The organism is Empedobacter sp. GD03739, assembly GCF_029843245.1.
Classification (GTDB): domain Bacteria; phylum Bacteroidota; class Bacteroidia; order Flavobacteriales; family Weeksellaceae; genus Empedobacter; species Empedobacter falsenii_B.
On record NZ_JAOCHX010000016.1, the window covers coordinates 1 to 57,671 of the forward strand.

Here is a 57,671-nt window from a genome sequence, read left to right on the forward strand (position 1 = left end):
GACTCCGACTTCAAAACTTGCTAATTTTTCGGCTGGTAAAATTTTCTTGAACGCATGAGCTCCGAAAGCGCCTAATATAACCGCCGTCATTCCGTATAATGAAGCAATTGTCAACACAAGATTTTTCATAAATTATCTCTTTTTATTTTATTCAGATTTCTTTTTTCCGGCAACAAAATCTTTCAGATAATATGGCTCGAAATACGCAACATCTTCAAATGATTTTTGGTTAAATTTTTCTTCCGCAACACGAATCATATCTTTTGCCGATGGAAAAGTTTGTATAAACGTAGCATCTAAATGCGCTAAAACTTCTTGACATTTTTCTGCTCCATCACCCACAAAAATAATTTTCTTTCCTTTCAATTCTTCAAAAGAAGTTTCATCGATTACTTTAGCTTCTGTTTCTGTTAACTGATTTCCTTGCTTATCAAACAAAGCTGTATAGACTTCCATTCGTCTTGCATCAATCATCGGAATGATATAATCGACCTCTTGATTCAATTGTGATTCCGCCAAAATTTGCAACGAATTAATTGCCATAAGTGGAATATCAGATCCATATGCAAAACCTTTGGCAGACGAAACGCCAATACGCAAACCTGTGTAAGAACCTGGGCCTTTTGAAACACAAACCGCCTCTATATCTTTCCAATTTATTTGCGCGCCTTCCACGCACCAATCCACAAACTGATTCAGTTTTTCACCATGTGCATAATTTTCATCACTTTCTTCAACCAAACATAGTTGAACGCCATCTTTAGCAATCGAAACCGAACAATTTTTTGTTGAAGTTTCTAAATTTAAGATTGTTGCCATGTTGCAAAGATACACAAGGAAAATTGATGTATAAAGTTTGAATTTATGATTTTAGAATAGATTTAGAAATATTTATTACACTCTGAAACTCTTTTATGAAAATAATTTTCAATAATTTGATTAATATTTTCTCTATTTACTTCATTTAACCTCTATTTTCCTTCCAACGTTATTGGAACGCCAGCATAGAAATCTAATACTTTTTGTTTGAAAATGTAATTGTATTTCGCTTGCAACATTTGCGATTCTGCAACCATCATATCATTACGCGAACGGTTAAAATCGTATTGATTAATGACTCCTGCATTATACGATTTTTGTGCAAAATCGTATGAAATTTTCGCATATTTTACCGCTTCTTTCGACGAGTCGTATGACGCATAAGAACTATTTACTTCGAAATACGCAGATTGAACATTTTTCAGCACATCTTGTTTCGATTGTAGAAGGTCAACTTTTGCTAAATCCTCGTTGATTAATGCTTTCTGAATATTAATTTTATAGGAATATTGATTCCAAATTGGAATAGTCACACCAACTCCAAAAACACCTGTTACATTATGTCCTAATTGCTCTAATAATGCATCTTGACGTAATCTTTTATTGAAATATTGTAGATAATTCGTTCCGAAATTGAAACTTCCTGTCACTTTTGGAAATAATGAAGTTCGCGCGATTTGAGTTTCTTTCGCAGCAACATCAATTTGCAATTCGGCATGTTTTACAGAAGGCTGATTTTGATAAGCCGTTTCTACCACATCATCCAAATTATACAATTGAGACGTTACATTATCTGGAATTTTGACATCAGTTACAGCAAAATTTCGGTAATCATTTAATTGCAACAACATCGCTAAATTGAACAATGCACGCTCTATTTCGATTTGTGCATTTACCACTTCACGTGTATTTGTCGCGACTTCAGATTCAGATTGAGCAACAACAGATTGAGCTACTGAACCAGCTTTGAATTTCTTTTGATTTTGATCCAATAATTGTTTCGAAATAGTTAGATTTCCTACTGCAACTTGTTTCAATTCTTTGTTCAATAAAACCGCCAAATAATAATTTGCAACTTGTAACGAAATATCATTTATCGTCATCGCAGTTTGTACTTTCGACGCTTCTAATTCCAAAGCAGCTTTGTCTTTATTCAATTGAACAACTCCACCATTGTAAATATTGATGCTAGATTGTACGCCAAATGAATGCGCAAATTGATAATATCCCTTTTCTATTGTTGGATTATAAGTTCCGATTGTAAAGTTAGTATCTACATAACCCGAAACCGTTGGCAACCAAGCGTTATAGGTTAATTCTAAATTTTTATTAAAAATTTCTTGGTTGATGGTATTCTGTTGAACAGTCAAATTATTTTTCGAAGCATATTCAATACATTTTTCAATTGTCCATCCTTCTTGGGCAAACGAAGGAAGAGAAGTAATAAATAGTAAAGTAAAAAATAATTGTTTCATAGACTATTCTTGTCAGAAAATTAAAGATATAAAATAAGTCGAATTTCTAACCAAAATGTTACGAAATTCGACTTAAAGTTTTTATTTGGTTAAAATCTTAACCTTTAATTTTTGAAGCAATTGCGAATTCTTCTGCAAAAGCAGCGATTCTTTCTGCAACTTCTTTTTCCTCTGTTGCTCTTTCGTAAGAACTAGACATTGAAATTAAAATTTGGTGAAAGAAACGTTTCATATCATCTTGTGTCATTTCTTTTGTCCACAAATCGATACGCAAAGCCTCTTTTGCTTTATCATCCCAAACAGAAAGTAACATTGCTTTTGTTTCTTCGTGACTAATTCCACCGTCTGGTGCATTCCAAGTCATTTTTTCTGGTACGTGATTTTCGTCCAATTCAATCTCTACCGTAATATTTGTTGTTCTCATAACTTCTAATTATTAGTTTATTTCACAAAATGGTAAACTTTACCATCAATTGTTTTTGTTGTATAATTTGTTGAATTATTACTTTCTAAAGCTGGCTTATATTTAGAATCTTTGAAGATTTTTTGACCATCCATATCATCTAACAAAGCTTTCAATTCTACCTTCGGATTCTCTTTCATGTATTGGCGAATAATTTGCAAACCAATCCAAGCCGCAATTCTTCCTGGAGAATCTTGTTCTATTTCATTATTAAATTTTGAAAATGGACTAACTGCTAAAAAGCGTTTATCCAAAGAAGCATCTGAACTGAATACATAATTTTGCTCCACAAAAAAGTTCCAAATTTGACCTTCGTTCTCAATACACCACTGAATTTGTTCTGGCGTGTAACCAACTTTATATTCGTCTGGTGTATCTGTTAACAATGCATCTTGCAAAATCAATTTCTTCCCTTCATAAATCATTTTATCAATAAATAATTGATTTCTTGGGCTAAATGTTACCACATCATTCGCAATCGCATCAACAGCTTGAGAAGGCAAACGATTAAGATCTAAATTTGTGCGTAAATAACGTTCTACGCCAATGCTATCATACAATTTATTCTTTGGTCCCAAATACGCATCCATCGCAATAAACATCAAGCCAGATTGCTGGCTAAACATCACTGGATAATCTATATTTTGCAAACCTGATGAATAAGTATAAATCGTCGGAATTTTATATTCTGGAAAATAAAATTGGTAACGTTGAAACATCGGCGTTAACGATTGATTTAAGTTTTTAAAATCTCCAAAAACCTTTCGAGATTGTCCATAAATACTCAACTCTTCTTTATTACGACGTTGACTTTCCCATACGTCATCCGCAGTTTTTGCATCAAAAAAGAAAGGATAATCTTTTCGTAAAGCCGCTAAAGGAATCGAATCGTTAAAAAAATCTTGGCTGATATCATGAATATTCAACTGAACATTTTGTTCTTTGACATCCACTTCCCACGATTTTTCTTTTTTGCACGCAGTAAATAAAATTAAACTCGCAAAAGCTAAGCCATATACAAATTTCATTGCTTGGTTATTTAGCTAACAAAAATAGTAAAATAATCTGTAGTATTTTCAACCCTAATTTTTTTCATAATCTGCTATCTTTGAAATAAATTATTAAACTATGCAAACTGAAAAAGTTGTAGAATATATTGTTTCTTGGTTGAAAGATTATTTGGAAACAGCGCACCAAAAAGGCTTTGTGATTGGAATTTCGGGCGGAATTGATTCGGCTGTAACCTCAACGCTTTGTGCAATGACAGGTTATCCTTTGCTTAATTTGGAAATGCCAATTCATCAAGAAAAAAATCAAGCGGATAGAGCAAAACGTCATATTGAATGGTTAAAAAATAAGTTTTCGTCGCCAATCGATTCGATAGAAGTTGATTTAACCTCAACTTTTGACGCAATGGTTTCGGCTTTACCAGAAACAGAAACGACGGATAAAGTGAATTTAGCTTTGGCCAATACACGTTCTCGTTTGCGTATGGCAACGCTTTATTATTTTGCTGGTTTACACAATTATTTGGTTGCAGGAACTGGAAATAAAGTTGAAGATTTTGGCGTTGGTTTTTATACAAAATATGGTGATGGCGGTGTAGATCTTAGTCCTATTGCTGATTTAATGAAATCGGAAGTGTATAAAATTGCTGAGTTTTTAGGTATTAATACAGATATTCAAAAAGCAAAACCAACCGATGGTTTGTTTGGCGATGATCGTTCAGATGAAGATCAATTAGGAGCAAATTACGATGAATTGGAATGGGCGATGAAAGCGAAAGAAGCTGGAAAAACTGCAAATGAATTTGAAGGTAGAGAAAAAGAAGTATTCGAGATTTATTCGAGATTAAATCGTATTAACCAACACAAGATGGTTCCAATTCCGATATGTGATATTCCTGAGGAGTTGATGAAGTAAGTTGCGGTAAGCGGTAAGCGGTAAGCGGTAAGCGGTAAGCGGTAAGCGGTAAGCGGTAAGCGGTAAGCGGTAAGCGGTAAGCGGTAAGCGGTAAGCAAAATTAATTTTTTCAATATAAAAGCAAGCGAAAGATTGCTTTTTTTATTTTGATGTGGTGTTGAAACGAGTTCAATATGACTTACGTATAAATGTCATTCTGAATAAAACGTTAGTAGAATGAAGAATCAAAGATTCCTCCCAACGTCGGAATGACATTTTCTTAGTTTACATTTGAATAAGTCAAAAAGATAAGAAAAACAAAAAACTCAGTATTTCTACTGAGTTTTTTTATGTTGTAAATAATAGGTTATTGTAATGTAAGCAAGGGTGATTCCCGATAGGTTTGCCATTAAATCAACAAAATCAAAACTACGATGAAGTGAAGTTAAAACGCCTTGTAAAATTTCGATGAGGAAACTTACCAAAAACGGAATTATCATCAAGCGTAGGTTTGTTAATTTGTATGCGACAAATAACAAAATCGTCATCATCCCAAACATTCCACAATGTACTATTTTATCAAAATTATCAATCTTAAAAAAGATTCCTAATTCTTCGATTGTACTTAATTTAGAGAAATTTTCTTGTGGAAGTAGCGTCAGATAAAACACCAACGCTACATATGCAAAAAATATTATTTTCTTTGTCTTATGCACCGATTAATTCTCCGTAAGCAGCTGCATCTAATAAAGTATCTAATTGAGAAGCATCTTCAATTTTAACTTTGATAATCCACCCTTTTCCGTAAGGATCAGTATTGATTAATTCTGGCTCACCTTCTAATTCAGTGTTAAATTCTACAACTTCACCGCTAATTGGCATAAATAAGTCAGAAACTGTTTTTACTGCTTCTACTGTTCCAAATACTTCTTCTTGACCTAAAGTTTCTCCTTCTGTTTCTACGTCAACATAAACAATATCTCCTAACTCTCCTTGTGCGAAAGCTGTAATACCGATTGTTGCTACATCTCCTTCTACAGAAATCCACTCGTGATCTTTACTGTACTTTAAATTGTTTGGAATGCTCATAATGTTTGTTTTATTGTTTTTTAATTTCCGAATGTAAAGGTAGCACTAAATCCGGCACGAATTTGAGAAATTGGAAAAGCTGTTGAAATTTTATATTTACTCATCATCTGATCCCAATAGAATCTCAAGTTCAAATTCTTACTCACGTTATAATCTGCTGTCAACTTAAACGTCATAATTCGCTGTCCACCTGTAATTTGCGAATCTCCATAAATACTTGTTGGTACGTTTGGATTTTGTACGTCATCAAAGTTATAAATTACTTTTCGAATTGTTGTTTGATTATCTCTTAAAGAAAAATCTCCACGAATATTTAAGTCTCCTTTGATTGTTTTCTGATTTCCTTGGTAACGAATTTTCATTTTGAAATCTTTAAAAATATATCCAAATCCAACAATATATTCAGATCCATAATCTTCTGTATACGTATAATTTGTTGTACTTAATGATAACAAACGATCTCTGTTATATTGCGCACGCAATTGCATACTGTTACGGAATGTTAAATCTACTCCAATCAATGGCGAGAAAGATTCGATCATCGTAACGGCTCCATATAAATTCTGTGTATAGTAATTTCCATTTTCATCTTTACCAGTCACTTGTCCGCCACCCATAATTCCTGTATCTAACATAAAGTTTGGATTCGACTGAATTCCTGTTGTTGTATAAGTCGAATTATATGAACTCGAAATCTCAACATTATCAAAATATTTATTAATAATTGGAACAGATTTCAATCCTGTGTACGTTACGCGCCAGTTCGGAACCGGAATAGAACGATTGTATCCTAACTTAGACGAACCTGCATCTTTTCCTTGCACCGCCGCTAAAAAGGCTGGTAAAAGTACATCAGAACTTCTTGCATTAAATCCTTCGTAATAACCCAATCCATCTTTATTTCCGCTACCTCTTTTTTGTGCTAATCGCTCAGAAATAGTTTTAGTATTTGTTAGGAATTGCTCAAAAATTGCATCTCCATCTTTGAAAGCTGTTTTGATATTTACGGTCGAAATATTAAGATTTGCTAATTCATCAATGTAAGGATTTTCGACTGCTAAATTGAATCCTGAATGATAAATACGACGATCTTTTGTACGTTTTGCACTCAAATCAATTCGTAAATCTGGAATCGGCTCAATTAAAGCAGTTCCATTAAAATCAGAACCTTTTGTAATTTGATATGCATCTGTCATCAATTCATCGCCAACAATCAATCCTCTTTCAACCAATTGACGTTTGATATCGAATTGTGTTCCATAAACAAAACCTAAACTTGGTCCATTTTTACCATCAACACCAAAGAAACCTGGCTCATACAATAATCCTGGAATTACTGCTCCATTTGTTTGATTAAATGTAAAATTAGCGCGTTTCAACGATGATAAAACCATCCAACCATAATCTTTTGCTGTAAATTTATGTTTGAATTTGTATGCTGTTTTCTTGTTTGTACGACGTTTCTTAGAGAATAAAGTTGTGTAAACTGTATTCAACGAATCTATTTCTGCTCGACGTCCTTTTAAGATCGAATCGTAACGTTTATATCCTTTAAATTCTGGATAAAATTTTGCAAAATCTAAATCTCCCATCAAGTTGATCGAATTCGAGTTTTGAGCTGTACCTCTACCTAAATTCGCAATTCGTGTTGATGTAGAACCATCAGGATTTGTAACTTCTGTCTCAAAATTTCTGTAAGCTGTAGAAGTTGCAATCCAGTTATAATTCGAAGTAAATCTAGCTTCAACATTCATCCAATTTAAATATGGGAAGAATTTTAAAGGTAATTTATAATTCACCTGAAATTGTTGATCATACTGAACTGGACGTCCAATTGTGAACATATTTTGCCAAATCATATCTTGATCTGCACGCTGGAAAGTTGTTCCATCATTCAACGTCATTGTCGAAGATGTTAAATCTAAACGCAACGATTTTGTCAAATCAAAACCTAAATTATATTGCCAATTGAACAAGAAATTGTTACTATATGTCGGACGAATTAAACTCGATGAGCTTCCTCCACCTAAATATTGACTGATATCTCGATATTGTCTTTCACTGTAGGTACGCGCAATCTCTGTACGGAAAGAGAAACGTGTTGGCAAAGGATTCACATTAAATTCACGAATAAATTGTAAATATTTTCCTGATTCCTCTTTTGGTTGAACCGCACGCCATTTTTTGAAAGGCTCGTACGATTTTCCTCTAAATCCGTAATTATAATTAATCGACGCTCTTAATTGTTGGTTGATGTTATATTGCGTGTAAATATCACGGTAATAATTATCCGAATACATCATCGAAACTGAAAAGTTAGATGGATCATAGAAACGAACAGGGTTGTTGTTATTTGTTGATCTAACTTTTCGAATATTATTAAAAGCAAAACTTTTGAACTGCGTATAAGTACGAACAACTTTTTCTAATTCAGCTTTATTAGGCGCTTCATCAAAAATAATATCATTGTCTAATGGATTATATTTTGGATCGACAAAACTTTCCTGAATTGTAAAATCGAACGGAATTTCCATTCCCCATTTCTTTGGTAAGAATTTGTCTAATTTTACTTGTGCATTCAACGCATATTGTAATGATTCGTCCTGATTACGATTTGCAGGACCTTGATCTATCGCACCAAAACCTACAGAACTTGTGCTTCCAGAAACTTGTACATTCGCAAAATCACCTAAATTGAACTGCACATTTGCTGAAGCTGCATAACCACCTTGGTTATCAATTTCGCTTAAACGAAGTTCATTTACCCAAAGTAAAACTTCTTTATCAGACGGTCCAGAAGTGTTACGAACCCCAATCATAATTGAAGAGACATTACCCAATGTTGGACGACCTTTTACATAAACCGTTTTGTTTGGATTCTCTTGATCAAAAGCAAAATTGAAACGTTGCAATGTACTGAAACCATCAGCATCCCTTTGTTTTTTAGCATCTGTAAACAAATCTGTATTCAGATCGATAAAGTTTTCATCTGGCCAAACTGTGCTTTCTGTTGCAGAACTTTGTGGCGTATATTTCAACGGCATTTCATATTCATAGTAATTATCTGTATAATCACTACCTACACGAATAAATAATTTTGTACCATTATCAATCGCATTTGACGCTCTATCTAATAAGTTTTGAGCAGATACAAACATTTGCAACTTTTTGTATCGACGCAAATCTAAATTTGTATTCTTAAAAATAGCTTTTGAAGTACTTCCTGGTTTAAACTTCGCTTTCAATGTCATCGAAGCTTCGTTCTGAGATTGATATCCCGTTGTTCCTTGTGTTTGTTCACGATAAACTCCAGGAGGAATCATATAACGAGGACGATCTGTACCATTTCGTTCGATACTTACCTCACCAATTTCTAAATCATCAATATTTTTATCCTCCTCATAACCTTCTTGATTACTAATGATATAAGGATAAATGTTTTTTGTATAACGACGCCATTCAGAACGAACTAAATCAAAAGTACCAAAACGTAGAGTTGTTTCTTCCTCGAAACCTCGCATCACCATACGCATAAAACGAGCAGCTGTTAACACACTTTCTGCTTGTGCAATAGACGCATCATTGTTTAACTCTTCTACTCCATCTCCGTCAAGATCTAAATCAAAGTTATCAACAGGAATACGAACTTGATACCATTTTACATCATGTTTCGTTTTGTCTGGAAATTCTCCCTGAACCGTTTTTCTTGCAACAATAAATTTATTGTTTGGATCTTCTAACGTTTGACGGTTAATTTTTAATGTATACTGATTATAGTTTTCTGTCTGATCTAAATTGAAATCACCATTAATATCTTCTGTATCTGGCGTTAAAGATGATGCATGTAAAGGATTATCAGTTGAATTATTTCCTTGTGGATTTCTGAAATAACGGTAACGATCTTGAACCGTATTCCCGATTGATGCACCTCTAAAGCGATCATCTAAGAAGAATAAATAATTATCATTTGCAGGATCTAATTCTCCTGTCACTAAATTATTACTCGTAATTCCATAACGTTGCGCTTCTTCCTCATCTGTTAATCCATTATAACCCAAATCTTGTTGTTTTCGGGCAGCTCCTTCCGTATCAAAAGCATATAAAATTGGATTTAACTGAGGTGTTAATCCCCATTTAGAAGCAACAGTCGCCGCACCATTTCCAGAATGAGGCAATCCATTTTCGTACATCATTTCGCCGTCTTTTAAGACATCTTCCGAAACATTTCCTAAATGTACCAATAGCTCTCCTTCTCCACCTTTTCCATCTGCATAAGGATCCATCATCCAAAACTCGATGTATTCCACATTCGAATCTTTGAAGTTAGAAACTGAAATAGGACGCATAATTGCTCCCCAGTTTTTCGTATCTACTGCATTTGGATTAACATTATAAGGTCCACGTTCTTGCGGATAGAATGTCATATCTAATGTGCTGATGTATGAATTTGTACCAGCCATTACATCACGTTGATCAAAAAGCTCTTTTAACTTAATGCGACGTGCCATGTGTGTTGACATTTGTTGATCTGTTAAAGGCGAACTTCCTCCCATTCCATAAAAACGCGGATCAATAGAATACCATGATAACATACGACGACCATTGTTGAATGATAAATCGTCATTTTTCATTCCATTTGGGAAGAACGGGTGGTAACCAGAAGCAGAATATCCAGCAGGTTTTCCTGGTGTTGATCCAAATTTCCATGAACCAACATCTAATAAACTAATGCGCGATTGTGCATCTTCGAAATCGTCTATATAAGAATAACCTCCTGTCACTTTGTTCATTCCTGGCATCAAATAAGCTGCCTCTGCCTGAACGCTAATGTTCGACATTTGGTCCGTTTTGATTCCCGGAATTTTATTTGTTAAACGAGTTAACCACTCAGCTTCTGAGTTATATTGTGTATTAAGTCCAACAATTGTGTTATTCACAGGTTCTGAACCAAATTGTGTTTTTTGCGTAACTGGACGTTCTTGGTAATTAATTAAAGTTCCGCCTAACATAAACTTATCACTAAATTTATGCTCGACATTAATTCCCATGAAACGTTTTTTCTGTAAATTAAATGTAGATTGATTTTCTAAAGAAACATTAATTGGTGCTCCAGAATTTTTCAATTGTTCATTAATGATTTTTACACGCCCCAACTGATAATCTACCGTATAATCTACGCCTTCCGTCAACGTTGCTCCACCAGAAGTTACTTTAACAGAACCTTGCGGCACATTGAAAGCGCCCAACGGAATACCATCTGTCACCGTTCCTTTGTAACGACCTTCTAACGTATAACGATTAGCTAATTTTTCGCCAGAAAGTGTATTTGGTAATTGACGATAAATTTGATTAAAAACATATTCTTCATTTTGACCTTTTAATTTATTGCTCAAATATTTACCAAAAGGTTCAACAGAAGTGAAAATAATATTTCCTCTTTCTGTATCAATTGTTAACCCTGGTTGAAAATCAAATAAACCATCACCTTTACTTCCGTCAGGATTTTGTTGTAATTGTCCGTTCGAATTTAATCTATCCATGTTCAGAACTTGAATTAACGATTGTTCTGAAACAGCAGAATTTGGTAAGTAATTTAATTTTCCAGAAGATTGTTCACCATTATCTTTGAAATTAATATTCATCAAGAAATCTTCACTCGAAACACCATAAGCATTTAGCGAATAAATATTTTTCATCATCAAATCCCACATTGGCGAAGCCACATTAACTGCAGAATTTGGTTTGATTAATTTCGCAATAATTGGTTTATCTGTCTCGCTCGACATTTGTCCAACTTTGTATAATTTTGTCGGATCAGAGCTTAACGAATATTGAAACGAAACCGCTAATAAATCTTCACCATCAACCAAAGGCGTATTCAAGGAAATGTATCCTAATTTTGGATAGAAAGTGAATTCGGAAGCATCAAGTTTACGAACATTTTCGTTGACGATAAAGTTTTCTCCATCCTGAAATTGTTCTCCATTGAAAGAATATCCGTTCAAATAACTTCTTGCATCACTAATCTTAGTAAAACCTTGAGAATTAATCTCATTAAATAAGGCATTACTACTATTTTGAGGCGCTGTATCACCTTCTGCAATATCTCGCAAAGCGATAATAGAACGTCTATTCTGTTGATTCCCTCCAGATTTATCAACTTTCCAAACCTCAATATTACTGATATTGATATTACTGTTAACTGCAGGATAATTTGCTAACGCTCTATCGTAACTATTTCTAAAAAATTGACCTAAGAAAAAGTGTCTATTGTATTCATATTTTTCGGCAGCGACTTTAAAATCAGTCATCACACCACCTCCTTGAACCACGATATTTTTAGATTCTGAACGTTGCTCTGAAAAGACAGCCGATACATTTGTACGACCAAATTTAAGATCTGTTCTAACTCCAAAAAGTGATTGCGCCCCTGTAATCAACGAAGTACTAAGCGGCATCGAAATATTACCAACCTCAATATTTTGTAGGATATCATCTTCTCCACCAAATGGATCTAATTTATTCCCTAAAGCCTTTCTCCACTGAAGTTTCATTTGATTTTCGAAGCCAAAACCAGCTTGCGTATCATAATTCACTTTCATCTGAAGATTTTCTCCGACTTTACCCAAAATACTCAATTGCATACGTTGGTTAAGATCCATTGTAAGCGTTTGACGGTTTTGTGGCAACAACATTGGATTATCTATCTTTTGCAAGAAAACACCCAATTCTAAATTTGCATAACCTTGCGGAATCAATGAAATTTCTGATCCACCAAAAATAGTTTCGAAAGCTTTGGATTTCACCTTAAAACTTGGTAAAATACTTCCTTCTTTTTTTCCTTCCTTATCTCCAAAACGTTCTTCACGATAAAATTGATCGTTGGTTTGAGATTTTACTCGGAAATAATTTTTCATGTCTTGATTCTGAACCAAAGTCAGGTATTCTTGACGTGTCAAATAGATAGGTTCGGAAACTAAACTTGTTCCAATTTGAGGATATAAAATATACTGACGCTTTATCGCATCATATTGTACATCGTATTTTATTTGATTATCTAAAAACAATCCACCTTTTTGATCTCGGATAGGAAACTTAAGCGTATCACTTTCCTGAGCCATCACATCGCTCATAGTTCCCATTGCAAAAAGGAAACACAAAGCTGCTATAGTAGAGCCTTTACGAATAGTTTTTGGTTCGTTATGAATCTTCATTAAATTTTCTTCAAGGTTTCTTTTACTAAGAATTCCACGTCTGCATCTGGCTGATCTTGTAGGATTTTGTCCATTATTTTCTCTGCAGATTTTTTAGGAATTCCTAAAACTTCTAAAGCAGATAACGCTTCATTCTTAGATTTATTTTTAACCGAAGTAGAATTAACATCTAATATTAAATTTTGATCCAATTTATCTTTCAAGTCAATGATGATTCTTTGCGCTGTTTTAGCTCCGATTCCTTTTACACTTTGCAATAATCTGGCATCTTCTTGAGCGATTGCAGTTGCAATTTCTTTGGAAGAAAGTGTCGAAATAATCATCATTCCAGAAGCTGGACCAACACCGTTAACACTAATTAATTTCTGAAAAATTTCTCGTTCTAGTTTTGTTGCAAATCCATAAAGTATATGTGCATCTTCGCGAACAATCAAATGTGTAAAAATTGTAACCAATTCTTCGTGTTCTAAAGTAGAATATGTATTCAATGAAATATTGACCCAATATCCGACCCCATTACAATCTATTACAACATTTGTTGGATAAATCTCGATTAATTTACCTCTTAATTGTGTTATCATTTTGATGTTTATTTAGTTACACTACATATAGTGATAACGTCAAAAATACGATTTATTTTGTAAGGATGAAAGTATTGATTTTAATGAAAGCCTTGTCAAGATTTAAATCTTGACAAGGCTTCAATTGATTTGAATTAAATATTTTGAGAAATCAATTTTTAGTTTTTCATATTGTTGTTGGTTTGAAATATAACCGTCGTACTAAACGGAGGAAATGTAAATACAGTTTTAAAATAATCAGTTGAATACTCTTTATCACTAATAGGATTATTAAACGTTACTCTCGTTTTAAGACTAGAACATCTTAATTTGTCATCATAATTTTTATCAAATGAATAAGGTAATGGTTCAAAATAACCCTCATAATTTTTTTCACAAGGATATAATCCGTCAGATTCTAATGGACTTTGTTCAAATACTTTTCCAAAATGTTGAACTATAAATAATATTATTATTGAAATTAATAAGGATAAAATAATAATTTTTAAATTTTTCAAATTCAAAAATTCAAAAATTCAATTAATTACAAATAAATTTACATACAATGCTCATCCATTCCATTTAGCTGAAGTGCTTCTTTGGCTGGTGAAATGAAAGGAATGTTTAATTCTAATCCGCGAAGGATAAATAATACACCCAAAATAAGTGTGATAATTGGTAAGATTTTTAAGATCGTTTGACGTTGTTTTACGGATAAAAAATTACCAAATAAAACGGTTGCAAACATCAAAGGCAATGTTCCAAGTCCGAAGAAAAACATGAATAGTGCACTTTTGTAAACAGATCCTAAACCAATGGCTGCTGTAAGTGAAGCATAAACCATTCCGCAAGGTAAAAGGCCATTTAATAGACCAACTATATAAAGAGAGTAAGAATCTTTCTTGATTAAGAATTTACCAAGAGAGAGTTTTACTTTTATCATCAAAGCATTTACAGGACGAAGTTGCGTAGCACCATTTTCATAGAATTTTGGAATCATGACCATAATAATCATCAAAACTCCAATCAAAATACTTAGATAATTTTGTAATCCAACAAATGAAAATGATTCGCCAATCAATCCTAAAATTGCGCCTAAAATTGTATAAGTGGTTACACGTCCTAATTGATAGGTCAAATTACGAAGTGTAAATTTTAGTTTGTTTTGAGATTCTAATCCCAAAGATAAAGCAATAGGTCCGCACATCCCCACGCAATGCAGGGACGATGTAAGACCTATGGATAATGCTATGATAACTATTGTGAAATCCATCGAATGGATTTTTTAATCAAGTAAGTTTGATTATTTTCCTTCCAGCTTAAAGTTAATTCGTATTCTCCATCAATTAACTTAACAGATGGTACTAAAAAATTCTTTTTATCAGATAATTTAATTGGCATTTTGACATCTTTTGTTTCGTCATCATTACGCATCAAAAAAATATCTCCTTTAAAATCGGCAGCAGTAGTTGCTGGAAATTGAAATAAAAATCCATTTGCTTGTACAATAACTTCTGGTTTTTCGGCCAAAGCATTTGCACGTTTTTCAGCATTTATTTCATCCTGAAAATGAATTTCTTTTTCGTAATAATCCTCGGTTACCATTCCGCCTGTATCTCCTGCAAAATATAACAACGATAGAATGAATATCATAAAACATCCCAAAGCAATTGCTACATAATGTCCCCAATTTAACTTCATATGATTAATATTTGAATGGAGCTGAGAAGCTCGTTTCGTATTTATCGATTACTTTTCCTTTTTGATTGACTAATCCAATCACTACTTTTTCTTTGTACGATTTAACTTCATCCATTGGAATTTTCAAGAAGAATTTCCCTTGGATGATTTGACCTTTTTCCATGTTCAATTTATTTTCGCCTTCGTACATTTCTACTTTTGAGTTTTTGTGCGATAGCAATTGAACAGTTACAATTTGATCTGCATTTGTTTTATTGTACAATGTATACTCGAATTGATTAACATAATATTTACCTTCTACCTTGTAATCTGTTCCAGGAACTTTAAGGTATTTAGATTCTACATCAGAACGAGAGAACAAGAAAGCTGTCATTGCTCCAATTAATAATAATAAAGCAAATGTATAAGCAGCTAATCGTTTTGTGAATTTGAATTTTTCGCCACGTTTGATATCATCTTCCGAAGCATAACGAATCAATCCTGTTGGTAAACCAACTTTTTCCATTACTTCGTCACATGCATCAATACAAGCTGTACAGTTAACACATTCTAATTGGATTCCGTTACGAATATCAATTCCAGTAGGACAAACAACAACACATTGACCACAGTCAATACAATCTCCTTTTCCTTCTGCTTTACGGTCTTCGTTCTTTTTAAATTTTGCTCGACCAGCTGTTCCTTCACCACGTTTGAAATCGTATGTTACATTGATTGTATGCGAATCAATTAATACACCTTGAAAACGTCCGTAAGGACAAACCAATGTACACGCTTGTTCGCGAAACCATGCGAATACGAAATAAAACATTGCTGAGAAGAAAACTAATCCAACCAATGTTCCTACATTTTCGGCTGGCCCTTCTTTTATAACTGCGTATAAAGCATCAGCTCCAATAATATACGCTAAGAAAACATTAGCAATAATAAATGAAATGATAGCGAAGATGGTCCATTTCAGTAATTTTTTACGAATTTTTTCTTCGTCCCAATCTTGTTTATCTAATCTAATTTGTTTTGCTCTATCTCCTTCTATGGCGTATTCTATTTTTCGAAAAACCATTTCCAAGAAAATTGTTTGCGGACATACCCATCCACAGAACAAACGACCATAAGCCATGGTGAATAATACGATAAAAATAATTGTCGTAATCATTCCTAAAGCTAGAAGGAAGAAATCGGATGTAAAAAATGGAAAACCAAATAAAATGAATTGACTGTGCAAAACATCAAACTTGAACAATGGATTTCCATTAGGTAATTTAAAGAAAGGCGTTAAAATTAATATTGCTAACAATACATAACTTACATACGTCCTATAGTTTGTAAACTTACCTTTTGGCTTTTTAGGATAAACCCATTTACGTTCTCCAGTTCGCTCCATGGTTCCAATGGAACTACGAACATCTTCTTTCATTTGGTTGTTATCATCCAAATAATCGTCTAAATTAAATTCATCTTTTGGGTCAGAATTTTGAACACTCATTTTAGTGAATTTTAAATGTATACAAATTTACGACTAAAAAAGAAAAGAGAGCTTATAAATAAGCTCTCTTTCAATATGATATTTGTTGTAATTATTTAATGAATTACTTTTGTTTCCATGCTTCCATTAAGTCACCTTGAGGAGCAGCTGCACCTTCTGCAACTGTTTTCGTAGGTTCTTTTTGGTTGATGTAATAAACATAAGAAGCTACTTTCTCAATTGCTAATCCAGATAACTCTTTACGTTGACCAAATGCACGCATTTGAGGATTGTGAGGAGATCCATTGTAAACAATGTGATAAATATTTTTGAATAAACTATCTTCTACATGATTCACCCAGTAATCATCCGTTAAGTTTGGTCCAATACCTCCTTTACCACCTTCCATGTGACATTGAGTACAGTTTTGTTCGAAGATCTTTTTACCTTGTTCTACAATTGCAGGATCATTAGATTTGTTTACAGCTCCTGTGATATCAATATCATTTGCAACTGCCCAAATACTATCTTGTGCATCTTTGTAAACCATTTCTTTTTCGTATTCTTTGTCCATGTGAGCAAAGTCTGTAAAGCTATAAGCCATTACATAAACCACCATAAACACAACACCAAAGTAGAATAATGATAACCACCATTGTGGTAAAGCATTGTCTAACTCTTTGATTCCGTCAAAACCGTGATCTAAGATGATAGACTCTTCTTCTTTATCAGATTGTTTTTTAGCAGCTGAACTAAATAAGCGTTTGAAATAACCTATTTTTCCTTCTTCTAAATACTGTGCTTGTTCTACTTCTGATAATCTTTTGAATCTTTCTGCTTCGATTACTTTGTTCAAAGCATTAATAATTAAAAGCATTACCGTTGCAATTGCTAATACTGCCCAGAAAATTCCTTGTGCAAACACATGTTTTAAATGTTCAAGTAAATTGTTTACCATTCCTTGAAAACCTGGTTCTGGCACCACATCTACTGGCGTAACCATTGTAAACGCTAAGATTATAGCTAATAGCGTTAATGGAATAAATATATAGGCCGGGGTACGTTGTCTCATTTTGTATTATTTTTTTCGTTCTCTTCTGGTTCTAAATCTAAAGCTGCTGACTCGTTGTCTTTGTAAAACTCTTTTGGTTTTTTCATAACCTTAACAAAAATTGTCACAAAGACTGCTATAAATCCTATTAGGATTAATGTCTGCAATAAAGATGCATACTCATACTGAGAAAGGAATTCTTTATAATATTTTAACATTAGTTACTTGCTGTCTCTACTTGTTCAGCTTTGATATCTGTTCCTAAACGTTGTAAATATGCGATTAACGCTGTAATCTCACGATCTCTTAACGGAACAAACTCTTTACCTTGTTGTTTAGCTTCTGCTTCTTTTTTCGCATATAACTCTTTCAAGTCAGACGCATCTTTAAAGATAGTTTGCTCGATCGCTAAAGCTTGTTTGTTCATAGAAACTTGCATACTGTCAAAATCTTCTTGTTGATAAGGAACACCTAATGCAACCATTGATTTCATTTTATCACGCGTTAACTCACGGTCTAATTTATTGTCAATTAACCAAGGGTAACGTGGCATGATAGAACCATCTGATGTAGAACGTGGATTCCACATGTGTTTGTAATGCCAAGCATCTGGATTTTTACCTCCTTCACGGTGCAAGTCTGGACCTGTTCTTTTTGATCCCCATAAGAATGGATAATCGTAAACAAATTCTCCTGCTTTAGAGTATTCTCCATAACGTTTTACCTCGTCTCTAAACGGACGAATCATCTGAGTGTGACAAGCGTTACAACCTTCTCTAATATATAAATCACGTCCTTCTAACTCTAAAGGTGTATATGGTTTTACACTTGAAATTGTAGGTACGTTAGATTTTACTACAATTGTAGGTACAATCTCTACTAAACCACCAACAGCTAAAGTTAATACAGCAGCAATTGTTAAAACCATAGGAGTTCTTTCCATCCAAGAGTGTACTCCTTCTCCTTGTGTACGTGAAGCTGTTTTTGGTGCTAATGCAGGAGCTTCTGCTTCTTCATTCGCAATAAAGCTTCCTGATTTTACAGTTTTCCAAACATTAATAACCATTAAAATTGATCCAATCAAATATAATGTTCCTCCAAATGCACGTAATGGATATAACCATTGTTTAAGAATTGTAACTGTTTGTAAGAAGTTACCATATTCTAATGTTCCGTCAGCTGCGAATTGTTTCCACATTAAACCTTGTGTCCAACCTGCAACATACATAGGAATTACCCAGAATAAGATACCGAAAGTACCAATCCAGAAGTGTGTATTAGCCATCTTAACAGATGCTAATTTAGTTCCAAATAACTTTGGTACTAAGTAATAGATCATACCAAAAGCGATAAATCCATTCCATCCTAAAGTACCTACGTGTACATGAGCAGGAACCCAGTCTGTAAAGTGACCAATTTTATTTAAAGTTTTTGTTGCTAATAACGGTCCTTCGAAGGTAGCCATACCATAACAAGTTAAAGCAACTACGAAGAATTTCAAGATTGGATTTTCTCTTACTTTATCCCATGCACCACGTAATGTTAATAAACCATTTAACATACCTCCCCAAGATGGAGCGATTAACATGATAGAGAATCCTGTTCCTAAAGCTTGTGCCCAACCTGGTAATGCGGTATAAAGCAAGTGGTGAGGACCAGCCCAAATATAAATAAAGATTAATGACCAGAAGTGGATAATAGATAATTTGTATGAGAATACAGGTCTATTAGCTGCTTTTGGTACAAAGTAATACATTAATCCTAAGATAGGTGTCGTTAAGAAGAATGCTACCGCATTGTGTCCGTACCACCATTGTACTAACGCATCTTGAACTCCAGAATACAATGAATATGATTTCGGAGCCGTTAAGCTAAATGTTACAGGGATTTCTAAATTGTTAAACACGTGTAACATTGTAATTGCAGCCCAAGTTCCGATAAAGAACCAAATTGCTACATACAAATGACGAACACGACGTTTAGCAATCGTTAAGAACATTTGTGCTCCAAACAATACCCAAACTAAAGCGATTAAAATATCAATTGGCCATTCGTGCTCAGCATACTCTTTAGAAGTGTTGTATCCTAAGATAAATGTTACAAATGATAATACAATAAATAATTGCCATCCCCAGAAAACGATCCAGCTTAAAACATCGCTGTACATTCTGGTTTTCAACAACCTTTGCATTGAATAATAAGCTCCGGTAAAGAACGAGTTTCCAACAAACGCGAACACCGCAAATGTTGTGTGAATCATTCTTAATCTACCAAAACCAAGTGTCCCTTGTGAATTGATTAACCCTTGAATGTTTCCTCCAATTGTTCCATCATCCGATCCGAAGATGTATTCTGGTAACGTAGGAAAAAACAACAAAGTTGCAACCAATACTCCAAAGAAAAATGCCATAACTGCCCAAAACAATGTGGCATAAAGGAAATACTTTACGATCTTATTGTCGTAACTAAAAGTCTGCATTTGCATTATGAGTCGATTTTATCTTGTGTTTTTTTATCATCTTTTAACATTCTCACCGCTGGAGATTCGTCTTCGTCAAACTGCCCTTTCTTATACCCTAAAAAGAATAAAAGAAGGAAAATTGCCCCCAAAGAGACACTAACTAATATCATTAATAATAATATCCCCATAGCTCCACAAAATTACAAAGCCCTAAGTTCTTATCACAATGATTTTGGTCAGAGCAGTATTTATAACTCTAATTTAAAATCAATCTAAATTCCATTTTGTTAATTTATCCGCAATTCGGGTACTTGCCGTTGCAAAAATTAACACTGAAATAGAACTTATTGGCATTAATATAGCCGCTACAACTGGTTGTAAATAACCAGAAACAGCGAAACTAAGCCCAATTATATTATATAAGAAACTAATGATAAATGCTATTTTTACAAATTTCATCGTTGTCTTTGATAACTTCAAGAAATTTGGAATTGCTGAAAAACTTTTTGCATCCAAAATTCCATCACACGAAGGCGAAAAACTGTTAATATCCTCAGAAATAGAAATCCCAACTGTACTTTGCTTCAAAGCTCCAGCGTCATTCAATCCATCTCCAAGCATCATCACTTTCTTCTCATCTTGTTCCAGTTGTTTGATATATTCTAACTTATCAGTTGGTGATTGATTAAAAATCAATTTTGCATTGGTTGGAAAAATTGTTTCTAAATATTCTTTTTCAGAATCATTATCCCCAGACAAAACGTGTAACTGATAAGCATCCAATTCTTTCAATAAACGATCTAAACCTTTTCTATATCGATTGGTGTAAACAAATTTACCAAAAACTTCTTCATTAATTGATATAAATACTTGAGATTGATTTAAAGTATTTTCATTAAAAATAGCATTCGTAAAACTTCTCGAACCAACTTTTATTTGATGTCCATCTACATTAGCTTGCTGACCTTTTCCTACAATTTCTTCGTAATTTGAAATCGGTAAATGATCGTCAACAGTCAACTTTTTATATAATGTACGGCTTAATGGGTGATTAGAGTTTCTAATCAACGCTTTTACCAATTGTTTTTGATACTCCGAAAGTTCTTTCCCTTCGTATTGCACTTGCGCTTCATCACTTTCCGTAATTGTACCAGTTTTATCGAAAACTACATCTGTAATTTTCTCCATTCTTTCGACTGTTGATGTATTTTTTACATAGAATTTCTTATTACCGAATATACGCATCATGTGTCCCAAAATAAATGGAGATGACAAACCTAACGCACAAGGACAAGCAATAATTAAGATAGATGTAACAACTTCTAATATTTTTGACGAATCGTGGAAATACCAATAAACAGCAGAAATTGCTGTAATAATAAGGATGATTAATGTGAAATAATGACTGATTTTATTCGTCAAGGCATTCAACTCAGATTCTTCTTTCTGGAACGCATCATTGTTCCACAACTGGGTTAAATAACTTTGATTAACATCCGAAATAATTTCCAACTCAATTGCATGACCAGATTGTTTTCCACCAGCAAATATTTTATCTCCAGCTTTTTTATGAATCAAGCGAGATTCTCCAGTCACAAACGAGTTATCGATCATCGCTTCACCTTTCATCAAAATAGCATCGGCTGGAATAATTTCTTCATTTCTAATTAAAATTCGATCACCTTTTTTCAAATCAGCCAACAAAATTGGTTGTTCATAACCATTTTCTAATTTCGCAACTGCAATTGGATAAAACGATTTGTAATCTCGATCAAATGCCAACGCTTGCATTGTTTGTTGCTGAAACCATTTCCCTGTCAACATCAAAAATAAAAGCATCGCTAATGTATCAAAGTAACCTGGCGAAATATCAAAAATGATATCATAAGTCGATTTGAACATAATCACAATAATTCCTAACGCAATTGGCACATCGATATTAATGTATTTATTTTTCAGACCTTGCCAAGCCGAAACAAAATAATCGGTAGATGAATAAAAGAAAACAGGCAACGACAACGCGAACATTGTCCAACGAAAATATCCTTTGTTTTGATCTAACCATTGTTCTTTTACATTACCAAAAACTTCGACATATTCTGGGAACGATAAAAGCATAATATTCCCAAAACAGAATCCTGCAATTACCAATTTGCTCACCAAAGAACGATCGACTTTGCTTTTTTTCTTTTTGTCTAATGTTTTTAGATTAATCGAAGGTTTGTAGCCTAAATTTGTAATAAATCTTGCCAAATCACCTAATTTCAAATCCGCATCACGATACGTAATCTGAACAGTTTTTTGCGTAAAATTGACATTAGAAGATATAATATTTGGATTAATTGTATCCAAACTTTCTAACAACCAAACACACGAAGTACAGTGCATTACAGGCACATAAAAGGACACAACAGTAACGCCATCGTCTGAAAAATCGACAACTTTATCAAAGATTTCTTTTGTGTTTAAGAAATCAAATTGATGATTACTTTTTCCATCAGGACGTAAACCTGCATTACGATTAAGGTCGTAATAATCTTTTAGATTATTTACGTTTAAAATCTCGTAAACCGTTTTACAACCCTGACAACAAAAATCCTTTTCATCGAACTGAATAACCTCTTCTTCAATTCGTTGACCACAGTGAAAACAATTCTCTTCCATACTATTTTACAAAATTACTTTCCTTTTATCAGAATTAACGTTAACTTTGTATGAATTAAGTCATAACAACAAGATATGTCAGAGTTTAATGAGAATGTAGTATCGATTAAAGCGATGTTTGATAACCCAGAGTCTTTCGGGGTTTTTAGTAAGGAAGAATTATTGGAGTTTGAGCAAGAGAAGAAAATCATCAACCTAAAAAAAGGAGACGAGATTATCCAGGAAGGTAATACACCAAAAGGTATATATTGCGTCATGAAAGGAACTGCTAAGTTGTTCAAAATTGGTTTTAATGGAAAAGAGCAAATTCTACGTTTTATCAACGAAGGTGACATTATCGGTTATCGCTCAATCTTAAGTCAAGAAGTATTTGGTGCCTCTGCAACCGCAATGACGCCAGTTGAAATATATTATATTCCAGAAAAATTCTTCTTAAAATTATTAGAAGTTAATCCAAAATTAGCTTTCAATATTTTACAAAGAATTGCTAAAGATTTGGGAGAATATGCAAGAACAATCACTTATTTAGCACAAAAAACAGTTCGCGAACGTTTGGCTGAAGTTTTAATTTTATTAGAAGGAAAATTAGGAACAGACAAAGACGGATTTATCAACATTTCGTTGACACGCGAAGAAATGGCAAATTTGATTGGAACAGCGACAGAATCTGCAATTCGTTTGATTTCTGAATTCAAAACTGATGAATTAATCGAAGTTGAAGGAAGAAAAATAAAAGTTTTAGATCATCAAAAGTTGACGAAATTAGGTCATGTTATTTTGTAAGAATTTATTCTTGATATAAAATCAAAAGTCGCTCGTTGAGCGACTTTTTTATGCAAACTATTTCAATTTCATATAATAATCTTTGAGAATTGGATCAATTTTTTCGAGCGCATATCTCAACGTTGTTCTTGGCATTTGCAACGTATATTCGTCCAAAAACTCAATCAACTTTTCTTCATTCATTTTTCCCATTTCACGCAACATCCAACCATTTGCTTTGTGCATTAAATCGTGTGAATGATTAAGATTTTTCAACACAATTTCAGGAACAATTGAAAATGATTTTTGTTTGATAAAATACATAGTTGATACAGTTGCGATTCGTTTTTCCCACAAATCATCTGAATCTGCCAATTCAAAAAGCAATTCTTCTCGTTTTTGATGAAAACAATAATGTCCCAAAATTTTATAACAACTTGTGTCAACCAAATCCCAATTGTTGATTTGAGAAGTTTGAGCAAGATAAAAATCGATGATATCTTTTCTTACAAGTTCATCTTTTGATTTTTCGTACTTCAAGACCAATATCAATAAAGCTGTTAATCTATATTCGTGAATATTGGAATTCAATAAATTTTTGATGTCATTTAATGAAACTTGTTGATAAAATTCTTTCGCAATCAAACGTTGATTCGGAACAGAAATCCCAAGAAAAATATCTCCTTCACCATATTCTCCTTTTCCAGTTTTGAAAAAACGCATCATAATCTTCGCTTTATCATCGTCCGCTAAATCTTGTAAAGTTGATTTTAATTGCTCTATCATATTTTATCAATTAGATTTTGAAGTTAACAAAAAAAGAGTCCAAAAACTGAACTCTTATTTATTTTAAAATATTAAATATAAATTTAATAACTTTAATGCAAACTTACATTTATGAATTTCAAACACAAGCCTCTAATATTATTCTTCTTCCTGATTATAATAATCAATGGTCTTATAAAGTTGTATAATAATTTTCCTGAAAATTCAATGGGTCTTTATATTCAAATTGGATTATTATTTATGGTTATATTAATTCTAATTTTTAATCTTAAAAAATCTAAAAATTAAAACTATTACTCTTCCGAATCATTTTCTTCCTCATCGTAATATTGAAAAAGGAAATTATTATAAGGAAAACGTTTCATGTGAATTTCTTTCACTTCTTCATAAACCGTTTTTCGCAAATCTTCTAAATTATCTTTTTCCGTTGCCGAAATAAACAATGTCGGATAATCTGTTTTCGCCATCCACGTACGTTTCCAATCTTCTAACGAATAATTTTCAAATTTCTTTTCAGACAAATCATCTTCATCTTGTTTGATATAAGAAAAATTATCAATTTTATTGAAAACCATAATCGTTGGTTTTTCTTTCGACTCTATTTCAGCTAAAATTTGATTCACAGAATTCACATGATCCTCAAAACTCGCATGCGAAATATCCACAACATGGACCAACAAATCCGCTTCACGAACCTCATCTAATGTAGATTTGAACGATTCTACCAATTGTGTTGGCAACTTGCGAATAAACCCAACCGTATCCGTTAATAAGAAAGGTAAATTACCAATTACCACTTTTCGAACCGTTGTATCTAATGTTGCAAATAATTTATTTTCGGCAAAAACTTTGGACTTCGATAAGACATTCATCAACGTTGATTTCCCAACATTTGTGTACCCAACCAACGCAACGCGTACCAATGCTCCTCGATTTTTACGTTGAGTCGCCATTTGCTTATCGATTCCTTTCAATTTCTCTTTCAATAACGTAATTCGATCACGAATAATACGTCTATCCGTTTCAATTTCCGTTTCACCAGGACCACGCATACCAATTCCTCCACGTTGACGCTCTAAGTGTGTCCACATTCGTGTTAATCGTGGTAATAAATATTGGTATTGAGCCAATTCTACCTGCGTACGTGCATATGAAGTTTGCGCTCGTTGAGCAAAAATATCTAAAATCAATTGTGTACGGTCGATGATTTTTTTGTTGACAACTTTCTCAATATTTTTCAACTGAGAAGGCGTTAATTCATCATCAAAAATAACTGTATCAATATCATATTCTTCGACAAAAGCCGTGATTTCATCTAATTTCCCGCTTCCTACAAAGAATTTAGAATCAGGTTTGTCCATTCTTTGTGTAAAACGTTCTCCAACTGTCGCTCCAGCTGTATAAGCTAAGAACTCCAATTCGTCCATATATTCCGTCAGTTTTTCTTCGGATTGTTCACGTGTAATCAATCCAACTAAAACTACTTTTTCGTATTGTGCTTCTTGTTTTTCTAACATATATTATATTACTGCAAAAATAAAAGAAAGTTTTGGATGTAACCGAACTTTCTATAAAATATTGAGAATTAATCAAATCAATAAAACTCAATAAATATTTGAGTTCTTTTGGATAAAAATAGAAAAAAATAAGGTTTTCATAATTAATAACAAGTTTATTTACTAATTTTCAAAAAATCTATTGTCAATTAAAATTTCCTTTCTACATTTGTTCCGACAAAAAAGTAAAAATGTACAAAAATCAATTACATCATCATCACCATCATACTTGCACTCAAGCGAGCAGATAGTGGTATGTAATGATTTTATCACAATATCTAAATCCCGTTTGAGTAAATCGAACGGGATTTTTTGTTACTTCAAGATTTAATCATCGATTTACTCAAACTTAAAAAATATAAAACATTAAAAATGAGTAAATTAAAAATAGCCATTCAGAAAAGTGGTCGATTAAGTGAAAAATCACTCGAATTATTGAAAGATTGCGGAATTAAAATTTCTACAAGTAATCGAAAATTAAGAACCGAATCTCCAAATTTCCCTATCGAAGTTTTATTCTTACGAGACGACGATATTTCACAATATGTAGAACAAGGCGTTGCTGACATCGGTATTTTAGGAGAAAATGAAGTTTGGGAAAAAGATAAAAATGTCACTCAAATTCGTCAATTAGGATTCGCAGGTTGTAAACTTTGTTTAGCTATTCCGAAAGATGAAGCTTATACAGATTTAAGTTATTTTCAAGACAAAAAAATTGCCACTTCTTATCCACGTATTTTACAAAAATTTTTCCAAGAAAAAGGTATCAACGTTAAGATTGAAGAAATTGGTGGAAGCGTAGAAATTGCTCCAAGTATCGGTTTGGCAAATGCTATTTTTGACATCGTTTCTACAGGTTCAACATTATTAACAAATGGTTTGAAACAAGTGGAAACAGTGGTTGAATCACAAGCAGTTTTAATTTCTAACAAAAATCTCGACAATGAAAAACAAGCAATTGTAGATCGTCTTTTATTTAGAATTGAAGCGGTAAAACAATCTTCTGAGAACAAATATATTTTATTAAACGCGCCCAACGAAAAGTTAGAAGAAATCATTGCTTTGTTACCCGGAATGAAATCTCCAACAGTTTTACCACTTGCCGAAAAAGGTTGGTCATCAATCCACACTGTAATTAAAGAAGATACTTTTTGGGACATCATCGAGCAATTGAAAGCTTTGGGTGCGGAAGGAATTTTAGTACTAGAAATTGAAAAAATGATTTTATAATTTTTGATTGACGATTTACAATTTACGATTGAATCGTAATTCGTAATTCTAAAATCGTAATTCGTAACAAAATGCAAACATATATCAAACCTCAACTTTCAGATTGGTCTACGTTAACAGCTCGACCAACGAAAGAAGCACAAGATTTACAAGAAATAGTTTTAGATATTTTTGGAAAAATTCAAACCGAGAAAGATCAAGCTTTAATTGATTTTACAGAAAAATTTGATCAAGTTAAGCTAACTTCTTTAGAAGTTTCTACTCAAGAAATTGAAGAAGCAAAAACTTTAATTTCTGAAGAATTAAAAGGAGCAATTCAATTAGCAGCTTCTAATATTGAGAAGTTTCACACTGAACAACGTGAAGAAGTAAAAGTTATTGAAACCACAAAAGGAGTAAATTGTTGGAGAGAATCTCGCGGTATCGAAAATGTTGGAATTTATATTCCAGGTGGAACAGCTCCGTTATTTTCTACAACTTTAATGTTAGGAATTCCTGCTAAATTAGCTGGTTGCCAAAATATTATTTTATGTACACCTCCAAATAAAGAAGGAAAAATTCACCCTGCAATTTTATATACTGCGAACTTAATCGGAATTGAAAAAATCTACAAAGTTGGCGGAATTCAAGCGATTGGAACGTTAACTTTTGGAACAGAAACGATTCAAAAAGTGGATAAAATTTTCGGTCCAGGAAACCAATATGTAACTGCAGCAAAACAAGTTGCTCAAAACTTTGGTGTAGCCATCGACATGCCTGCTGGTCCAAGCGAAGTTTTAGTGATTGCAGATGAAACTTCGGTTCCTAAATATGTGGCTGCCGATTTATTATCACAAGCCGAACACGGAATCGATTCACAAGTGATTTTATTAACAACAAACGAACAAATATTAAATGAAACGATTGAAGAAATCAATGCTCAATTAGAAGTTCTGCCAAGAAAAGAATTAGCGACTAAAGCGTTAGAAAATTCAAAAGGAATTGTTTTAAATTCTATCGAAGAATGTGTAACTTTTTCAAATATTTATGCACCTGAACATTTAATTTTCGCTTGCGAAATGGCTGAAAATTATATCGATAAAATTATTAATGTAGGTTCAGTTTTCTTAGGAAATTATTCGTGTGAATCGGCTGGTGATTATGCTTCAGGAACCAATCACACTTTGCCAACTAATGGTTATGCAAAAAATTATTCAGGAGTTTCGTTTGATAGTTTTATCAAGAAAATCACGTTTCAGAAATTATCAGCAGAAGGAATTCAAAACATTGGTCCAGCAATCGAATTAATGGCTGAAGCCGAAGAGTTATTTGCGCACAAAAATGCAGTAACCTTAAGACTAAATGATCTAAAATCGTAAATCAAAAATCGTACATGAATTCATTCAACATAAATAACATCATTCGTCCTAACGTAAAAACGCTGAAAGCTTATTCATCAGCTCGTGACGAATTTCAAGAAATAAATAACGATTTCGTTTTCTTGGATGCGAACGAAAATCCTTTCAATAATGGATTGAATCGTTATCCTGATCCTTTACAACGTAATGTAAAATCGATTTTAAGTGAAATCAAAAACTTTCCTGCAAATCAGATTCTATTAGGAAATGGAAGTGACGAAGTGTTAGATTTAATTTTCCGAGCATTTTGCGAACCGAATCAAGATAATGTTATTGCGATTTCACCTTCCTATGGAATGTATGGTGTTTTAGCGAATTTAAATGCTATTGAATACCGAAAATCGTTATTAAACAAAGAAGATTTTCAACCAAACATCGAAGATATTTTCTCAAAAGTAGATGAAAATACAAAAATGATTTTTTTATGCTCTCCTAATAATCCAACAGGAGAAATCATCAAAAGAGAAACTATTTTAGAAATTGTGAATCGTTTCAATGGCTTAATAATTATCGACGAAGCTTATATCGATTTCGCCACAGAACAGTCTTGGATAGAAGAAATCAAAAATTATCCAAACGTAATTGTTACCCAAACTTTGTCGAAAGCGGTTGGTTTAGCAGGAATTCGTTTAGGAATTTTGTATGCTTCACAAGAAATTGTGGATGTTTTAAATAAAATAAAACCACCTTATAACATCAATCAATTAACACAATTAAAAGCGATTGAAATTTTAAGCGATTACGATAAAGTGATAGCTATTACAAATACGATTATTCAACAAAAAGAAGTTCTAGAAAATGCTTTAACTGATATCTCATTTGTAGAAAAAATCTATCCAAGCGATTCGAATTTCATTTTGATTAAAGTTGATAATGCAAACGAACGTTACAATCAATTGGTCGAAAAAGGAATTGTAATTCGTAACAGAAACAACAACGATTTATGCGAAAATTGTTTACGTATTACAGTTGGAACGGAAGTTGAAAATCAGAAATTAATACAAACACTTAAAATAATATAATTTGTCATTTCGAATGAAACGACAGTGAAATGAGAAATCTCTGAGATTCCTCCTAACATCGGAATGACATCAAAAACAACTAAAATGAAAAAAATACTATTCATAGATCGTGATGGAACAATGATTTTAGAGCCAGCTGACTACCAAGTTGACAGCTTTTCCAAATTAGAATTCTATCCAGAAGCCTTTACTTATTTAGGTAAAATTGCAAAAGAATTGGACTACGAATTAGTTATGGTGACCAACCAAGATGGTTTAGGAACGCCTTCTAATCCTGAGGAATTATTTTGGCCAATACAAAATTTCGTAGTGAAAGCATTCGAAAATGAAGGCGTGAAATTCGAGGATATTTACATTGATAAAACTTTTGCTCATGAAAATGCGCCAACGCGTAAACCTGGAACGGCTTTATTAACAAAGTATATCAATAACCCTGAATATGATTTAACAAATTCGTTTGTAATCGGTGATCGAATAACGGATGTTAAATTAGCTCAAAATCTTGGTGGAAAAGGAATTTTTATCGCGAATGATGAAGCTTTAGGCGCAGACGAAATCAATGATAACAAAGGATTAAATGATGCGATTGCTTTAAAAACAACTTCATGGAAAGAGATTTACGAGTTCTTAAAACTTCAAAATCGCACTGCTTCAATTGTTCGTAATACGAATGAAACAAAGATTAAAATTGATTTAAATCTTGACGGAACAGGAAAATCGGATATTTCGACAGGAATTCACTTTTTCGATCATATGTTAGATCAAATCGCTCGTCATGGACAAATGGATTTAGTAATAAAAGTGGATGGAGATCTAGAAGTGGACGAACACCACACGATTGAAGATACTGCTATTGCTTTAGGTGAAGTTTTTGCGCAAGCACTAGGAAATAAATTAGGTATCGAACGTTACGGATTTACTTTACCGATGGACGATTGCTTAGCACAAGCAGCAATTGATTTTGGTGGAAGAAACTGGTTGGTTTGGGAAGCTGAATTTAACCGCGAAATGATTGGTCAAATGCCAACTGAGATGTTTTATCACTTTTTCAAATCATTTACAGACGGAGCAAAAGCTAACTTAAATATCAAAGCAGAAGGAACAAACGAACATCACAAAATAGAAGCGATTTTCAAAGCGTTTGCAAAAACCATTAAAGTAGCTGTAAAACGCGATCCTGAAAAAATGATTTTACCATCAACAAAAGGACTTTTGTAGACTTAAGTCTTAAGGTATAAGTTCTAAGGATTTTCTTTTCCTTATGCCTTACGACTTAGAACTTAGAACTTAGAACTTAGAACTAAAAAAATGATAGCAATAGTAAAATACAACGCAGGAAATGTAAAATCGGTGTACAATGCGGTAACTCGTTTGGGTTATGAAGCAATAATTACAGACGATTTTGAAACCTTGAAAAATGCAGATAAAGTAATTTTCCCTGGAGTTGGCGAAGCAAGTTCTGCAATGACTTATTTAAAAGAGAAGGGCTTGGACAAAGTCATTAAAAACTTAAAACAACCAACCTTAGGCATTTGCTTGGGACAACAATTAATGTGCGCTTATTCGGAAGAAGGAAATACCGATTGTTTAGGAATTTTCCCTATTCAAGTCAAGTTATTTCCATCAACCGAAATCGTTCCTCACATGGGCTGGAATACGATTTACGACTTAAAAACACCTTTGTTTAATGACGTTCAAGAGAACTCCGACATTTATTATGTACATAGTTTTTATTGCGAAAATTCAGAATATACGATCGCGAAAACAGACTATATTTTAGAATATTCAGCAGCTTTACATAAAGATAATTTTTACGCAACTCAATTTCACCCAGAGAAATCTGCAGGAATAGGAGAACAAATACTAAAAAACTTTCTAAGTTTATAGTAATTATAAATTCACACACATGAAAAAAATAGTTTTTACTTTACTTAGTGCTTTTGCAATTTCGCAGGTTTCTGCTCAAGAAAAAGTGTACTTCACTTCTACTCCTTCTTTAAGTCCTGATGCTAAAACGGTTTATTTTAGTTACGATGGCGACATCTGGTCAACCGATATAAATGGCGGGAATGCTGCAAGAATAACAGCTTTAGAAGGAGAAGAAATCAATCCTCGTGTTTCACCAGACGGAAAATGGCTGGCATTCAGCTCTAATCAATATGGGAATTACGATATTTATATAATGCCTATAAATGGTGGACAAATCAAGCAATTGACGTTTCATCAAGCCAAAGACGAAGTCGAAAGTTGGAGCTGGGATAGTAAATCGGTCTATTTTACCTCAAACCAAAATAATGGATTTGGAAGTTTTAAAATTGATTTAGACGGAAAAACACCAGAAGCGCTTTTTACAAATTATTTCAACACAACAAATGGTTTAGTAGAAACTCCTCAAGGCGAATATATTTTCACCAACTCATCTGAAAGTGCAAGTCAAGTTACACGAAAAAGATACAAAGGAGAAAATAATCCAGATTTATTAGGATATAATCCAACCACAAAAAGTTATAAACAATATACCGATTACAACGGAAAAGATTTTAATCCAACAGTTGATAAAAACGGAATTATTTATTTTATTTCGGACGAAAATAATGGCGAATACAACTTATATCAATTAGCAAATGGTAAAAAAGAAGCGTTAACAAAATTTGAAACTTCGATCAAGAAACCTTTTGTTTCGGCTGATGGTTCAAAAGTTGTTTTCGAAAAAGAGTACCAATTATTTGTTTACGATGTAAAAGCAAAAACGTCGAAACCTCTTACAATTAATGTCAATTCGAATAAATCTTTAGAAAAAGAGCAAAATTTTGAAGTTGAAAATAATATTGACTATTTTGATATTTCTCCTGACGGAAAGAAAATGGCTTTTGTAAGTAGAGGAATTATTTTTGTTTCGGATAATGAAGGGAAATTTGTCAATCAAATTTCTGATGGAAAAGAGCGTGTTTTAGAAGTAAAATGGTTGAAAGACAACAAAAATTTAATATTCAACCAAACCTATAAAGGTTATCAAAATTGGTTCAAAATTTCGGCTGACGGAAAAGGAAAAGTTGAACAATTAACTTCTGATTTAAGAAATAATCGAGACATTACATTCAACAATGATTTATCACAAGCTGTTTATTTAAGCGGACGCGATGAAGTAAGATTATTAGATTTGAAATCACTTAAATCATCAACAATTGTTAAAGATGAAATTTGGGCTTTCCAAAATTCGAAACCATCTTTTTCTCCAAATGATGAATATGTGTTATTCTCTGCAAAACGCAATTTCGAGTTGGATATTTTTATTCACAACATCAAAAATACAACTGTTAATTTAACGAATACTGGTGTTTCAGAAGCTGACCCTACTTGGTCACCAGACGGAAAATACATTTATTTTTCAAGCGACAGAAAAAACCCTTCCTATCCTTTGGGAATGCAAGAATCGAGTATTTATCGTGCTTCTTTAGATTGGTTTGATCAAGCTTATAAATCAGAAAAATTTGATAATTTATTTGTCGAAGAAAAAAAGGTTGAGAAGAAAGAGAAAAAAGAAGAAAAGAACGATTTTAAAGCATTAACTATTAATCCAGAAGGATTCTTAGAAAGAATTGAATTGGTAACAGACCGTTTTGGATATCAGACAAATCCTTTTGTTTTTGCGGATGATAAAAAGCAATTTTTATTCTATAATACTAACCAAGAAAATGGTAAATTTCAGTTATACAGAAAAACGACCGCTGATTTTGAAGAAGATAAAACAGACAAAATATTCAACAAAGGCGCTGATTTTATCTTGAAAAATGAAAAAAATCTTTACGCTTTAATCGATAATTCTGTTTACAAATTTGGTATTAATTCTACAAATCCTGAAAAAGTTAGTATTAAATATAATTTCAATAAAAACTTGGCTTCAGAATTCAATCAAATGTACGAAGAAGCTTGGGCTGGAGTAGAAGAAAATTTCTATGATGAGAATTTTCATGGAATTGATTGGAAAGCGAAAAAAGAACAATACGCAACGTTTTTACCTTATGTAAACAATCGAAATGATTTAAGAATTTTGCTAAATGATATGCTAGGTGAATTAAATTCTTCGCATTTAGGTTTTTCATCTTTCGGAAAAGAAGAAAGTCGAAGATTGAATTATTTCACAAACGAAACGGGAATTATTTTCAAGAAAAATCAACCTTTTACAGTTGAAAAAATCTTACGAAAATCTCCTGCTTTCCTTAAAAATGTTGATATTCAAGAAGGTGATATTTTAGTAAGTGTGAATGGACAAAAAATCGATCAAAACCAAAATCGTGAAACTTATTTTACAACGCCTAAAAAATTAGAAGAATTAACTCTTGAATTTGATCGAAAAGGAAAAACAATTTCTACGAAGATTCATCCTATTTCAAATAATGAATTGAAATCGCTTTTATATGATGAATGGATTTATGAAAATCGTCAGCGTGTAAAAAAATTAAGCAACGATAGAATTGCTTATTCGTACATGAAAAATATGTCTACTTCTGAATTGGATGTGTTTTTATTGGACATGGTAGAGCAAGAGAATAGAAAAGATGGTGTCATTTTAGATTTACGTTTCAATACAGGTGGAAATGTACATGATAAAGTTTTGAACTTTTTATCGCAAAGACCTTATTTGAAATGGAAATATCGTGAAGGACAATTAACTGTTCAACCAAATTTTGCTCCTTCAGGAAAACCAATTGTTTTATTAATTAACGAATACTCATTGAGCGATGCAGAAATGACAGCTGCAGGATTCAAAGCCTTGAAATTAGGAAAAATCATCGGGCAAGAAACGTATCGTTGGATCATTTTCACTTCTGGAAAAGGATTAGTTGATGGCTCATTTTATCGTTTACCAAGTTGGGGAACTTATACTTTGGACGGACAAAATTTAGAAAAAACTGGAGTTAAACCTGACATTTATATTAAAAATACGTTCTTAGATCGATTAGAAAATAAAGACCCACAATTGGAACGTGCAATCCAAGAGGTCATGAAAGAATTAAAATAATTTACGAAGGTTAATTTACGAATTACGATTGTTTCTTAATCGTAATTCCAAAATAGTAAATCTAACATAACAGTTATGAGAATCATCCCAGCTATAGATATTATCGACGGAAAATGCGTTCGATTGTCACAAGGCGATTATGATACAAAAAAAATATACAACGAAAATCCGTTGGAAGTTGCAAAAGAATTCGAGGATTACGGTATCGAATATTTGCACTTGGTAGATTTAGATGGAGCTAAATCAAAAGAAATCATTAATTATAAAACGTTAGAATTAATTGCTTCTAAAACCAATTTAAAAGTTGATTTTGGAGGTGGAATTAAGGCAGATCAAGATATTAGAATTGCTTTTGAATGTGGCGCAAACCAAATTACAGGTGGAAGTATTGCGGTTCAAAATCCAACATTATTTCAAGAATGGATTTCACAGTATGGAAGCGATAAAATCATTTTAGGCGCGGATGCTAAAGATCGAAAAATAGCAACACATGGTTGGTTAGAAACTTCAGAAGTAGATGTGATAGATTTTATCAAAGAATATAAAACCAAAGGAATTGATTATGTGATTTGTACAGACATCGCGAAAGACGGAATGTTAGAAGGAACTTCAAACGAATTATATGCAGAAATTTTAGCGACTTCGGAGGTCAAATTAATTGCTTCTGGCGGCGTTTCTTCAATCGATGATCTAATCAAAATAAAAGAATTAGGTTGTGAAGGAGCAATTCTTGGAAAAGCGATTTACGAAGGGAGAATTCAGTTGAAAGACTTAAAACAATTGTACTAATATGCTGAAGAAAAGAATCATACCATGTCTCGACATCAAAGATGGACGAACGGTAAAAGGTGTTAATTTCGTGGGCTTACGCGATGCGGGAGATCCAGTGGAATTAGCAAAAAAATATGTAGAAGAAGGTGCTGATGAATTAGTCTTTTTGGATATCACAGCGACTTTAGAAAAACGTAAAACCTTAGCTGAAATGGTTGAAAAAATTGCTTCAGCTATTAATATTCCGTTTACAGTTGGTGGCGGAATTAATTCTGTGGAAGATGCTTCGGCGGTCATCAAAGCTGGTGCAGATAAAGTTTCCGTTAATTCTTCGGCTGTCAAAAATCCTCAATTAATTGCAGATTTAGCAGCTCGATTTGGATCGCAATGTGTAGTCGTTGCAGTAGATACTCGCGATGTAAATGGAACACAAAAAGTTTTCGTAAGCGGTGGAAAAATTGAAACCGAATGGGAAACGTTAGATTGGGTCAAAAAAGTAGAAGAATTAGGCGCTGGCGAGATTCTGTTAACGTCTATGGATGGCGATGGAACAAAAGCTGGTTTCAAAATTGATATTACAAAAGCGGTTGCTGATGCTGTAAATCTTCCAGTAATTGCTTCTGGTGGAGCAGGAAAAATGGAGCATTTTACAGAAATTTTTACCCAAACCAAAGCAAGTGGTGGATTGGCTGCAAGTATTTTTCACTTTGGTGAAATTCCAATTCCAACACTTAAAAGTTATTTAAAAGAACAAAATATTCCGATACGATGAACATCGATTTCAATAAAAGTAACGACGGATTAGTTCCCGTTATTATTCAAAATTATCTTAACAACAAGGTTCTGATGTTAGGTTACATGAACGAAGAAGCTTTTAACAAAACCCAAGAAATTAGAAAAGTGACCTTTTATTCTCGTTCAAAAAATAGATTATGGACAAAAGGTGAAGAATCAGGCAACTTTTTGGAAGTAAAATCTATCGCAGTTGATTGCGACAACGATACAGTTTTAATCAAAGCAAAACCTTTTGGACCAACTTGTCATACGGGTTCTACGACTTGTTTTAAAGAAGAAACAAATCATGGATTTGTATATGAATTGGAACAAACCATTAACGATAGAATTGATTTAGACAATGATCCAGATTCGTATACCAATAAATTATTCAAAAGAGGAATCAATAAAGTTGCACAAAAAGTAGGTGAAGAAGCAGTTGAATTGGTGATTGAATCCAAAGACAACAACGATAATTTATTTATTAATGAAGCGGCGGATTTGTTGTATCACTATTTAATTTTATTGAAAGCCAAAGGTTTCAAATTGGAAGATGTTGAAAACGTTTTGAAATCGAGAGAAAATGGTCCAAGACGAGCTGAATAAAGTAGTTTAGAAATATTAAAGATTGCTAATCTGCAATCTTTTTTGTTTTCAAAAAACTGATGTTTAGCAGAATTAGCCAAATTTATTTGATTTAATTAGAATTAATATAAATAAAAATAATACTTTTGAAATCAAATTAAAATTAGTCTAAATAATTATTACAATATATTCTATTCATATGAAAAAATTATTCATTTCTGCTGCTATCCTTGTCGCTTCATTTATTCAAGCTCAGACGAACACTTTGATGGACGCTGGTTTTTGGAAAAATAATCCAACAATAGAAACTGTAAAAACTGAAATTTCGAAAGGAAATAGTCCTTCTTTTCAAAATGGTGGTTTCTTTGATCCAGTTGTAATAGCGATTAACAACAAAGCAGATTTTAATGTGACTAAATTTTTAATTGAACAAGAAGGAAATTCTGTTGATAAAAAAACGCATCACTCAAGAATTTATCTTCAATGGGCAGCTGCTGCGGGGAATTTAGAATTAGTAAATTATTTATTAGCCAAAGGTTCTGATGTTCATTACAAAGATAGCCATGGTTACGATGTGATAACGTATGCAGCGAGTGCTGGAAATCAAAATATAGCGGTTTACGATGCGTTAATTAAAGCTGGTGCCAATCCAAAAGTGAAAGGAGAAAATGGGACTAACTTAATTATGGAAGCGATTGCAAATGATGATGATTTAAAAGTAACAGAATACTTTATTTCGAAAGGTTTATCATTAAGCGAAAAAGACGCTAACGGACGTACTATAGCGGATTATGCTGCAAAATTAGGAAACTTATCAATCATAGATAAATTAATCGCGAAAGGAATTAAACCTACTGATCAAGCTTTATTTTTTGCCACACAAGGTTCGAGAACAAAAGAAAATGGCGTAGAAGTTTTCCAAGAATTAATTACAAAATATAAATTAAATCCGAAAGCGTTAAATCCAGACGGACAAACATTATTACACGCTTTGTCTCGCAGGGGAAACTCAGAAACAATCAACTTTATCTTATCAAAAGGTGTTGATGCTAAAATTGCTGATAAAGAAGGAAACACTGCATTAATGGTTGCTGCTGGAGGAAAAAATACAGATTTAATCAATACATTTTTATCAAAAGCAAACAATGTAAATGCGGTTAATAAAAATGGTGAGTCAGCTTTAACCAAAGCTGTTGCTTCTGGAACATCTCAAATCGTTTCTTTATTGTTAGAAAAAGGCGCTAAAGCTGATATTGTAGATAAAGATGGAAATAATTTGGCTTATTATTGGTTCAATTCTTTCAAACCAAATGATGAATCATTCGCAGAAAAACAAGCTTTATTAACAAATGCAAAAGTTGATTTTAAAGCTACTCAAAGCAAAGGTGCAACTTTGTTACACATCGCTGTTGATAAAGGAAATGTAAATTTGGTGAAAAAAGCGATTGAATTAGGTGTGAATCTTAATACACAAGATGAAGACGGAAATACAGCGTTACACAAAGCAGCTTTGATTGCGAAAGATGATGCAATCTTGAAAACTTTGGTTGCTGCTGGAGCGAAAAAAGATATTAAAACAGAATTTGACGAAACAGCTTATGATTTGGCTGGAGAAAACGAATTCTTAAAGAAAAATAATGTGTCTATTGACTTTTTAAAATAATAAAGGAGATGAAATTTAACTTAATCAAAAAATTAGTTGGATTAGTTGTAATCTTAATGGCAACTGCCACTTTTGCACAAACAACAAAATACAAAACAATGATTCAGATGAATAATTACACGGGAAAAGAAGCCTATGTAGTGATTTCATTAATCAATCCAAAAGGACAATACGAAAAAACTTTAGGTGTTTTGGGAACAGATAACGAGTGGTATAACACGTTAAAAGAATGGCACAAATTTAATAGTAAGAAAAAAGAAAAATTAAACGGAATTACAGGTGCTTCAGTTGCTGGAGGAGCGAGAGCGACACGTGTCATCGAGTTTGATACTGCAAAATTGAATAAAGGATACAAATTACGTTTTGAATCTGCTGTAGAAACTCAAAAATACGTCGCAAAAGATGCTGAAGTTGCATTAAATTCTTCGGATTTAGACAACAAAGCAGGTATCAAAGGTTCAGTTTATATTAAAGCCGTACGTTTTATAAAAGTTCAATAAAATGACATTATCTATTTGGAGATATGCGCATTTGAGTCTTGCAATTTTATCTTCAGCATTTTTAGTTATTCTATCTATCACAGGAGTAATTTTGGCTGTTGATGCAATAAACGAAAAATCGCCCGCATACAAAGTAGAAAATTTCGATAACATAACACTCGCGCAAGTTTTACCAACTTTGCGCGAGCATTATTTTGAAATAATTGAAGTAAAAGTTGATCACAATGATTTTGTGACAATTGATGCAATGGACGAAGATGGAAATTCGATCAAATCTTACATTGATCCTACAACAGGAAAAAAGATTGGTGAGATTGTTCCAAAAAGTGATTTCATCAATTGGGTCACAGCCTTGCACCGTTCATTATTTCTAAAGGAAACAGGACGAGCAATTGTTGGTGTCGTCTCTTTTTTATTGATGTTAATTTCAATAAGTGGATTAATCTTAATCGTAAAACGTCAACAAGGAATTCTAAATTTCTTTACCAAAGTTAACAAAGACTCCTTTTCACAATATTTCCATGTTGTAACTGGACGTTGGTTATTAATTCCAGTTTTAATCATTGCATTAACAGGAACATTGATTTTCTTAGCGCGATTAGAACCTTTAGTTGGTCAACCAAAAGAAATTGAGCATCAAGTCAAAGAAAATTTACAACCAAAAGATTTAAAAGACATTGAATTTTTCAAAAATACGAAATTAAGTAGTGTTGAAAAGATTGAATTTCCTTTTATTCCAGATGATGAAGCAGAACCATTTATCGTCCATTTAAGAAAAAAATCGGTTTCGGTTAATCAAGTAAATGGAGCGATTATTTCAGAATCGTTGAATCCTTATTCAGCAATTGTAGAAAAATTCAATATCGATTTACATACAGGTCGCACCAATGTTATTTGGGCAGCGATTTTAGGAATTGCTTCGCTTAACATTTTATTCTTTATTTGGTCAGGATTTGTAATTACGTTCAAACGTACAAAAACGAAAATTGGCAAAAATAAATATAAAGCCAACGAAGCTGAAATTATCCTTTTAGTTGGTTCAGAAAATGGTGCAACTGTTGGATTTGCTTCAAAAATTCAAGAGCAATTTTTAGCAAACGGAAAAAAATCATTCATTGCTCAGATGAATCAATATGAAATTTATCCAAAAGCAAAACAACTCATCATTTTTACCTCAACTTATGGAATTGGTGATGCGCCTGCGAATGCTAAGAAATTTGAACAATTAATCACACAATTTCCACAAAACCAATCCATCGAATTTTCTGTTGTAGGATTTGGATCAAGAGCATATTCAGATTATTGTGGCTATGCAGTTAAAGTTGACAAATGGTTGAATGATCAAAAATGGGCTACTCAATTATTGGATTTGAAAACAGTAAATGATAAATCGCCGGAAGAATTCACAAATTGGGTCATTGCATACAAAGAAACGACAGATATTCCGTTAGCAACAACGCCTGCGATGTATGTTGGAAAAGCACTAGAACTGAAAAATGTTAAGGTTATTTCTACCACTAAAATCACACAAGAAGATGCTACATTTAAAGTTATTTTAGATGTAAAAGAGAAATTCAAATCTGGAGATTTATTAGCAATTTATCCCGAAAGTGATCACAAAGAACGCTTATATTCGGTTGGAAAAGTAGATAATAAATTACAGTTAATTGTAAAATTGCATGAGTTTGGATTAGGTTCTCAATATTTATATAATTTGGTTCAAAATTCTACGATTAAAGCTCGAATTGTAAAAAATAAAGCCTTTAGATTTCCAAAAGCTTCAAAAGTTGTGATGATTGCAAACGGAACAGGAATTGCACCTTTTCTTGGGATGATTGATGAGAATTCAAAAAATATTGAAACGCATTTATACTGTGGTTTCAGACATGATAATGAAACAACAAAATCTTATCAAGAATTTGCTACGAAACAAATTTTTACGAATCATTTGAGTCAATTTCACATTGCATTTTCTCGTGAAGAAAATAAACAGTATGTGATGGATTTAGTCAATCGTGATGCTAAATTCTTTGCTGAAACATTACAAAATGGTGGAATTCTTATGATTTGTGGTGCTCTCACAATGCAACATGATGTAGAGAAAGTTTTGGAACAAATCTGTCAAGAACATTTGAATAAATCATTCGAAGAATTCAAAACAAATGGGCAATTTTTGACGGATTGTTACTAGAAAAATAATTTTGATGCAATCCTAAAACAAGTTCAGAATAACCTAATACCTGTCATACCGAGCTTGTCGAGGTATCTTTAAGCTTTATACTTTTCGATAAACTCAGAATAACAAATGAATAAACCAAAATGAAATTCATTCTAAAAAATATATTCACTTTTATACTATTGTATGTTCTAACTCCGATGAATGCTCAAACGGTTGGAGTTAGAGATACAATTTTAATGGGAAGTAAATTCAAAATTACATTGGTTGATTCCGATTCTATTTCCGTTGAAAAAAACATCAATAAAGCAATTGATGAAATGATTAGAATTGAGAATTTGATTTCTGACTGGAAACCAACTTCGCAAGTTTCTCTTGTCAATCAAAATGCAGGAATAAAGGCGATAAAAGTAGATCGAGAAGTTTTTGACTTAACAAAGCGTGCGATTTATTTTTCGCAACTAACCGATGGTGCTTTTGACATTAGCTTTGCGGCAATGGATAAAATATGGAAATTTGATGGTTCAATGGAAAAGATTCCAACTCAGGAAGAGATTTCAAAAGCCATCGAAAAAATCGGTTATAAAAACATTATTTTGAATGAAGAAAATTCAACTATTTTCTTAAAAAAAGTTGGAATGAAAATCGGTTTTGGATCAACAGGAAAAGGTTATGCAGCACAAAAAGCACGAACTTTTATGCAAAGTTTAGGAATTAATGCTGGTATAATAGATGCTTCTGGTGATATGACAACTTGGGGAAATCAACCTAATGGAGAAGCTTGGAAAATTGGAATTACAAATCCATTTAATCGTCATAAAATGTTGGATATTCTCTCAATGAAAAATGCTGCAGTTACAACTTCTGGTGATTACGAAAAATTTATTTTGATTGATGGAGTCCGTTATTCACACATTATTAATCCCAAAACTGGAATTCCTTCAACAGGATTAACAGGGGTTACAGTTATTGGTCCGGATGCTGAAATGTGTAATGGTTTTAGCACTTCTATCATGGTTTTAGGAAAAGAAAAAGGATTGAATTTGATCAATCAGCAAAAAGATTACGCTGCTCTTTTGATTACAGATAAAGGAAAAATTATTCGCTCAAAAAACTACAAGAAGATTAAACGAAAACTTGGGTAATAACACTTACAAAATAGCTAATTTGGATATGCAGTTTCAACGATAAAATACGCCTTACAAAGAAGTTTCTGAATCAATTTTATTTATCCAAAACAGCACTTTCACAATATCAATAATTTAACCTAAATTATTTAGATAGATAATAATGATTATGTAAAGTTATTTTATTTTCTTATAATTTATTGTAAATTAGTTTTTAACACTAAAAATACTATGAATAAACTTTATTTTAAAGTTTTCAGGAAAAAGCTGTATTGGTTGGATACTAAGCTTTTATAAAGATTATCAAAAAAGTCAGGTAACGATTTGGTAACGGTGCTTATTGCTTTACTTTTCAACGTGTTTCCGTTAGCTCATAGCAAATATACAAAAAAAAACAAAGGATAGGTTCCAAGTTATCTATCCTTTAATTATCACTTTTAAATATTTTTGATTCTTATGAATACCACTTGTATAAAACATTAATTTCCTGATATTCCAGTAACAAAAGTTTCCACGAAACCTAAAATCTTATTTAGAATACGATCTCCGATTTCCTTTGATTTTAAAACGCTTGGTCTTCCTTCTTCTCGAAGTGCTAAAATTTCTTTTCGTAAAGGTTCGCGTTCCGTAAAAAGATAGTTTTCGATCAATCTTTCAGTTTTTTCTTCAGATAGATTTTCCGTTTTAACTAATTCTTGAAGTGCTTTTTGTTGCTCTACATTCCAGAATTTTTCAAATTCTTCGGGAATAGTATCCGTATCTTCAATATTTGGTAGACTCTCATGAATAAATTTATCAATCAAGTCTCTTTTACTTCTTAATGAAACCTCAGTATTCAATAAGTTGGCAATCTCTTTTTCAATGCTTTCTTTATCTTTCGCACTGTGTTTGGACTTGAATTTGACCAACAATTGGATAATATACGTAACATTAATCGTATCACGTCTTATCAATTCTAATTCAAAATCTATATCATTGAGAATGGATGTTTTTTCAGGTGAAGGATCTGTTCCCAGTCCATCTTTTAAATCCAAATACTTACTCGTGTAATCTGCAAATAGTTGTTCTTCAATCTGTAAATCATCCCAAGTAAATTCTGTATAATGACTCATCTTCTTGTGTAGGCGCATCAAAGCACGAAAAGCTAAGATAAACTCCAATTTATCTTCTTCTGAATATAATCCATCAACAGACGTAACTTCTGGAACGATTTCTAATAATTTTTGTGTTGCTTCGTTAAATTTATCAACATAAATCTCATAAGGTTCAACTATAATTTCATCAATAGCTTCCTTATTACTGAACAAAGCAATAGCTTCGTCAGTTTTGTCTTTTAAATTTCTGAAACAGATAATATTTCCTTGGGTTTTATTCTTATCTAATATACGGTTGGTTCTACTAAAAGCTTGTATCAGTCCATGATATCGAAGATTTTTATCAACATATAAGGTGTTCAAAGATTTACTATCAAATCCTGTCAAAAACATATTAGCAACTAATAAAATATCCGCTTCGTGTTTTGGGTGTTTCGATTTTTTAGCTACGGCATTGTAATAATTGTAATATCCTTCGTTGTCTTTGATATTTTGCTTTTCACCAAACATCTCATTAAAATCTTCAACATAATTTTCCAATAACTCTCTACGGTGCGGTTTATATCCGTATTCAGTTTGAGGTTCAGCAGCCATATTGATTTGAGCAGCTACTTGTTCTTCCATTTCTTCTTCATTCTGAGCAAAACTGAAAATAGTTGTTATTTTAAGATTATGCTCCCCATTTAATTTTTTACGTTTAAAAATTTCATAGTATTGAATAACCGAATCAATATCTTGTACACACATCATCGCACAAAATTTCTTGTTTTGTGTTTTCTGATCATGATGTTGAATGATATAATCTACGATTGCTTCTTTACGTTCAGGGGCTTCAAAGACTTCTGTTTCATTGATTTGCTCCACTTTTAAATCAATGATGTGTTCTTTCTGTTTAAAAGTCTGAATGTATTCAACCGAGAATTTCAAAACATTTTCATCACGTATGGCATCAGTAATTACATATTTATGCAGACATTTTCCAAAAAGACTTGCCGTGGTTTTCATTCCATCGGAATTCTTCTCTAAAATTGGTGTACCTGTAAAACCAAACAACTGAATGTTAGTGAAATAATTTACGATGTTTTTATGCGTATCACCAAATTGCGAGCGGTGACATTCATCAAAGATAAAGACCATTCTTTCATTCTGAATAGCTTTCATTTTGGCTAAATTTCGACTGGAAATAGCATTGTTCAGCTTTTGGATAGTTGTAACAATGATTCGAACATTCGGATCGTTAAATTTTCGAACTAAATCATCTGTATTAGTAGCAGAACTAACAGAGCCTTTACTGAAATTATCATACTCCTGATTGGTTTGATAACCTAAATCTTTCCTATCTACCACAAAAACCACCTTTTTGATGGCTGGAATATTAGATAAAATCTGACTAGCTTTAAAACTGGTTAAAGTTTTACCACTTCCTGTTGTATGCCAAATATATCCGTTTTTTTCAATATTATAACCGTTCAGAATTTCGTTTTCTTTTACCTTTTTGATTATGTTTTCTACCGCATAGTACTGATACGGTCGAAGCACCATTAATGCTTTGGCAGTTTCATTCAACACAATGTACTTACATATCATTTTACTGATATGACAAGGTTCTAAAAAAGCATCCGTAAAACCATTCAGTATGTTGTTGAGTGGATTATTCTGTTCGTCTGTCCAGTGAAAAGTCTGAAGATATTCCTGCTTGTTTATTCCGAAATTGCTAAAATATTTGGTGTTTACCCCGTTACTGATAACGAATAATTGTACAAAATGAAACAAACCTTTTCCAGCACCAAAGCTATGTTTTTGATAGCGGTTGATTTGGTTAAATGCTTCCTTCATTTCCAAACCTCTTCGCTTTAACTCAATTTGTACTAATGGCAAACCGTTTATCAACAGCGTAACATCATAGCGATTTTGATATTTTCCTTCCTGTGTAATCTGATTGGTTACCTGATACTCATTTTGACACCAATGTTCTACATTAAGAAATTCAAAATATAGATTATCGCCATTATCTCTAATGATATGATGCTTCTTTTCTCTTAATACCTTGGCTTTTTCAAAGACAGATCCCTTATTGAGAATGTTTAATACTTTTTCAAATTCACTGTCGCTAAATTGTATATGATTGTGCTTTTCTAATTGCGTTTTAAGGTTTGCCAACAAAGATTTTTCATCAGCTATAGTAATATATTTATATCCCAATTTTTGTAATTGGATAAGGAGTTGTTCTTCTAAAATTTGCTCAGACTGTTTGCTCAAAATAATTATGAATTAGGAGTTAACCGTGTTTTTTTATCTACACACAAATTTAACAAAATAAAGTGATCTCAATTCATTAGCGCCTCCTAATTCATAATATAAACTTACCTCAAAGCTTTAAACATCTGTTCAATGGCTTTCTTCTTTTGTTCCATATTTGGATGAACATATAAATTTAATGTTGTACTTATATTTGAGTGCCCCAATAATACACTAACTGTTTTGTAATCACAATTACTTTCGATACAACGTGTGGCGAAACTGTGTCGCAAACCGTGGAATTTTATTTTGGGAATTTCTAAATGTCGCATTAAGTTTTTATAGAAACTGCGGTACGTTCTGGGTTCTGTAGGTTTAGCATCATTGGTCAGCACAAAAAAAGAAGGATTTACTATTTTTTTGATGGGTTTTATCAATCGAATTAAATCTCTGTTCATCGGGATTTCGCGAATGGAGTTTTTGGTTTTTGGCGTGTCTAAAATGAGTTCTGTTTTTCGGGTTCCGTCTTCTATTACGTAGATTCTTTGAATGGTACGATTCACGCTGATTACTCCGTTGTCGGTATCAATGTCCTCCCAAGTTAAAGCACATATCTCGCCAATTCGCATTCCTGAGGATAAACAGATTAAAACACCTAAATTCCGAAAGGTAAAATGTTCTTGTATGTAATTCATTATTTTTTTCTGATGCGTTCTGGAAAGCACTTCTATTTGCTGATTTTCGCGAATGGTAGGATATTGAATTTCGAAAGGTTCATAAGCAATCCATTTGTTTTTAGCACCAAATTTCAGCACCATTTTCAAAACGATTAAAATGTCTTTGATGGTTTTTTGGCTTAAACCAGCTTCTAATTTTTGCAATACAAAAGTTTGTACATCGGCTTCCTGAATTTCGTATTGATTGCCAAAAGAGGGTAATAAATGATTTTCGATGAGTAACACATACGCCGAAAAGGTTGATTTTTTCACATAGTTTTTTTTGTCTGTTTTCCATAAAGAAATGACTTCTGAGAGTTGTTTTTTGTCCATTTTTTTTGAATTAAAGATTTAAAAGAACAAAGGAAGTAGAAAGTAAATAAATGCGTTAGTATTTCAATCGGCGGATAATATTCTCCTTAATTTTCATAAAAGAGATTTCTAATCTTGGTGTTCCAAATTTGAGATTTCCAGGGTTTGAAGATGCGTGGGAAGTGAAGAAGTTGGGGGAAGTAGCAACTAATTTTATGTATGGAATGAATACTGCTGCAACAGTTTATGATGGTGAAAATCAGTATATCCGAATCACGGATATTGATGAAAGAACTAGATTATTCACTCCAAATCCTTTGTCATCACCAGATGGAGAATTAGAGGATAAATATTTATTAGAAAAAGGAGATATTCTTTTTGCAAGAACTGGAGCAAGCGTTGGAAAGTCTTATTTATATAGTGAAAAAGATGGCAAAATTTTCTTTGCGGGCTTTTTAATCCGTCTTAACGTAAAAACTGAAAATCCATATTTTATTTTTTCACAAACACTGACCGAAAAATATCAAAAATGGGTACTTACAATGTCAATGCGTTCAGGGCAACCAGGAATTAATGCGGAAGAATATAAGTTATTGCCAATAGCTCTTCCGTCGTTTGAAGAACAATCCGAAATTGCGTTTTTTCTCTCTAAAATTGACGAAAGAATCCAAGCCCAAAGCAAAATACTGATACATCTTAAATCCTTAATTGAAAGTCTTAATGATTCTTTATCGGAACAAAAAATAAGAATTAATTCTAATTTCGAAAATTGGAAAAAAGTAAGACTTGGAGATTTGGGATATACTTTCACTGGTTTGTCTGGAAAATCAAAAGAAGATTTTGGTAATGGAAAAAGATACATCCAATACAAGCAAATTTTTGATTCTTCCAAAATCGTAATTGAAAACTGTGGATATGTAAATGTTTCAGAAAATGAAAATCAAAATAGTGTAAAATATGGGGATATATTTTTTACAATTTCTTCTGAAACGCCTGATGAAATTGGGATGAGTTCAGTTTTGTTAGAAGATGTGAAAAATGTGTATCTCAATAGTTTTTGTTTTGGATTTAGACTTAATTCCTTTAAGGAATTACTCCCTGAATTTGCTCGTTTTTTATTTAGAAGTAAAGTCGTTCGGAATGAAATAAAAAAGTTAGCACAAGGAAGTACAAGATATAATATGTCGAAAACAGAACTTTTAAAATTAGAAATTTTATTGCCATCAATAAAAGAACAAAAAGAAATTTCGGCATTTCTTTCTTCCCTATACCAAAAAAGCCAAACCGAAAAAGCCATTTTAGAGCAGCTGGAAATGCAAAAGAAATATCTATTACAGCAAATGTTTGTTTAACATTCTAAACAAACATATTTTGCAGCAAAAACTTTTTCTGTTCTTCTAATTTTTGCAAAAGTTGGTTCTCCATATCAATTTTTGAGTCTATAGAAGAAAGGAAATTGGCGATTTTGGTTTGTTCAGGAATACTTGGTAGTAAAATATTAATTGAATTAATATCCGAACTATTAACCGCAGTAAAAGTACTTCCTTGTTCAATTGATTTCCATTTATCCTCAAAATATAATAAAAATTGATAAATAAATTCGAGTATAGATTTATCATTGTTTTTTACTGAGCAAATTCCCCTACCAATGCAGGCGTAATGTTTGGATTTTCCTACATAACCAACTGGAGCTCTTACGGTTAACAAAAGATCACCAACACCACAAAATTTAGTGGGTTTACTCGTGTATTGTCTAGGATTAGATTTTCTATTTAAAATATCTGCATTTCCCTGTATTAATGGTATTCCGATATTTTCAAAGTTATATGAAGAAGAATCTGGAGATTGTCCCATTTGAATAATAACAATGTTTTTTAACTTCATTTCCTCCCATTTCGAAAAATCATTCCCATTATTATCTTTAAACCTAAATTCTTGCGAAAATATTTTTTTAGCAGTTGCAACCTTTAATTTTTCTAAACCCTCAATTATTTTGCTTTGGGTTGTAATGCGTTCGTCTATGAGTGAAAGAAATGAAGCGATTTTTTGTTGTTCTTTATTTGAAGGAAGTGAAATTATTATTCTGTAAAAATCTGAATGATTTAAATCAGGAATTGTTGATGTTCCTGCAAATCGAAGTATTTGATTTTGTGTTTTGTTTAATTTCAAAAAGTTATACAAAAAAATCTTATCAATGTATTCTGGATATGCTACTTTGAAAAAGTTATTATGAAAAGCGCCTGATACATTAGTAACAACTTGTCCAGTATTTCCTGTTCTAGTCATTAATATGTCTTTTTCATTACATATCACAGATTGTGGAGGATTTAATATATAGTATTTTTTTCCAGAACCTGCTTTTAAAAATTCATTAGTTATATAGAAATATGAACCTGTTTTATTCTCAGTAGATCTTTCAGATATTGCTATTTGTAGCCCTTGGTTAATTTTCACAACTTCTCTCAGCGGCTTACTTTCCCATTGCTCCGTGAATTCAGGAAATCTCAAATTTGGAACTTTACCACCACTTTTATTTTCTTTTTGTATATCGGTCATATTATTATCTTCTTTTTCAGCATTAAGGATTTAATCTATTTGCTTTTTTATTTTTATTGTGTATCTTTGCAAAAGCTCAGTAACCATTCCTTTATTGGTTGTAAGTGTTAAAGGAGTATAAGAAGCCGTTTAGTTCCGCTAAGCGGTTTTGGCTTTTATATACGCTTCGTATTCTTTTAATAGCTTTCTTTTTCTATGTTCTGTTTCAATATAATAAGCCGTTATGAACATATAATATTCTCCTCTGTCGGTTAAAATCACAATATAATTTTCGGTTTCATTAAACAAAACAGTACGTTCATCTTTTCCTCTTACATTTTTCCAGATGAGAATTTCTTCGTGTTCACAGTTTTCTATAACAAACTTTGGAAAACGTATCCGTTCCATTCTTCTAAAATCAGGTTGTCTATTAGCTTCGTCTTCTCCTTCGTGCGTAATGTGATAAAATGTACGATGCATTCCGTCTACTTCCGGGTATTTTCTCACAGATACTTTTAGACCTTCATAAATAGGGTGTGCTTTGATAAAATCGTTATGAAAAACCGAATAAACAGCGTCAAAATAGGTTGAAAAAACTCCACCATATTCGCCAAAAGATATCAATGCAGGAAACACTAAACTCATACAAAATAAGGTTTTTGTGGTTTCCAAATAAAAACATTGAACTTTCGCTCTTTCAATAAAGTAGATTTTGTTAAAGAATATTTAGAGCGATGTTTAATGAGATTGATTAATTCATTTTTAGCTTTACTATTTGATAATTCTCTATTTACATAAGCAGTAGCACCTACTAATAAATCGGCTAATTGCAAAATTTCCACTTCGTGAGATCTTACCTGTTGTACTTTTTTAATAATTTCTTTAGAATAGTCGTATTTGTCATTCCTTAAAACCTGTTCCAGTTTGTGAACTTTTTCTTTACTTCTGGTATCTTTAATGTCTATGTAAATATGATGAGAGTTTTCAGGATTCAAGATAGCTTTCAACATTCCAAAATACATCTTATAGTAAAATGTATCGTGTGTATGATTGAACTTTTCATAATCTATTGCAGATTTATTAGAAACTACAAGCACCCTAAACTGCAAGTCATCATCATCAAAAAAATAATTGATTACATCTTTGTAATACTCGATTTTTGATTTTGAAACTTTGTTCCATTTTAGCTCATAGTAGGTTCGATTGTCATTATCATTCTTTTTATTTTTAGGAATAAGGTTGTGTTTGAGTTTAAAACTATACAATCTTTCAAAAATTTCTTCCTTCTTTTCAATCGGACAATAAACAGCCCCGATAACCATAACAGGCTCTTTGTCATTCTGTAAATGACAACTTTCATCGCAATATATATTGATTGTTGGCTTCATTATAAAAAATTAAAAAACAAGTCCCAATTCTTTGAAATACACATCAATTTCTTTGTCCAATTCCGCTCGCTTGGCTTCCAAAGATTTAATTTCCTGCATTACAACTTTGATATCGATTTCTTCTTCAGCTTCGAAAGTATCTACATAACGAGGTATATTAAGATTATAGTCATTTTCTGCAACTTCTTGTAAAGTAGCCAAATGACTGTATTTCTCAATTTCGGTTCTATTACGATAAGTTTCCACAATCTTATTGATATGCTCTTCACGTAACATATTTTGGTTCTTAACTTTCTCGAATTCTTTACTTGCATCAATAAATAGGATATGGTCAGGATCTTCCTTACATTTCTTAAACACCAAAATACAAGTCGGAATACCAGTTCCGTAAAAAATATTGGCAGGTAAACCAATTACAGCATCTAAATAATTTTTCTGTTCAATAAGATATTTTCGAATATGTAATTCTGCCGAACCTCTAAACAAGACACCGTGTGGCAATACAATAGCCATTGTTCCGTTTTCAGCAAGATGATGAATCATGTGTTGTACAAAGGCAAAATCTGCTTTGCTTGCAGGGGCTAATCTACCGTATTGACTAAAACGTTCGTTACTAAGATGCAGAGGATTAGCACTCCAGTTGGCTGAAAATGGTGGATTTGCTACAATGGCTTCTGCTAACAAACCTTCGTGTTGAGGATGTTCTAAAGTGTCTTCCTGTTTGATATCAAATTTCAGATAATGTACGCCGTGAAGTATCATATTCATTCGGGCAAGATTGTACGTTGTTCGATTCATTTCTTGTCCATAGAAATTATTGACATCTTTTACTTCTCTTGCTACACGCAGTAATAATGAACCTGAACCACAGGTTGGGTCATATACCGATTTTAAACGGTTTTTACCAGTCGTAACGATCTTTGCGAGAATTTTAGATACTTCCTGAGGGGTGTAGAATTCGCCCGCTTTTTTTCCTGCACCACTGGCAAACTGACCTATCAAATATTCGTAAGCATCACCCAATACATCAAGTTCTGTATCATTCAATTTGAAATCAATTTCGTCTAAATGCACCAACACTTTTACAATAATAGCATTTCGGGCATCTGCTGTTCTTCCTAAATTATTACTATTTAAATCCATATCAGAAAACAGGTCTTCAAAGTCTTCTTCACTTTGTGTTCCCATTGTACTTAACTGAATATTGGTCAATATCTTCTGTAAATCTTCAAGAATAAAATTGTTGCTCCCGCTATTTCCTCGTTTAGCGATTTCACTAAACAATTCAGATGGTTTTAAAAAGTACCCTAAGGTTTCAAGAGATTCTTCTCTAATAGCTTCAATGTATTCTAAGCCTTCGGCTGTGTTTTCATCAATATTTCTGAATTGGATTTTATCTTTTTCCAAAATGGAGTTCGCATAAATTTCCATTTTTTCAGCCAAATATTTATAAAAAATAAATCCCAAAATATAATCTCGGAATTCATCAGCATTCATTTTTCCACGCAGTGTATTGGCTATATTCCAGAGCTGTTGCTCTAATATTTTCTTCTGTTCTTCTGACATTGAAATAAGCGTTATTTGATTAGGGATTTATTATCCTTAAGAATCTACTAAAATAGTAAACTTTTAGATTCTAAACATTATGCTTGCTATAAAAATGATTGATATTTAAATTGGTAAACTTACTTTAGATTTTTTTGTCATCTGTTATAACTTTCGACCTTTCTTTTTCTTCATCCGTTTGGCAAATTGTTCTTCCTCGTAATCGACGCCTTGTGCATCAGGTAAAACGCTGAACAATCCTATATCGGTATTAAGCGAATGTTCCTGTGAGAGAAACTCAAAAAGGTCTTGTGTTGGTAGGTTGTCTATTTCATTTACTTTATCCTGTATCTTCAATTCGGGTTTGTTTCCGTTGTTCCACCAATCATTGAATACGTTTGCCGACAAGTTTCTTTCTAATTGTGAGCCATTCCAAACACTTTGACTCTCGTGGTCGATAAACGTGATACCGTAAATCCGTCCGCTTTCGTTCCTGCGGACAATCGTATTAATACCTTGCTCTACCAGTTGCTTTTTAAAATCTGTTTCGCTGTTTGTAGTATGTATAGCCAATTCAATGGTATTCTTTAGGACAGACCTTGCAGGATTGATTTTCATTTTCTCTTTGGACTGCTCAAAATGTTTTTGAAGCTGTATTACTCCTGCATCTTTTCCAAAAAGTGATGCTTTGAACGGATTACTTACCTTGTTTCCGTTCTTGTCCAATGCCACATATACTAACCCGTTTACAGGCTGTCCGTTCCGTTCTCCTTTGACTTCTTCTGCTGTGATGTTGAATAGAGAAAGTAAAGCATTGTAACTACCTATAGTATTATAACTATAATACTTTGGTAGATAGCGTACTACCGAAGCAATCTGGCTTTTGATGTCGCCATTTTTATGATTTACAGGCTTGAAAACTTTATTCGTTTGTTTCTGCTCCTGGTCGGTAGCCTTTTGCAGATTGTATTTTGTTTCCAAATCCCGACAAATAGCCATTGAGCGTGGATGGTCGTAATCATCGGGGATTTTCTTTCCGTCAATAGCTACACAAGTCGAAACAATGTGTATATGCATTCTGTCAATATCCGTATGCTTGAAAACAATATATGGCTGATTGCCGTAGCCCATACGCTCCATATACTCCTGTGCCATTTCCATAAACTGTTCATCACTGACCTTATCCGCAGGATCTGGGTTCAGCGATATATGACGTACCGTCTTTTCAGTTTTAATATTTGCAGACAGATACGGCTCAAAGCATTTATTAAAATAGGCTACAGAATACCTGCCGTCCACCGTGTCGGGTATCTTGTTCAGTAACAAAACCGTTCCGTTTTCCTTGTCCACTTTCTGTTGATTGTACAAAATCGCTCCGTACATATTACTTCCCTTTCCAATTTTTGCAATCATAACTTTATTCTTTTTTCAGATACTTCTCTTCAAATTCCTGTGTTAAACGGATGACTTCCTTAGTGACTTTTACCAATTCGATGGTTTCTTTTTCCAATTTAAAAAGGTATGTTCCTGCTTTTTTCTCTGAAAAATTGCGGTACAATATCTTCACAACCTGATTATAATTTGTTCCGATTGCTCGGAATTGGCTAAAAAATCGGGTCAATTTTTCGTGATAATCTATTGCATCCATATCAATTTTTACGGTCTTTACCGTCTTTTGAAAGATGCAAGCCGTAATAAAATGTGCCTTTACACTTATCCCCGATTGGTCAAAGAGGGCAAGGAACTTGGCGTTTCCCTCTGCATTCAGGTTGATGGAATACCGATGTACCGCAGGATCAATCTTTGGTTCCCTTCCTGTTTTCCTAATCTGTTTTCTGTTTTTCTCTTCCATAATAATCCATTTTAATTTTTAATAAACGTGCGACTTCGGAGCCGTTTCCAGCTCCCTGCAAGGGCAAGTGCTCTTGAGGTACGGAAATTTATTTCGAGGACCTCAAGAGATAACTTGCTCTGAACAGGAGTTCAGAAAAATCCGTATTGCAAACGGATTGGAGTTAGCAGAAAAAACCCATCGTTTCTATTACAAATTTCGGCAAGACTATTTGAATAACAATCATTTACAATCACGCCAAACAAAGCCAATAAACGCCAAATAGTGCCACCTTTATGGGGATTGGAATTGCTTTTATTTCCTTTGTAGCTGGTTAGCTGGCTGATTGGTTATGCCCTTAATAAAATAACTGAACAGCAAAAATCCCGACAGCAAATCTGCGTGAATGATTGCAAGCGGATTACAGATTTTTGAGTTAATAAACTAGCTAATTAAAGGCATGCACGTGCGTAGATAGATATGTAGTTACATAGATACAACAGTATATACAGCTGATTGCTTAGTTAACCAAACAGCTAATTGGATATAATATTAAAAATGATAGATATGATACACGAAGAAAACAAAAATCAGCAACCCGAAAAAGAGGATTTCTCTATTGAAAATTTCATAACTGATGAAAATAAACAATCTTTCACGGAACAACAGGCAGTAACACATCGGGAAGATTTTGTCAAACCCAAAGTAGATGAGGAAGCACTGATGAACATAATTGCAGGGGAAGATCCCGAGGAAATAGCAACAGAAACGGAACAAACCAAACCGTCAGCGAAGACCACGAAAAAAAGTACCTCCAAGCCAAAGAAGCTGAACAAAGAGGACTATTGTGAACAGTTTTTTAAAATTCCGACCACAACTGCAAGCAAAGGAAAATCGGTCTATGTACGGCAGGAACACCACGATAGGTTTAACAGGCTTACCAACATTATGGGCATTGACAAGCTGACAATTTATGCGTATCTCAACAACATTATCGAATACCACTTTCAGGAGTTCGGGGAATTGATTAGCGAAATCTACAACGATAAGCACAAACCGTTGTTTTGATTGTGGTGCGGTGTCGGGAGTGGTGCGTAGCTCCCTCTTAAAATTATTTTCCAAAACAAAAAAACAGAAAAAAAAGAAAGCCATTCTAACAAGGTGGACAGGGGAAAAACCAAAAGGAAACGGAATAAGTCCCGAAGGGTGGCAGGGCAACTGAGCAACTCGCCAAAGCGACCTTTTTTTGCCCTGCTATTATGCCGTAAGCTTTTGGTTGGGCAGTGCGGTGGCTGTCCGCCTTAATTTTGCTACCTTTTTATTCTTTTTTTGGTACATTTTTAAATATTTCATCATAGTATTTGGCAAAACACCGCCACTCAACGCCAATGGATACAACATTAGAATGACCTATATCAATAGCTTTTATTTTCGAGGTTTAAATGATGTTGATATGGAAATAACAGTTTTAGACATTCAGATTTTAAAGGCATTGCATAGGGAAGTAAAGGAAGTTTCCAATTTGATAGCGGAAATGACTGCACCCTACAAAGCATTACAACAGGCAACAAAATGGCTCGACCAACAGGAAGCCTGCCAATTACTCAATATCAGTAAAAGAACATTGCAGACATATAGGGCAAAAGGAATTCTTGGGGCAACGCAAATCAATCGGAAAACATATTTCAGATTGTCCGAAGTGGAGTTACTTATGCAGGGAGAGCGAACATTAAAAAAGCAAAAGAAATGAAACAGATTGGAAATTCAAACGAGGATATGCTTGCCCTGCTCGAAGCTGTGGTAGGTATCAAAAACGAACTGCTGTATATCAGGGAATATTTCCACCCACTCTTAAAAGGAGAAATCTACCTGTCAGGCGAACAGGTTTGCCAAATGCTACACATCAGCAAACGGACGTTACAACAGTACAGAGATGACGGACTGATACCTTTTATCAAACTCGAACGGAAAATCCTTTTTCGTGAAAGCGATATTATCAAGGTATTGGAAGATAACTATCAGCGTTAGCCGATTAACGGTAGTTAATGCTTCAATTTTGTTCAGGTTCTTATTCAAGTCGTTTAAATTCAAATGATAATTTCAAACTGTCTCCCGAAACCAAAGCATTTATTTTGTCTCCCTTTTTCCAGTATTTTATCAATTTTGGGAAATCCAACGTGTCGTTTTTGAATTCAAATTTGTCTTCTTTTATTTCCGACATTTCAAATTTTATAAACTCTTTTTCTTTGGGGATTTTAACAAGTAAATTCCACTTTCCATCGGTCTCCAAAATCCTCATTGTCTCTTGGCTTATCGTATCATTTTTTTGAATGGTAAATCCAATCCCACTGTATTCCGAATCGCTGATTTTTTCCCAATTTTCAAAAGTAGTTTTGCCCTGTTTTTCATTTGTCCGTTGCCATTTACCTAACAGCCAATCAAAGTTTTCGGATTTTGTCGTTGTAGTTTCTTTGTTTTCATTTTGTTTGGTGTTGCACATTGTAAAAGCAAAGGCAGTTAGTATGATAGCTATAAATTTCAATGTTGTTTTCATTTTATAATTGTATGAGTTCGTTTTCTAATAAATATTCTTTTCTGATTTTTTGATTCACTTTATCCATGACCGAGATGAATAAATCATCAGATTCTTTGGGATTGAGTTCTTTTAAGATTTTAGCTTTTACCAAAGAAAAATAAATGTGTTCGTTAGGCAATTCTTTTTCAATTTCTGAAAGAATCATTAAAGCCTTTTCCGTTTTGCCTATTTTACTCAAACAAAAACAATAATTCAGTTTTACAATTGGCGATTGCGAAACTTTTTGCATCATCTCGTATAATTTCGCAATGTGATTCCAATCATTTTGCGTTAGTTCATTTATGGACATATACTTGCTGATGATGATAGCTTCAAGATAAAACTTGCTTATTTTTTTTGGTTTATTGAGATAATTAAAAGCTAAATTGAGTAATTCTTTATTCCATTTTTCACGATTTTGATTGAAAAAAGAAATGAGTTTACCATCGTGAATTTTTGCTGGAATCCTTGCTGTATGAAAGCAAAAAAGTGCCAATAAGTTGCTTGTTGATTTGGATTGGTATTGATTAAATAAAAGTTTTGTCAAAGCAAATGCTTCCAAACATAAATCTTCATTTACAATATTTTCTGTCTTTTCACTAAAAGAATCAAAACCGATATTGAAAACCGCATAAAATATTTCTTCTATTATTGAAACCTCTTTTTGATTGGCTGTAATTGAATTTAGGTCAATATCATTACCGTTAAATTCAAGCTGAATATTTTTCTTTGTTCGGTTGATGTTTTTATAAATTGCTTCCTGATTGATTAAAGTACTGTCACTTATTTCGGGAATGCTCAAACCAAAGATATTTTTGAGAACGAAAAGTATTTTGGCTTGATTGGAAACATTTTTTAATGCCGAAATGAAGATAATGGTTTGAAGCCGTAAATCTGTTTCATTGCTGGTTGACGAAGTATCTTCAAATTGTTCTACTGAAAAATTATGGTTTTCTTTCTGCTTTTTAATTTGGTTGAATACATCGTTACGAGCCACGATGAAAAGCCAGTTTTCTTTATTATTCGGAACATTGTTTTGATTCCAGATTTTTAAGGATTTCAAAAACGAATTTTGAATAGCGTCCTCAATTTCAGAAACGTAATTTGTGCCAAATTGATTTAATAATCCCGAAAACAGCTTTCCATAAATCGCTCTGTAATTTATCTCTTCGTTGGGAAGAAAATTATTGCTCATAGTCTT

Annotated in this window: 48 protein-coding genes and 1 pseudogene (1 of these 49 running past the window's edge); 19 read left to right on the top strand and 30 right to left on the bottom strand. The window is 32.9% G+C overall.

All coding sequences use genetic code 11. The annotated features are described in order from the left end of the window. From N5E64_RS06865 to N5E64_RS06885, 5 genes and pseudogenes are all read right to left on the bottom strand, one after another. A pseudogene (locus tag N5E64_RS06865) lies at positions 1-129 on the bottom strand (DUF423 domain-containing protein); the annotation flags it as partial. 18 nt (positions 130-147) lie between these two features. Further along, positions 148-819 (bottom strand): tRNA (adenosine(37)-N6)-threonylcarbamoyltransferase complex dimerization subunit type 1 TsaB, encoded by a 672-nt coding sequence (gene tsaB, locus N5E64_RS06870; RefSeq protein ID WP_038335034.1) that lies wholly within the window; start codon positions 817-819, stop codon positions 148-150. A gap of 152 nt (positions 820-971) precedes the next feature. Beyond that, a complete protein-coding gene (locus tag N5E64_RS06875; RefSeq protein ID WP_280036600.1) occupies positions 972-2,294 on the bottom strand; it encodes a TolC family protein in 1,323 nt (440 codons plus the stop codon). Between the two features lie 97 nt (positions 2,295-2,391). Continuing rightward, positions 2,392-2,718, bottom strand: a complete 327-nt coding sequence (gldC, locus tag N5E64_RS06880; protein ID WP_038335027.1) for a gliding motility protein GldC — start codon at positions 2,716-2,718, stop codon at positions 2,392-2,394. A 17-nt stretch (positions 2,719-2,735) separates the two neighbouring features. Then, positions 2,736-3,785 carry a gliding motility protein, GldB gene (locus tag N5E64_RS06885; RefSeq protein WP_280036602.1) on the bottom strand — a complete coding sequence of 350 codons (1,050 nt, stop codon included), beginning with the start codon at positions 3,783-3,785 and terminating at the stop codon, positions 2,736-2,738. 100 nt (positions 3,786-3,885) lie between these two features. Between N5E64_RS06885 and nadE the strand changes: the two genes are divergently transcribed. Continuing rightward, positions 3,886-4,680, top strand: coding sequence for an NAD(+) synthase (gene nadE, locus N5E64_RS06890; RefSeq protein WP_280036605.1), 795 nt, complete (start codon positions 3,886-3,888; stop codon positions 4,678-4,680). A gap of 314 nt (positions 4,681-4,994) precedes the next feature. Here nadE and N5E64_RS06895 read toward each other — a convergent pair whose 3' ends face one another. The 12 genes from N5E64_RS06895 to N5E64_RS06950 form a co-directional block, all read right to left on the bottom strand. Further along, the gene (locus N5E64_RS06895; RefSeq protein WP_280036607.1) at positions 4,995-5,375 is read right to left on the bottom strand and encodes a VanZ family protein; all 381 of its coding nucleotides are present in this window, start codon (positions 5,373-5,375) and stop codon (positions 4,995-4,997) included. Continuing rightward, positions 5,368-5,748: a glycine cleavage system protein GcvH gene (gcvH, locus tag N5E64_RS06900; RefSeq protein WP_280036610.1), complete on the bottom strand. Its 381-nt coding sequence runs from the start codon at positions 5,746-5,748 to the stop codon at positions 5,368-5,370. The genes N5E64_RS06895 and gcvH overlap by 8 nt, the downstream gene beginning before the upstream one ends. Before the next feature lie 20 nt (positions 5,749-5,768). Then, positions 5,769-12,962, bottom strand: coding sequence for a cell surface protein SprA (gene sprA / locus N5E64_RS06905; RefSeq protein ID WP_280036612.1), 7,194 nt, complete (start codon positions 12,960-12,962; stop codon positions 5,769-5,771). Then, positions 12,962-13,543, bottom strand: coding sequence for a Holliday junction branch migration protein RuvA (gene ruvA, locus N5E64_RS06910; RefSeq protein WP_125349892.1), 582 nt, complete (start codon positions 13,541-13,543; stop codon positions 12,962-12,964). Before ruvA ends, sprA begins: the two co-directional genes overlap by 1 nt. A 158-nt stretch (positions 13,544-13,701) precedes the next feature. Beyond that, positions 13,702-14,040, bottom strand: a complete 339-nt coding sequence (locus N5E64_RS06915; protein WP_280036616.1) for a hypothetical protein — start codon at positions 14,038-14,040, stop codon at positions 13,702-13,704. A gap of 38 nt (positions 14,041-14,078) precedes the next feature. Next, positions 14,079-14,795 carry a sulfite exporter TauE/SafE family protein gene (locus N5E64_RS06920; protein WP_280036618.1) on the bottom strand — a complete coding sequence of 239 codons (717 nt, stop codon included), beginning with the start codon at positions 14,793-14,795 and terminating at the stop codon, positions 14,079-14,081. After that, positions 14,780-15,223 (bottom strand): FixH family protein, encoded by a 444-nt coding sequence (locus tag N5E64_RS06925; protein ID WP_038335014.1) that lies wholly within the window; start codon positions 15,221-15,223, stop codon positions 14,780-14,782. The genes N5E64_RS06920 and N5E64_RS06925 overlap by 16 nt, the downstream gene beginning before the upstream one ends. A gap of 4 nt (positions 15,224-15,227) precedes the next feature. Beyond that, positions 15,228-16,709 (bottom strand): cytochrome c oxidase accessory protein CcoG, encoded by a 1,482-nt coding sequence (gene ccoG, locus N5E64_RS06930; RefSeq protein WP_180905299.1) that lies wholly within the window; start codon positions 16,707-16,709, stop codon positions 15,228-15,230. A gap of 103 nt (positions 16,710-16,812) precedes the next feature. Beyond that, positions 16,813-17,760: a cbb3-type cytochrome c oxidase N-terminal domain-containing protein gene (locus N5E64_RS06935; RefSeq protein ID WP_280036625.1), complete on the bottom strand. Its 948-nt coding sequence runs from the start codon at positions 17,758-17,760 to the stop codon at positions 16,813-16,815. 196 nt (positions 17,761-17,956) lie between these two features. After that, entirely contained in the window at positions 17,957-20,224 is a 2,268-nt protein-coding gene (ccoO, locus tag N5E64_RS06940; protein WP_280036627.1) for a cytochrome-c oxidase, cbb3-type subunit II, read from the bottom strand. Next, positions 20,224-20,388: a cbb3-type cytochrome oxidase assembly protein CcoS gene (gene ccoS, locus N5E64_RS06945; protein WP_019974626.1), complete on the bottom strand. Its 165-nt coding sequence runs from the start codon at positions 20,386-20,388 to the stop codon at positions 20,224-20,226. Before ccoS ends, ccoO begins: the two co-directional genes overlap by 1 nt. A 79-nt stretch (positions 20,389-20,467) precedes the next feature. Then, positions 20,468-22,864 (bottom strand): heavy metal translocating P-type ATPase metal-binding domain-containing protein, encoded by a 2,397-nt coding sequence (locus tag N5E64_RS06950; RefSeq protein WP_280036630.1) that lies wholly within the window; start codon positions 22,862-22,864, stop codon positions 20,468-20,470. 75 nt (positions 22,865-22,939) lie between these two features. On the opposite strand from N5E64_RS06950, the gene N5E64_RS06955 reads away from it, so the two are divergent. Further along, positions 22,940-23,647 (top strand): Crp/Fnr family transcriptional regulator, encoded by a 708-nt coding sequence (locus tag N5E64_RS06955; protein WP_221854269.1) that lies wholly within the window; start codon positions 22,940-22,942, stop codon positions 23,645-23,647. A 57-nt stretch (positions 23,648-23,704) separates the two neighbouring features. Here the strand turns inward: N5E64_RS06955 and N5E64_RS06960 are convergent, their stop codons facing one another. Together N5E64_RS06960 and hflX are read right to left on the bottom strand one after the other, a co-directional pair. Continuing rightward, entirely contained in the window at positions 23,705-24,412 is a 708-nt protein-coding gene (locus N5E64_RS06960; protein ID WP_114997983.1) for a DNA alkylation repair protein, read from the bottom strand. 293 nt (positions 24,413-24,705) lie between these two features. Beyond that, positions 24,706-25,929 (bottom strand): GTPase HflX, encoded by a 1,224-nt coding sequence (hflX, locus tag N5E64_RS06965; protein WP_114997985.1) that lies wholly within the window; start codon positions 25,927-25,929, stop codon positions 24,706-24,708. 411 nt (positions 25,930-26,340) lie between these two features. Between hflX and hisG the strand changes: the two genes are divergently transcribed. From hisG to N5E64_RS07030, 13 genes are all read left to right on the top strand, one after another. After that, complete coding sequence (gene hisG / locus N5E64_RS06970; protein ID WP_125349882.1) at positions 26,341-27,198, top strand: ATP phosphoribosyltransferase; 858 nt, start codon at positions 26,341-26,343, stop codon at positions 27,196-27,198. A gap of 71 nt (positions 27,199-27,269) precedes the next feature. Next, positions 27,270-28,556: a histidinol dehydrogenase gene (gene hisD, locus N5E64_RS06975; protein WP_219033861.1), complete on the top strand. Its 1,287-nt coding sequence runs from the start codon at positions 27,270-27,272 to the stop codon at positions 28,554-28,556. 14 nt (positions 28,557-28,570) lie between these two features. After that, positions 28,571-29,617, top strand: coding sequence for a histidinol-phosphate transaminase (hisC, locus tag N5E64_RS06980; protein ID WP_125349880.1), 1,047 nt, complete (start codon positions 28,571-28,573; stop codon positions 29,615-29,617). Between the two features lie 84 nt (positions 29,618-29,701). Next, the gene (gene hisB, locus N5E64_RS06985) at positions 29,702-30,835 is read left to right on the top strand and encodes a bifunctional histidinol-phosphatase/imidazoleglycerol-phosphate dehydratase HisB (protein ID WP_280036638.1); all 1,134 of its coding nucleotides are present in this window, start codon (positions 29,702-29,704) and stop codon (positions 30,833-30,835) included. A gap of 90 nt (positions 30,836-30,925) precedes the next feature. Continuing rightward, positions 30,926-31,504 (top strand): imidazole glycerol phosphate synthase subunit HisH, encoded by a 579-nt coding sequence (gene hisH / locus N5E64_RS06990; protein WP_280036640.1) that lies wholly within the window; start codon positions 30,926-30,928, stop codon positions 31,502-31,504. Positions 31,505-31,523: 19 nt separating this feature from the next. After that, entirely contained in the window at positions 31,524-34,640 is a 3,117-nt protein-coding gene (locus N5E64_RS06995; protein ID WP_280036641.1) for a S41 family peptidase, read from the top strand. Between the two features lie 75 nt (positions 34,641-34,715). Then, positions 34,716-35,429 carry a 1-(5-phosphoribosyl)-5-[(5-phosphoribosylamino)methylideneamino]imidazole-4-carboxamide isomerase gene (gene hisA, locus N5E64_RS07000; RefSeq protein ID WP_280036642.1) on the top strand — a complete coding sequence of 238 codons (714 nt, stop codon included), beginning with the start codon at positions 34,716-34,718 and terminating at the stop codon, positions 35,427-35,429. Between the two features lies 1 nt (position 35,430). Next, positions 35,431-36,183, top strand: coding sequence for an imidazole glycerol phosphate synthase subunit HisF (hisF, locus tag N5E64_RS07005; RefSeq protein WP_125349874.1), 753 nt, complete (start codon positions 35,431-35,433; stop codon positions 36,181-36,183). Continuing rightward, complete coding sequence (gene hisIE / locus N5E64_RS07010; protein WP_125349873.1) at positions 36,180-36,791, top strand: bifunctional phosphoribosyl-AMP cyclohydrolase/phosphoribosyl-ATP diphosphatase HisIE; 612 nt, start codon at positions 36,180-36,182, stop codon at positions 36,789-36,791. The genes hisF and hisIE overlap by 4 nt, the downstream gene beginning before the upstream one ends. Before the next feature lie 178 nt (positions 36,792-36,969). After that, positions 36,970-38,433, top strand: coding sequence for an ankyrin repeat domain-containing protein (locus tag N5E64_RS07015; protein WP_280036643.1), 1,464 nt, complete (start codon positions 36,970-36,972; stop codon positions 38,431-38,433). A gap of 8 nt (positions 38,434-38,441) precedes the next feature. Beyond that, on the top strand, positions 38,442-38,933 hold the full coding sequence (locus tag N5E64_RS07020) for a DUF2271 domain-containing protein (RefSeq protein WP_125349871.1): 492 nt from the start codon (positions 38,442-38,444) through the stop codon (positions 38,931-38,933). A gap of 1 nt (position 38,934) precedes the next feature. Next, positions 38,935-41,124 (top strand): PepSY domain-containing protein, encoded by a 2,190-nt coding sequence (locus N5E64_RS07025; RefSeq protein WP_280036644.1) that lies wholly within the window; start codon positions 38,935-38,937, stop codon positions 41,122-41,124. A 128-nt stretch (positions 41,125-41,252) separates the two neighbouring features. Beyond that, entirely contained in the window at positions 41,253-42,254 is a 1,002-nt protein-coding gene (locus N5E64_RS07030; protein ID WP_280036645.1) for an FAD:protein FMN transferase, read from the top strand. A 461-nt stretch (positions 42,255-42,715) separates the two neighbouring features. Here N5E64_RS07030 and N5E64_RS07035 read toward each other — a convergent pair whose 3' ends face one another. Both N5E64_RS07035 and N5E64_RS07040 read right to left on the bottom strand, forming a co-directional pair. After that, entirely contained in the window at positions 42,716-45,589 is a 2,874-nt protein-coding gene (locus N5E64_RS07035) for a type I restriction endonuclease subunit R (protein WP_280036646.1), read from the bottom strand. A 104-nt stretch (positions 45,590-45,693) separates the two neighbouring features. Next, positions 45,694-46,617, bottom strand: coding sequence for a site-specific integrase (locus N5E64_RS07040; RefSeq protein ID WP_280036647.1), 924 nt, complete (start codon positions 46,615-46,617; stop codon positions 45,694-45,696). Between the two features lie 128 nt (positions 46,618-46,745). On the opposite strand from N5E64_RS07040, the gene N5E64_RS07045 reads away from it, so the two are divergent. Next, positions 46,746-47,948 carry a restriction endonuclease subunit S gene (locus N5E64_RS07045; protein ID WP_280036648.1) on the top strand — a complete coding sequence of 401 codons (1,203 nt, stop codon included), beginning with the start codon at positions 46,746-46,748 and terminating at the stop codon, positions 47,946-47,948. A gap of 4 nt (positions 47,949-47,952) precedes the next feature. Here N5E64_RS07045 and N5E64_RS07050 read toward each other — a convergent pair whose 3' ends face one another. The 6 genes from N5E64_RS07050 to mobA all read right to left on the bottom strand — a co-directional run bounded on the left by N5E64_RS07050 (position 47,953) and on the right by mobA (position 53,916). After that, entirely contained in the window at positions 47,953-49,152 is a 1,200-nt protein-coding gene (locus N5E64_RS07050; protein WP_280036649.1) for a restriction endonuclease subunit S, read from the bottom strand. A gap of 138 nt (positions 49,153-49,290) precedes the next feature. Beyond that, positions 49,291-49,776, bottom strand: coding sequence for a hypothetical protein (locus N5E64_RS07055; protein WP_280036651.1), 486 nt, complete (start codon positions 49,774-49,776; stop codon positions 49,291-49,293). Beyond that, positions 49,773-50,519, bottom strand: a complete 747-nt coding sequence (locus N5E64_RS07060) for a DUF3800 domain-containing protein (protein WP_280036653.1) — start codon at positions 50,517-50,519, stop codon at positions 49,773-49,775. The genes N5E64_RS07055 and N5E64_RS07060 overlap by 4 nt, the downstream gene beginning before the upstream one ends. A gap of 9 nt (positions 50,520-50,528) precedes the next feature. Then, on the bottom strand, positions 50,529-52,085 hold the full coding sequence (locus N5E64_RS07065; protein WP_125349864.1) for a type I restriction-modification system subunit M: 1,557 nt from the start codon (positions 52,083-52,085) through the stop codon (positions 50,529-50,531). Positions 52,086-52,229: 144 nt separating this feature from the next. Continuing rightward, positions 52,230-53,477 carry a conjugal transfer protein MobB gene (gene mobB, locus N5E64_RS07070; RefSeq protein WP_280036655.1) on the bottom strand — a complete coding sequence of 416 codons (1,248 nt, stop codon included), beginning with the start codon at positions 53,475-53,477 and terminating at the stop codon, positions 52,230-52,232. A gap of 4 nt (positions 53,478-53,481) precedes the next feature. Beyond that, positions 53,482-53,916, bottom strand: a complete 435-nt coding sequence (mobA, locus tag N5E64_RS07075) for a conjugal transfer protein MobA (protein WP_125349862.1) — start codon at positions 53,914-53,916, stop codon at positions 53,482-53,484. Between the two features lie 546 nt (positions 53,917-54,462). On the opposite strand from mobA, the gene N5E64_RS07080 reads away from it, so the two are divergent. The 3 genes from N5E64_RS07080 (at position 54,463) to N5E64_RS07090 (ending at position 55,923) form a co-directional block, all read left to right on the top strand. Beyond that, a complete protein-coding gene (locus N5E64_RS07080; protein ID WP_280036656.1) occupies positions 54,463-54,963 on the top strand; it encodes a DUF3408 domain-containing protein in 501 nt (166 codons plus the stop codon). A gap of 178 nt (positions 54,964-55,141) precedes the next feature. Next, positions 55,142-55,645, top strand: coding sequence for a helix-turn-helix domain-containing protein (locus N5E64_RS07085; RefSeq protein ID WP_280036657.1), 504 nt, complete (start codon positions 55,142-55,144; stop codon positions 55,643-55,645). After that, complete coding sequence (locus N5E64_RS07090) at positions 55,642-55,923, top strand: helix-turn-helix domain-containing protein (protein ID WP_034868152.1); 282 nt, start codon at positions 55,642-55,644, stop codon at positions 55,921-55,923. The genes N5E64_RS07085 and N5E64_RS07090 overlap by 4 nt, the downstream gene beginning before the upstream one ends. A gap of 40 nt (positions 55,924-55,963) precedes the next feature. On the opposite strand, the gene N5E64_RS07095 is transcribed toward N5E64_RS07090, so the two are convergent. The 3 genes in view from N5E64_RS07095 to N5E64_RS07105 are tightly spaced (at most 1 nt apart) and all read right to left on the bottom strand, a layout consistent with a single transcriptional unit that may run on beyond the window. After that, positions 55,964-56,449, bottom strand: coding sequence for a DUF6265 family protein (locus tag N5E64_RS07095; protein ID WP_280036663.1), 486 nt, complete (start codon positions 56,447-56,449; stop codon positions 55,964-55,966). Between the two features lies 1 nt (position 56,450). Beyond that, positions 56,451-57,665 carry a DUF6596 domain-containing protein gene (locus N5E64_RS07100; RefSeq protein WP_280036665.1) on the bottom strand — a complete coding sequence of 405 codons (1,215 nt, stop codon included), beginning with the start codon at positions 57,663-57,665 and terminating at the stop codon, positions 56,451-56,453. Next, positions 57,655-57,671, bottom strand: the 3' end of a protein-coding gene (locus N5E64_RS07105; RefSeq protein WP_280036667.1) for a YciI family protein. The gene runs 340 nt beyond the window's last position; only the last 17 of its 357 coding nucleotides appear in the window; its start codon lies off the right edge, out of view; the stop codon is at positions 57,655-57,657. The genes N5E64_RS07100 and N5E64_RS07105 overlap by 11 nt, the downstream gene beginning before the upstream one ends.

Bases quoted from the DNA above. Each gene is read 5' to 3' on its own strand.
- tsaB (WP_038335034.1), bottom strand. From the start codon at position 819: ATGGCAACAATCTTAAATTTAGAAACTTCAACAAAAAATTGTTCGGTT.
- N5E64_RS06875 (WP_280036600.1), bottom strand. From the start codon at position 2,294: ATGAAACAATTATTTTTTACTTTACTATTTATTACTTCTCTTCCTTCG.
- gldC (WP_038335027.1), bottom strand. From the start codon at position 2,718: ATGAGAACAACAAATATTACGGTAGAGATTGAATTGGACGAAAATCAC.
- N5E64_RS06885 (WP_280036602.1), bottom strand. From the start codon at position 3,785: ATGAAATTTGTATATGGCTTAGCTTTTGCGAGTTTAATTTTATTTACT.
- nadE (WP_280036605.1), top strand. From the start codon at position 3,886: ATGCAAACTGAAAAAGTTGTAGAATATATTGTTTCTTGGTTGAAAGAT.
- gcvH (WP_280036610.1), bottom strand. From the start codon at position 5,748: ATGAGCATTCCAAACAATTTAAAGTACAGTAAAGATCACGAGTGGATT.
- sprA (WP_280036612.1), bottom strand. From the start codon at position 12,962: ATGAAGATTCATAACGAACCAAAAACTATTCGTAAAGGCTCTACTATA.
- ruvA (WP_125349892.1), bottom strand. From the start codon at position 13,543: ATGATAACACAATTAAGAGGTAAATTAATCGAGATTTATCCAACAAAT.
- N5E64_RS06920 (WP_280036618.1), bottom strand. From the start codon at position 14,795: ATGGATTTCACAATAGTTATCATAGCATTATCCATAGGTCTTACATCG.
- N5E64_RS06925 (WP_038335014.1), bottom strand. From the start codon at position 15,223: ATGAAGTTAAATTGGGGACATTATGTAGCAATTGCTTTGGGATGTTTT.
- ccoG (WP_180905299.1), bottom strand. From the start codon at position 16,709: ATGAGTGTTCAAAATTCTGACCCAAAAGATGAATTTAATTTAGACGAT.
- N5E64_RS06935 (WP_280036625.1), bottom strand. From the start codon at position 17,760: ATGAGACAACGTACCCCGGCCTATATATTTATTCCATTAACGCTATTA.
- ccoO (WP_280036627.1), bottom strand. From the start codon at position 20,224: ATGCAAATGCAGACTTTTAGTTACGACAATAAGATCGTAAAGTATTTC.
- ccoS (WP_019974626.1), bottom strand. From the start codon at position 20,388: ATGGGGATATTATTATTAATGATATTAGTTAGTGTCTCTTTGGGGGCA.
- N5E64_RS06950 (WP_280036630.1), bottom strand. From the start codon at position 22,864: ATGGAAGAGAATTGTTTTCACTGTGGTCAACGAATTGAAGAAGAGGTT.
- N5E64_RS06955 (WP_221854269.1), top strand. From the start codon at position 22,940: ATGTCAGAGTTTAATGAGAATGTAGTATCGATTAAAGCGATGTTTGAT.
- N5E64_RS06960 (WP_114997983.1), bottom strand. From the start codon at position 24,412: ATGATAGAGCAATTAAAATCAACTTTACAAGATTTAGCGGACGATGAT.
- hflX (WP_114997985.1), bottom strand. From the start codon at position 25,929: ATGTTAGAAAAACAAGAAGCACAATACGAAAAAGTAGTTTTAGTTGGA.
- hisG (WP_125349882.1), top strand. From the start codon at position 26,341: ATGAGTAAATTAAAAATAGCCATTCAGAAAAGTGGTCGATTAAGTGAA.
- hisD (WP_219033861.1), top strand. From the start codon at position 27,270: ATGCAAACATATATCAAACCTCAACTTTCAGATTGGTCTACGTTAACA.
- hisC (WP_125349880.1), top strand. From the start codon at position 28,571: ATGAATTCATTCAACATAAATAACATCATTCGTCCTAACGTAAAAACG.
- hisB (WP_280036638.1), top strand. From the start codon at position 29,702: ATGAAAAAAATACTATTCATAGATCGTGATGGAACAATGATTTTAGAG.
- hisH (WP_280036640.1), top strand. From the start codon at position 30,926: ATGATAGCAATAGTAAAATACAACGCAGGAAATGTAAAATCGGTGTAC.
- N5E64_RS06995 (WP_280036641.1), top strand. From the start codon at position 31,524: ATGAAAAAAATAGTTTTTACTTTACTTAGTGCTTTTGCAATTTCGCAG.
- hisA (WP_280036642.1), top strand. From the start codon at position 34,716: ATGAGAATCATCCCAGCTATAGATATTATCGACGGAAAATGCGTTCGA.
- hisF (WP_125349874.1), top strand. From the start codon at position 35,431: ATGCTGAAGAAAAGAATCATACCATGTCTCGACATCAAAGATGGACGA.
- hisIE (WP_125349873.1), top strand. From the start codon at position 36,180: ATGAACATCGATTTCAATAAAAGTAACGACGGATTAGTTCCCGTTATT.
- N5E64_RS07015 (WP_280036643.1), top strand. From the start codon at position 36,970: ATGAAAAAATTATTCATTTCTGCTGCTATCCTTGTCGCTTCATTTATT.
- N5E64_RS07020 (WP_125349871.1), top strand. From the start codon at position 38,442: ATGAAATTTAACTTAATCAAAAAATTAGTTGGATTAGTTGTAATCTTA.
- N5E64_RS07025 (WP_280036644.1), top strand. From the start codon at position 38,935: ATGACATTATCTATTTGGAGATATGCGCATTTGAGTCTTGCAATTTTA.
- N5E64_RS07030 (WP_280036645.1), top strand. From the start codon at position 41,253: ATGAAATTCATTCTAAAAAATATATTCACTTTTATACTATTGTATGTT.
- N5E64_RS07040 (WP_280036647.1), bottom strand. From the start codon at position 46,617: ATGGACAAAAAACAACTCTCAGAAGTCATTTCTTTATGGAAAACAGAC.
- N5E64_RS07050 (WP_280036649.1), bottom strand. From the start codon at position 49,152: ATGACCGATATACAAAAAGAAAATAAAAGTGGTGGTAAAGTTCCAAAT.
- N5E64_RS07055 (WP_280036651.1), bottom strand. From the start codon at position 49,776: ATGAGTTTAGTGTTTCCTGCATTGATATCTTTTGGCGAATATGGTGGA.
- N5E64_RS07060 (WP_280036653.1), bottom strand. From the start codon at position 50,519: ATGAAGCCAACAATCAATATATATTGCGATGAAAGTTGTCATTTACAG.
- N5E64_RS07065 (WP_125349864.1), bottom strand. From the start codon at position 52,085: ATGTCAGAAGAACAGAAGAAAATATTAGAGCAACAGCTCTGGAATATA.
- mobB (WP_280036655.1), bottom strand. From the start codon at position 53,477: ATGATTGCAAAAATTGGAAAGGGAAGTAATATGTACGGAGCGATTTTG.
- mobA (WP_125349862.1), bottom strand. From the start codon at position 53,916: ATGGAAGAGAAAAACAGAAAACAGATTAGGAAAACAGGAAGGGAACCA.
- N5E64_RS07080 (WP_280036656.1), top strand. From the start codon at position 54,463: ATGATACACGAAGAAAACAAAAATCAGCAACCCGAAAAAGAGGATTTC.
- N5E64_RS07090 (WP_034868152.1), top strand. From the start codon at position 55,642: ATGAAACAGATTGGAAATTCAAACGAGGATATGCTTGCCCTGCTCGAA.
- N5E64_RS07095 (WP_280036663.1), bottom strand. From the start codon at position 56,449: ATGAAAACAACATTGAAATTTATAGCTATCATACTAACTGCCTTTGCT.
- N5E64_RS07100 (WP_280036665.1), bottom strand. From the start codon at position 57,665: ATGAGCAATAATTTTCTTCCCAACGAAGAGATAAATTACAGAGCGATT.